This window comes from Stutzerimonas sp., assembly GCF_982611455.1.
The window spans coordinates 146073-202254 of record NZ_CEXBBO010000003.1 but is presented as its reverse complement, the minus strand read 5'-3'; the positions used below and the strand labels follow the sequence as shown (position 1 = coordinate 202254).

Below are 56182 nucleotides of genomic sequence, written 5' to 3'. Positions count from 1 at the left end.
AGCCAGACCAGGCCCACAGCTATCGGCAGGTTGGCTCTGGCCGGCACAGCGCACAGGGCGGCCGCAAGCATTTGCATGGGCATCGGGATCATCGCCCAGAAAAGGCCGATAGCCATCGCTCTGGAAACCGAATGCCGGTTGAGGTGAAGCAGATTGGGATCGTGAATCAGCGCGCCAAGAAAACGCAGGGACTTGTGAGCCTTGATGCGATCGGGGTGCGGCATGTAGCGTTTGAAAAAACGACGCGGCATGAAGGTTCTCTGGCGGGCTGAAGCGCGCCGATTATGCCTGAAACGAGACCCGGCGCTGAGATGAGTTTGTGACATAAATTCTACACTGCGAGCGCCGGCAGGACGTCGGTAAGGCCGCACAGATGCTCATTACCTGCTCTGTGGTCGTGCCATCGTTTGGAAAGGAATCCAAGGAGACGTAATGCGTACAGCGATGCTGGCGCTGGCAGCAGGCCTTCTACTGCTGCGCTTCCTACCGCAATTGCCACCGTTATTGACGCTGCCTTTCTTATTCACCGTGGGCCTGGCATTGCTGCCGTTTCGCTACCGGGCGATCGGCTGCTTCTGTCTAGGGCTTGGCTGGGCCTGTCTAAGCGCTCACTGGGCAATGGATGACCGCCTCCCGACGGAACTCGACGGTCGCACCTTTTGGCTTGAGGGGCGTGTGACCGGCCTGCCTGACATGCGTGACGGTGTGGTGCGGTTCGAGTTGGAGGATATTGCGTCCAGGCATACCGGCTTGCCTTCGCGGATGCGTCTAGCTTGGTACGGTGGGCCTGTCATGCAGGCGGGGGAGCGATGGCGGCTCGCCGCCAAGTTGAAAAGACCGCGTGGCCTGGTCAACCCGCATCCGTTCGATTACGAGGCTTGGCTTCTGGCGCGCCGGATCGGTGCCAGCGGCACGATCAAGGCGGGCGAGCGGGTATCGATCGCGGCAGGGGAGCAGGCGTGGCGCGATCAGTTACGGCAGCGCTTGATGGAGGTTGACGCTCAGGGCCGCTCGGGTGCTATCGCAGCGCTGGTGGTAGGGGATGACAGCGGCCTGTCCACATCCGATTGGCGGATTTTGCAGGACACCGGCACCGTGCATCTAATGGTGATCTCGGGGCAGCATGTCGGAATGTTGGCCGGTTTGCTCTATGGTTTGGTTGCGCTGATGGTGCGCTGGGGTATTTGGCCGCCACGGATCGCCTGGCTACCTTGGGCGTGTGGCCTCGCCCTGGCTGGCGCGCTTGGATACGGTTGGCTGGCGGGCTTCGAAGTGCCGGTCCAGCGCGCTTGCATGATGGTCGCGCTGGTACTCCTGTGGCGATTGCGTTTTCGACATCTTGGTGTATGGGTGCCGCTGTTGATGGCGCTTAACGGCGTTCTGTTGATCGATCCACTGGTGAGCCTGCAATCGGGTTTCTGGCTCTCGTTCTCAGCGGTTGGGCTACTCGCACTGGTCTTTCGCGGCCGACTGGGTAGCTGGACCTGGTGGCAGACGCTGGGCCGTGCGCAGTGGAGCATGGCGCTTGGCCTGTTGCCGGTGTTGCTTGCGCTTGGCTTGCCGGTGAGCCTGAGCGGGCCAATCGCCAACCTGTTTGCAGTGCCGCTGGTCAGCGCTCTAATCGTGCCGCTGTCATTGCTGGGAACCTCGCTGCTATGGCTGCCGGAAGTTGGCGAGTTGCTGTTATGGCTAGCTGGTGGGCTATTGGGGATTCTTTTCGATGCGCTGCATTGGCTTGCCGGCTGGCAACCTGCCTGGCTGCCGGCGTCCTTGCCGCTGTGGGGATGGGTTGTGGTGGCGCTGGGCATGGTACTCGTTCTCTTGCCACCGGGCGTGCCATTCCGGGCCTTGGGTCTGGTGCTACTCGCACCGCTGTTGTTCCCACCCGTACATAAGCAGATGGCTGGTCAGGCAGAGGTCTGGATATTCGACGTCGGCCAGGGTTTGGCGGTCCTGGTGCGCACACGTGAGCATGCGCTGCTGTATGACGCGGGGCCGCGCTATGGCGACTTCGATATCGGTGAGCGGGTCGTGTTTCCCTCATTGCGCACGCTGGGGCTGGCCGATCTGGACATAATGATCCTCAGCCATGCCGATAGCGATCACGCCGGTGGCGCCCAGGCGATCCAGCGGTTGATGCCTATATCGCGTGTGCTCAGTGGAGAGCCGAAACGGCTGCCTGCCTCGTTGGGCGTCGAATCGTGCCGATCCGGAGAGGGCTGGGAATGGGATCAGGTGCGCTTCACCCTATGGCGATGGTCGCACCCTCGAGATGGCAATCAATCTTCTTGCGTGCTTTTGGTCGAGGCAGGCGACGAACGCCTGTTGCTCACCGGGGACATCGATGTGTCGGCCGAGCAGGCGTTGCTGGAGAGCAACATGGCGGTTGATGCGCAATGGCTGTTGGTGCCGCATCACGGCAGTCGTAGTTCGTCATCGGCAATGTTCATCGAAGCGGTTGGCGCCAGTGGTGCGCTTGTTTCGCGCAGCCTGCACAATCCCTTTGGCCATCCGCACCCTGATGTGGTGCGGCGTCTGCAGACGTCCGGCGCGAAGCTCTACGACACGGCGGAGCAGGGCGCCATGCGGATCGTTCTTGGGCGTTTTGAGCCGGTTCTGGAGCTGCGCGCCGAACGTCGATTTTGGCGGGAAAAATGAGAACAGAGGCCGGCAGCGGTTCGGCGCCCCTATGCTAGAGTGGCGCCACTTTTTCGAGGGGGATTCATCTCGTGTGGGAGCTGGTTAAAGCGGGCGGCTGGATAATGCTGCCAATCATTTTCTGTTCCATCGCTGCTGCCGGCATCGTTGCCGAACGGTTGTGGACACTGCGGCCTAGCCGCGTGACCCCACCGCATCTGCTTGGGCAGGTGTGGAAATGGATCAAGGACAAAAAGCTTAGCAACCAGAAGCTCAAGGAGCTGCGCGCGGACTCGCCGCTCGGTGAAATCCTGGCTGCAGGTCTAGCCAACTCCAAGCATGGCCGGGAAATCATGAAGGAGTGCATCGAGGAAGCCGCAGCACGGGTCGTACATGACCTCGAGCGCTACCTCAATGCGCTGGGTACCATCGCAGGCATCGCGCCGCTGCTCGGACTTCTGGGTACGGTGCTCGGGATGATCGAAATTTTCAGCGCCTTCATGGGTTCCGGTATGGCTAACGCACCGTTGCTTGCGGCCGGTATCTCCAAGGCTCTGATCACCACCGCCGCCGGTCTGATGGTCGGGATTCCGGCGTTGTTCTTTCATCGCTTCCTGCTGCGCCGTGTCGAAGAGCTGGTGGTCGGTATGGAGCAAGAGGCGATCAAGCTGGTCGAGGTGGTGCAGGGCGACCGTGACGTCGATCTGGGTGAGGGCAAGGCGTGAAGTTTCGTCGTAAGGCGCGGGAGAACGTCGATATTGGCCTGGCCCCGTTGATCGATGTGGTGTTCATTCTGCTTCTGTTCTTCGTAGTCACTACTACCTTCACCCGCGAAACTCAGCTCCAGGTCGATCTGCCGGAAGCGGCCAGCGGTACACCACCGCAGGAAGCCGAGAAGAAACGGTTGGAAGTGGTCATCGACGTCGATGGCAGCTTCAGCCTCAATGGCAAAGCATTGATCAAGCATGATCTAAATACCCTGATGGCAGCGCTCAGCAAGGAATCTGGCGGTGACACCAGCCTGCCGATGATCATCAGCGCTGACGGCAAGACGCCGCATCAGGCGGTGATCACCGCGATGGATGCTGCTGGCAAACTGGGCTTTGCTCAGCTGCGTATCACTACTGTCGAGGCCCAGCCGGAGCCCTGATGTCCTTTGCCGAACGTCTGCAGCGCGCCTGGTATGAAGGGCATCCGGCCCTGGCTCTACTCGCTCCGCTTGAGGCGCTCTATCGGCGCGTAGCCATCGCCAGGCGGACGAAGTTCGTCAATGGTAACGTTGATAGCTACCGGGCTCCGGTACCTGTCGTGGTGGTGGGCAATATCACCGTTGGCGGAACGGGCAAAACTCCGTTGATCCTCTGGCTGATCGAGCACTGCCGCCAGCGTGGCTTGAAGGTCGGCGTGGTCAGTCGGGGCTACGGTGCCACACCGCCATCGTATCCCTGGCGCGTATTGCCAGATCAACCGGCAGCGGAGGCGGGTGACGAGCCGCTGCTGATCGTTCAGCGGACCGGTGTGCCGATGATGATCGATCCCGACCGCTCGAATGCGGTTCGTGAATTGCTCAAGAGCGAATCGCTCGATCTGATCCTTTCGGATGACGGACTGCAACATTACCGGCTTGCTCGAGACCTCGAATTGGTGCTCATCGATGCGGCGCGGGGATTGGGCAACGGTCGTTGCCTGCCCGCCGGGCCATTGCGTGAACCTGTTGATCGCTTAAAATCAGTCGATGCGGTGTTGTTCAACGGCGCTTCTGCCGACAGCGCATCCGGCTATTCCTTCGCCTTGCAGCCGTCAAGGTTGGTAGAGCTGGTCAGTGATCAGAACTGGCCGCTCGACCATTTTTCGCCGGGGCAGCAGCTGCATGCGGTCGCCGGGATCGGCAATCCGCAGCGTTTCTTCACCACGCTCGAGGCGCTACACTGGCGACCGATCCCGCACCCCTTCGCCGATCACGCCCGCTATAGCCTCGAGCAGCTGAGCTTCAGCCCGGCGCTACCGTTGGTGATGACTGAGAAGGATGCGGTCAAATGCCGGGCATTTGCGCTCCCGGGCTGGTGCTATCTGCAAGTGCAAGCCGAGCCCTCAGCGGCTTTCGTCACTTGGTTCGATACCCAACTGGACCGACTGCTGCCCGAACACCCCTAAGCCGCTCGATCTGCCAGGTGCAGTCGGCTGCATCCAAGGACCGCGCATGGACACCAAACTCCTCGATATTCTCGCCTGCCCGCTCTGCAAGGGCCCGCTAAAGCTGACCGACGATAAGTCCGAATTGATCTGTAAAGCAGACGGCATGGCTTTTCCGGTGCGCGACGGCATTCCGGTGATGCTGGAAAGCGAAGCCCGCACGCTGGAAGTGGATGAGCGTCTAGACAAATGAGTAGCGCCTATACCGTCGTGATTCCGGCGCGTTATGCGTCCAGCCGCCTCCCTGGCAAGCCGCTTCAGGACATTGCCGGCAAACCGATGATTCGCCACGTCTGGGAACAAGCGTGCAAAAGCGGCGCGCAGCGGATCGTCGTCGCCACCGATGATCAGCGCATCCTAGAGGCTTGTGACGGATTTGGTGCGGAAGCGCTGCTGACTCGGGTTGAGCATAATTCGGGTACCGATCGCCTCGCCGAAGTGGCACAAAAGCTGGGTCTGCCAGCTGACGCCATCGTGGTTAACGTTCAGGGCGACGAGCCGCTGATTCCTCCTTCAGTGATCGATCAGGTCGCGCGCAATCTTGCCACCCATCCGGAGGCGGCGATCGCAACGCTTGCCGAGCCGATCAGCGATCCGCAGGCGCTGTTCAATCCCAATGTGGTGAAGGTACTCAGCGATATTGACGGGCTGGCGCTGACCTTTAGCCGTGCGCCGCTGCCATGGGCGCGGGATGAATTCGCGCGTGATCGGGATGCGCTTCCGGCTGGTGTTCCGTATCGCCGGCATATTGGCATCTACGCCTACAGGGCCGGATTCCTAGCGGACTTCGTTGCCTGGGGACCGTGCTGGCTTGAAAACACTGAATGCCTGGAGCAGCTGCGTGCGCTCTGGCGTGGTAAACGTATTCATGTGGCCGATGCAATCGAGGCACCACCGGCTGGAGTAGATACCGCCGAAGATCTGGATCGTGTTCGCAAGCTGCTCGGAGCCTGAGCGTGAAAGTTCTGTCCGTCCGTATGGGCAATATCTGTCGATCGCCCACCGCTGCGCCGGTCCCTTATTTTGGTGGGGCAGGCGGTTTCGAGCAGGTGCTGGATCTAATCGAGCGGGCGTCCACGGCGTTGTTTAGTGAAGTCAGGGAACGCTTGTGAGTCTGCTCATCGAACAGAATCGCTCGCTCAAGGCGTTCAACACCTTCGCTGTCGAAGCCTGTGCGACGCACTTCAGCGAAGCATGGGGCGACCAGGAAGTAGCCGAAGCACTCGTCGAGGCACGGCGTCTTGGAGTTCCGCTGTGGATCTTGGGCGGCGGTAGCAATCTCGTGCTTACGACAGACCTGGATGCGCTGGTGCTGCGCATGGCAAGCCGAGGCGTTCGGGTGCTCGAAGATGACGGCGAACGGGTGACTATCGAGGCGGAGGCGGGGGAGCCCTGGCATCCTTTCGTATTGCGCAGCCTGGAACTCGGGTTGTCGGGTTTGGAAAATCTTAGTCTGATTCCCGGCACCGTCGGCGCAGCGCCGATTCAAAATGTCGGTGCATACGGCGTCGAGATCAAAGATGTGTTCGCGGGACTGACTGCGCTGGATCGAGAAACGGGTGCTCAGCGCGATTTCGATCTGCAGGCGTGCGAGTTCGCCTATCGCGACAGCGTTTTCAAGCGCCAGGCGGGGCGCTATATCATTCTTCGGGTGCGCTTCGCGCTGCAGCGGACTGCGAATTTGCAGCTGGATTACGGGCCGCTCCGTCAGTGGCTGCAACAGCACGCGATTGATTCGCCTACACCCGCAGATGTCAGCCGTGCGGTCTGTGCCATACGTAGTGAAAAGCTGCCTGACCCCAAGATCCTGGGCAACGCCGGCAGTTTTTTCAAAAATCCGCTTGTGCCGCAATCTGTCGCCGATGCCTTGCGCGAGCGGTTTCCAGATCTGGTGGCGTTTCCTTCTGCGGGCGGGCAGGTCAAGCTTGCTGCCGGCTGGCTGATTGAGCGTGCAGGCTGGAAAGGGTATCGGGATGGCGACGCCGGAGTGCACAAGCTGCAGGCTCTGGTTCTGGTTAACTATGGTCAGGCAACTGGTCAGCAGATCATGCAGCTTGCCCGGCGTATTCAGATGGATATCGCCGAGCGTTTTGCCGTGTACTTGGAAATCGAGCCGAACGTTATCTAGTTCGTGCGGCTGTATAGCGCTGTCTCAGCGTGGTCCGGTTGTTTACAAGGTCTGGTTCGTGTCACTGGGCTTCTAGCGAACCACAAAAAAGGGATGCCGAAGCATCCCTTTTTCATTGCGACGAGATTAGCTCTGACGCTTCTCAATGTCGTCTTGCTCGCCAGTATCGTCAGCTACCTCGGGCATGGCATTCGCAACAGGCTCGGTTGGCTCGGCTTCTGGCTGGGCCGTTTCCGCGTCGACCTGTTCAGCCTGCGGCTCGGCGGTTAGCTGCTCAGTCTGTGGAGCTTCGACAGCCTTCTCCTCGCTGTTGCTGGCTGCGTCGAACTGTTGTTCGGTTGGCAAATTGCTGACCGGCTCGCTGGCAACGATCTCAGGGCTGGCCATTGGTTGTTCTACCGGTGCCTCCGCTTCGATTACGGCTTTCGCTTCAACCTCCGACGCTTCCTTGGCCAGGCGTTCCTGCTCAAGGCGGCGACGGCGCACTTCACGCGGATCGTTAGGTGCACGGCCAGAGGCGGTTACAACCTGCGCTGCAGGTTCGACCGCTACCGGGGCGGGTTGCTCGGCAGCAGGCGAGGGTGCTTCGGCGAACGTGGGTTCGGCTGTGGCCGGTTCTGGTTGGCTGGCTTCCTGCGGGGCTGGCTCGGCTTCCAGAGCAGCCGGTGTAACAGCCTCGACTGCCGGCGCTGCGATGCTTTCGGCAGGCTTCGCAGCTTCTTCGGCTTCACTGACGCTTTCGGCATTTTCGGCGAGCACCGATGTTGTCGGCATCGCCTCGTCTTCGGGCTGGGCTGGAGTCGGTGCTGTCTCGGTGTCGGCCGTATTGGCGGCCAGAGCTGCCGCCGTGGCAGCGATGGCGACCTGTTCGGATTTCACCGGAGCGTTGCTTTCGCTGACTTCAGCTGTAGCCGCCTCGGCCTCGCCGTCAATCTCGTTGCCATTGGCATCACGCTGACGATCACGGCGGTTGCTGCGGCGGCGCTGGCCGCGCGACCGGCGACGTGGGCGATCATTGCCCTCGGCTGATTCCTGCTCGTCCTGTGCGTTTCCAACTGTTTCTTCGTTCTGCTGTAGCTCTTCCTCGTTCACGCTCTGCTCGACCCGAGGTTTGCGCTCTTCGCGAGGCGGGCGCGGCTTGCGGTCGGCCGTTTCCTCGACGAGCTCCACACTCGGAGCTGCTTGGACTGGTTCGTCAAGCGGCGCACGTAGCTCACGCTTGCGCTCTTCGCGAGGCTGACGGTCCTCACGTGGGGTGCGTTCGCGACGTGGTTGCGGCTGCGAAGAACTCTCGCTCGCTTCTACCGGCTCGCGGGACTCACGAGGTTCGCGTGGCTTGCGCTCTTCGCGCGGCGGGCGCGGCTGACGCTCTTCACGAGGCTGACGTTCCTCACGCGGTACACGCTCTTCGCGTGGTTTGCGCTCTTCGTCGCGATTGCTGCGTGAATCACGACGGCGGTTTTGCTGGCGACCGCTGCGACGCTCGTCGTTGCGTTGCGGACGGCCGCTGGCTGCGGGTTTCTTCTCGACTTCCACGGCCGGCGCTTCCTGCTTGCCAGCAAAAAGGCCAACCAGAGATTTGACCAGCCCTTTGAACAGGCTTGGTTCCTGGGCGGCAGGCGCGGCTGCCGCTGTTGCTGGCGATGGGGTCGGCGTAGGTGCGGGTGCAGTACGCTGCGGCGCCGTTTTCACTGCCGCTTCCTGGCGAACCAGGGTGCGCGTGGAGCTGACCGGTTGGGCTTCCTCAGCTTCGGTCGGGCTCATCTCGTAACTGGCCTGACCGGCGGTGATTTCCGGACTGTCGTCGCGCAGGCGTTGCACTTCGAAATGCGGGGTTTCCAAATGGTCGTCCGGCAGAATGAAGATGCGCGCGCGGCTGCGCAGTTCGATCTTGGTGATAGCGTTACGCTTCTCGTTGAGCAGGAAGGCGGCGACCTGGAAAGGCACACGAGCCCGAACCTCGGCGGTGCGGTCTTTCAGCGCTTCTTCCTCGATCAGGCGCAGAATGGCCAGCGACAGCGATTCGACATCACGAATGATGCCTTGGCCATTGCAGCGAGGACAGACGATGCCGCTGGTTTCGCCGAGAGAAGGGCGCAGACGCTGACGGGACATTTCCAGGAGGCCGAAGCGCGAAATGCGACCGACCTGAATGCGTGCGCGATCAGCTTCGAGCGCTTCGCGAACCTTTTCTTCCACGGCGCGCTGATTTTTCGCCGGGGTCATGTCGATGAAGTCGATGACGATCAGGCCACCAATATCCCGCAGGCGCAGTTGACGAGCGATTTCCTCGGCCGCTTCAAGGTTGGTCTGCAGCGCTGTTTCTTCGATGTCGCCGCCCTTGGTAGCGCGCGCAGAGTTGATGTCGATGGAAACCAGTGCTTCGGTAGGATCGATGACGATTGATCCACCGGATGGCAGCTTCACTTCACGTTGAAATGCGGTCTCGATCTGGCTTTCGATCTGGAAGCGATTGAACAGCGGCACGCTGTCTTCGTATAGCTTGATCTTGCTGGCGTACTGCGGCATCACCTGCTGGATGAAGCTCAACGCCTCGTCCTGTGCTTCGACGCTGTCGATCAGGACTTCGCCGATGTCCTGGCGCAGGTAATCGCGGATAGCGCGGATAATGACATTGGATTCCTGATAGATCAGGAAAGGCGCTGCGCGGTCCTGAGACGCTTCCTTGACTGCGCTCCACAGCTGCAGCAGGTAATCCAGGTCCCACTGCATCTCTTCGCTGGAACGGCCGAGGCCGGCAGTGCGGACGATAAGGCCCATGTCAGCGGGAACGTTGAGGCCATTCAGCGCTTCGCGCAGTTCGTTACGCTCTTCGCCTTCGATGCGGCGCGAGATACCACCCGCACGCGGGTTGTTCGGCATCAGTACCAGATAACGGCCAGCCAGGCTGATAAAGGTGGTCAGGGCTGCGCCTTTGTTGCCACGCTCTTCTTTTTCGACTTGGACGATGACTTCCTGGCCTTCGCTCAGGACATCCTTGATGTTGACGCGGCCTTCTGGAGCCTTCTTGAAGTATTCGCGTGAGATTTCCTTGAGGGGAAGAAAGCCGTGGCGATCTGCGCCGAAGTCCACGAAGGCCGCTTCGAGGCTAGGCTCGACGCGAGTGATTTTGCCTTTATAGATATTGGCTTTCTTCTGTTCGCGGGCGCCGGATTCGATATCGAGATCGAACAGGCGCTGGCCATCGACCAGTGCGACACGCAACTCTTCGGGCTGAGTTGCGTTAATTAGCATTCTTTTCATGTAGTACCGTCGGTTTCCAGGGCAGCGGAAACGGCGTTCGGCACACACGACTCTCGCGGTCGGTGTCAGGTGAGTCAGGAATGGTTGTAAGGCACTCCAGTGTCCAGCGATGTGAGGCCAGTTGGGCCGGCGTCGCGACGACGTCTCCTGCTTACTGTCGGAACAGGAAGCAATGGTTCGGGAGGAGGAATCAGCAATCGGTAGCGGACGGAATGAAGCGTCTGTGAAAGCCTTTGCTACGCAATCCGATGGCTGTGCATCTCCACCCAACACTCATACTTTGAAAATCGGGTGCCGCTCGCAGAATCCGGGAGCGGGTTTTGTCGATTATCGCGATTCCCCAACGGGGGCACGCATCATGTCTTCAAGGCTTGTTTCAGTGCTTCAACGCTACTTGAGAGAAGCTCCGTTGGACGGCCTCACGTCCTCAACATTGCTGGGTCAGGAATGGCGGTTTCGCTTGCATCCCTCGACCTGGCCGCTTTTGGCGGCGTTCTCGACTATAACAGCAATGTTTAAGTGCTTCAAATCCATGAAAATTGATATCATCCGTCGATGACCAATACCTCCTCTCAGACCTCCGGCGTGCAGCTGCTAGAGGTCTCGCCGGAACTTGCCGGCCAGCGCATTGATAACTTCCTCCGAACCCAGCTCAAGGGCGTACCCAAGACCTTGATCTATCGCATCCTGCGCAAGGGTGAGGTGCGGGTCAACAAGGGACGGATCAAACCGGAATACAAGCTCCAGGCCGGTGATGTGGTGCGCGTTCCTCCGCTTCGATTGGCCGAGCGCGATGAGGTGGCGCCGTTGGCGCAAGGCCTTCTAGAGCGGCTGGAGGCGGCAATCGTCTACGAGGACAAAGCGCTTATCGTGCTGAACAAGCCCGCGGGTATTGCGGTGCATGGTGGCAGCGGACTCAGCTTCGGGGTTATCGAGGCGTTGCGGCAGTTGCGTCCGGACATAAAAGAGCTGGAGCTGGTACATCGTTTGGATCGGGATACTTCAGGTCTGCTGATGATCGCGAAAAAGCGCAGCATGCTGCGCCATTTACATCAGGAACTGCGCGGTGACGGTGTCGACAAACGCTACATGGCGCTCGTGCGGGGTCGCTGGGATACCAGCAAGAAGCAGGTAAATGCGCCGCTCTTGAAGAACACGTTGCGCTCGGGTGAGCGCATGGTCGAGGTTACCGATGAGGGCAAGGACGCGCTGACACTTTTCCGTGTGCTGCGCCGTTTTGGTGACTTTGCCACGCTGGTCGAGGCTAAACCAGTGACAGGGCGCACTCATCAGATCCGAGTGCATGCGCGTCACGCTGGTCATGGTATCGCTGGTGACAACAAATACGGCGATGAGGAATTCTCCAAGGTTATCCGTGATCTGGGCGGTAAGCGCCTTTTTCTGCATGCCTATGCCTTGAGGGTGCCTTTGCCCGACGGCGGCGAGCTGAGTCTGGAGGCGCCGGTCGATGAAATCTGGGCGCGGACGATGGAGAAACTGGGTGAATAAATACGAAGTATTGATCTTCGACTGGGATGGGACCCTTGTGGACTCGATCGGGCGCATCGTTGAGTCCATTTCCGTCGCGGCGGACAATTGCAATCTACCTGCGCTCGATGAGGTCGCCATTAAGGGAATTATTGGGCTCGGTTTGCCCGAGGCGATTGCGGTGCTGTATCCGCATGTGAGCGATGCGAGAGTGGTCGAAGCGTTTCGACGTGCCTATGCCAACCATTATCTTTTCCTGGAGGCCGAGCCGTCGGCGTTGTATCCCGGTGTCGCACAGGCGCTGCAGCAATTCCGCGATCAGGGATATTTGCTCGCCGTGGCGACCGGAAAAGGGCGGCGCGGACTGGATAGAGTGCTTGAAAGTCAGGGCTGGACGGATTTCTTCGATGTGACTCGCTGTGCAGACGAGACCGCAAGCAAGCCTGATCCGCTAATGATTCGCGAAATTCTGGCGCACTGCGGGGCTCGCCCTGATCAGGCGCTGATGATTGGAGATTCGGTGTTCGATCTGGAGATGGCCAGACGAGCAGGCGTAGACAGTGTTGCGGTCTCCTACGGCGCGCAGTCAATCGAGATTCTGCAGGCATGCTCGCCGAGCATGACCATCAATCGTTTTTCGGAGCTCAGTGATTGGCTGTGCTTCGCTGGTACAGCTGAGGTGGTTGCGTATGTCTGATGAATGGAAAGCGCCAGTGAATGAAAGCAAGGAAGATCGCAGCAGTTGGAATTTGCTGGAAAAAACGCTGCTTGCCGGTGTGCAGGAGCAGCGGCGAGCGCGGCGTTGGGGGATATTCTTCAAACTGCTGACATTCATTTATCTCTTCGGCGCGTTGCTGATGTTCTCGCCGTTGTTGCACATGGGCGACGGCAAGAATGCCAGCGGTAGCCATACAGCGGTCATCAATGTGCGGGGGATGATTGCCGACGAGGAATCGGCTAGTGCAGACAATGTCGTCGGGGCGCTCCGCGCTGCCTTTGAGGATTCCAGCACTAAGGGTGTGGTGTTACGCATCAATAGCCCTGGTGGCAGTCCGGTGCAGTCGGGTTACATCTATGATGAAATTCGGCGGCTGCGTGGCGAGTATCCCGCCGTCAAAGTCTATGCAGTGATTACTGACCTTGGGGCCTCGGGCGCCTATTACATCGCCAGCGCCGCGGATGAAATCTATGCCGACAAGTCGAGTCTGGTAGGTTCCATTGGTGTGACCGCGGCGACCTTCGGGTTTGTCAAGACGATGGATAAGCTAGGTGTGGAACGCCGGGTTTACACGTCGGGCGAGCACAAGGCATTCCTCGATCCGTTCCAGCCGGAAAAACCGGAAGAAACCGAATTCTGGCGCAGCGTGCTAGCCACGACTCATCGACAATTCATTGATAGCGTCAAGCAAGGGCGCGGAGATCGACTGCAGATTGCTGGGCATCCTGAGCTGTTTTCCGGGCTCATCTGGTCCGGTGAGCAGGCGCTGGAGCTTGGTCTGATCGACGGTCTCGGCAGTACCGGGTATGTTGCGCGCGAGGTGATCGGTGAAGAAGAGTTGGTGGACTTCACGGTCAAGGACTCCGCTTTGGATCGCTTTACCAAGAAGCTCGGTGCCAGCGTTGGCGCTCAACTGGCGTTATGGATGGGCTTCCAGGGACCGCAGTTGCGGTAGTTTCTCTTATCTCCTATCAGGGCACTTCGATTCCTGCCGTGTTGAGCATGTCTACCAGTCGGATCAGTGGGAGTCCGATCAGGCTGGTGACATCCGTGCCTTCCGTGGCACGGAACAGGCTGATTCCTAATCCTTCGGCCTTGAAACTGCCAGCACAATCGAAAGGTTTCTCGGCCCGCAGGTAGCGCTCGATCTGATGCTCGTCGAGATCGCGAAAGTGCACGGTAAAGCTTATGCAGTCGACCTGGATACTTCCGCTTCGGCTGTCCAATAGCGCGAGGCCGGTTAGAAAATTCACGCTTTTTCCGCTGCAGGCCTGCAATTGTTCGCTGGCGCGTTCGAACGTATGAGGTTTACCAAGAATCTGTTCCTCAAGCACGGCGACCTGATCGGATCCGATGATCAAGTGGTCTTGGTAGGTCTCGGCCATCGCTTGAGCCTTTTCGCTGGCCAGTCGGCGTACCAGTTGCTCTGGAAATTCTCCTGGGTGGGCGGTTTCGTCTAGCTGTGGAGCGCTGCAATCGAACGTCAACTGCAATCGCGAAAGCAGTTTGCGTCGATAGGGGGAGCTTGATGCGAGAAGCAGGCGGCGCATTTTTCTTCCTTTTATATAGGTGTCCGATTACTGGTCGGCTGAGCTCGATTGTGGGGTTGAATTCCTTTGACAGTCGAGGGGCGCATCCCTAGAATGCCGCGCTTATGTTGAAAGGACCAATACCTCCGCACGTAGATCCGCGCAAGCTCGCTGACCGAGCGGCTGCCCTGAAGGGTGAGCTGCAATTGTCTGAGCTGAAGCGGCTCGTCGATCCTCTTGAGGACGATAAGGGTGTGGTGCGCGCCAGTTTCGACTTCGGGCGCGACGAGCAGCGTACTGTGGTGATCCACAGCGAGCTGGATGTTGAGGTCACAATGATTTGCCAGCGTTGTCTGGAGCCGGTTGTTCTGCCTATTCACAGCGAATGCGACTATGCCGTGGTGAATGAAGGTTCGAGCAGTCAGCACCTGCCCAAGGGCTATGACGTGCTGGAAGTGGGAGAGGATCCTCTGGATCTGCTGGCGCTGGTTGAAGAGGAGCTCCTGCTCGCTCTTCCGATTGTTCCACTCCATGACCAAGAAGTTTGCCAGCCGCCGGTCGGGCCTGATGAGCCTGAGCCGAGTGAGGACGAGGTATCGCGGTCCAACCCGTTCAGCGTACTGGCGCAGTTAAAGCGTGACCCAAACGTTTAGGAGTTGATCCCAATGGCTGTTCAGCAGAACAAAAAATCCCGTTCCGCCCGTGATATGCGCCGTTCGCACGACGCGCTCGAGCCGAATGCCCTGTCCGTGGAAAAGAGCACTGGTGAAGTTCACCTGCGTCACCACGTTTCCCCGGAAGGTTTCTACCGTGGTCGTAAAGTGATCGATAAGGGCGCTGACGAGTAAATTCTTGTCCGCTCCGATCATAGCGATCGATGCAATGGGTGGGGACTTCGGTCCCCACTGCATTGTTCCGGCCAGTCTCCAGTGTCTGGCTGAATCCCCCTCGCTACGCCTGGCCCTGGTTGGCCAATCCTCCATTCTCGAAGAAATTATCGCCCGCCATGGTGGTGTGGATCGCACGCGTCTGACGATTGTCGATGCCGACGAAGTAATCGCCATGGATGATCGACCGATGCAGGCATTGCGTGCCAAGCCGCGCTCATCCATGCGCGTCGCTCTGGAGTTGGTGCGTGATGGCCAGGCTCAGGCTTGTGTCAGCGCCGGGAACACAGGCGCCTTGATGGCACTTGCTCGCCACGTGCTGAAGACGCTGCCTGGGGTCGATCGTCCGGCCATGATGACCGCTATCCCCACTATCGATGGAGCCTGTCTGCTGCTTGACCTGGGCGCGAACGTGGACTGCACTGCCGAGCAGCTCTATCAATTCGCGGTGATGGGTTCGGTTGCTGCGCAAAGTCTAGGGATCGAACATCCGAGAGTCTCGCTGCTAAATGTCGGTACAGAAGAAATTAAGGGAAATCAGCAGGTCAAGGCAGCAGCTGGGCTATTGCAGCAGGCTGGTGATATTAACTATCAGGGATTCATCGAGGGTGACGGGCTGTTTCGTGGCGAGGCTGACGTGGCGGTTTGTGACGGTTTCGTTGGCAATATTCTGCTCAAGTCCAGCGAGGGGCTGGCGCATATGGTTGCCTTGCGTGTCGAGGCGCTTTTTCGCCGTTCGCTGATCTCGCGTCTGGTCGGTGCGCTGGCTCTGCCGCTGTTGCGCCAGTTAAGGGCCGATCTGCGACCGGCACAATATAACGGTGCGAGCTTTCTAGGGCTTAAGGGTATCGTCGTGAAGAGTCACGGTGGCGCGGGTGCGGAAGGTTTTCGTTCGGCGATCCTCCGTGCAGCCCAGGATATGCAGCACAATCTGCCGGAGCAATTGCACAGTCGACTCGAGCTTATGCTCGTGACCAATCGGTCGGTAAGCGGCTCCGGTGATGTGACCGTTGCCGGCGGCTCGCCATCCAACTGAAAATTCGATGCGTCCTCGAGGCGTATTCTTTTTGACGAACAACCACAAGAGAGCCGTTTCATGTCCGCATCACTTGCATTCGTCTTTCCGGGGCAGGGCTCCCAGGCCCTTGGCATGCTCGCAGAGCACGGCGCCCAGCAATCGCTGATCGTCGACACCTTCGCTGAGGCCTCGTCGGTGCTTGGTTATGACCTATGGGCGCTTTCCCAACAGGGTCCAGAGGAACATCTGAATCAGACCGACAAGACTCAGCCGGCAATTCTTACGGCCTCGATTGCGCTTTGGCGTTTGTGGCTGGCTAAAGATGGTGCGAGGCCGGCGTTCGTTGCAGGTCATAGTCTGGGTGAGTATTCCGCTCTAGTCGCTGCGGGTAGCCTTCCATTCGCCGATGCGGTGAAACTGGTCGAGCTGCGCGGGCAGCTTATGCAACAAGCCGTACCGGCCGGTACTGGCGGCATGGCAGCAATCCTGGGATTGGAAGATGCAGATGTGTTGGCTGCCTGTCGCGAGGCGGCACAAGGCGAGGTGGTCAGTGCAGTCAATTTTAATGCGCCTGGCCAAGTTGTGGTTGCCGGTAGCGCCGCGGCCGTCCAGCGCGCTATCGAAGTTTGCAAGGCCAGGGGCGCCAAGCGCGCAATGCCGCTGCCGGTCAGCGTGCCGTCGCACTGTGATCTTATGCGCCCGGCGGCAGAGCGTTTTGCTGACTCCATCACTGGAGCAGCCTGGCGGGCGCCCGAGATTCCATTGGTCCAGAATGTCAGTGCGGCAATAGTTACGGATCTCGACACGCTCAAGCGTGACTTGCTGGCGCAACTTTATAGCCCGGTTCGCTGGGTCGAGACGATTGTCGCGTTGAGCGAGCGCGGTGTAACCGATCTGGTTGAATGTGGTCCGGGTAAGGTCCTTTCCGGACTCAACAAGCGCTGTGTGAAAGGCCTGAATACTTACAATCTGGACACCCCCGAAGCTGTTGCTGCCACTCGCGCCGCACTGGCCTGAACAAGGAGAAATTTATGAATTTGCAAGGCAAGGTTGCGCTGGTAACCGGCGCCAGTCGCGGTATTGGCCAGGCCATCGCGCTGGAGTTGGGCCGTCAGGGTGCGATCGTGATTGGCACCGCGACTTCTTCTTCGGGTGCCGAACGCATCGCCGAAACGCTCAAGCAAAACGGTATCGAAGGTACGGGTTTGGTCTTGGACGTTACGAGTGACGAGTCCGTTGCAAGCACTCTGGAGCAGATCCAGCAAAGCTTCGGCCAGCCGGCTATTCTGGTCAACAACGCAGGCATCACTCGCGACAATCTGATGCTGCGAATGAAAGATGATGAATGGCACGATGTGATCAACACCAACCTCAGCAGTCTCTATCGCCTGACCAAAGGCGTCCTGCGAGGCATGACCAAGGCACGCTGGGGGCGGATCATCAGTATCGGCTCCGTAGTAGGTGCCATGGGTAACGCCGGACAGGTAAACTACGCGGCGGCCAAGGCCGGGCTCGAGGGCTTCAGTCGCGCACTGGCCCGTGAAGTCGGCTCGCGCGGTATCACGGTCAATGCCGTGGCGCCGGGCTTTATCGATACAGACATGACGCGTGAGCTTCCCGAAGCTCAGCGTGACGCATTGCTGGGGCAGATCCCGCTGGGTCGGCTTGGGCAGGCGGAAGAGATTGCCAAGGTCGTTGTTTTTCTAGCTTCTGACGGCGCTGCCTATGTTACCGGGGCTACAGTTCCGGTGAATGGTGGCATGTACATGAGCTAATGTGACGCCCAACGCATGTAAGCAGTCATAACGGCTGATTAATTTCGTTATAAAACTGCGGCTTGTTTATAGACAGAAGGTTGAAAGCAGGTTCATGCTTGCCCGCTTTCAGCTTGAAATGCGGAAAACGCTTTCTATACACTACCGCGCAGACCAGCTGCCTGATTTTTCCATAGGAGTGAAAACAAGGTATGAGCACCATCGAAGAACGCGTCAAGAAAATCGTTGCCGAGCAACTTGGCGTCAAGGAAGAGGAAGTCACCAACAGCGCTTCCTTCGTCGAAGACCTGGGTGCCGACTCCCTTGATACTGTTGAGCTGGTTATGGCTCTGGAAGAGGAATTCGAGACCGAAATCCCGGACGAGCAAGCCGAGAAGATCACCACTGTTCAAGAAGCTATCGATTACATCAACGCGCACGCGCAGTAATTTGTAATCCTGCTTCGAAACCAGTAAGCCGCACTGCCTTGAACGGGCAGTGCGGCTTTTGTTTGAGTTAGCTGAATTAAGCTGTCGCGCATATGTGCGCGATGCCTGAAGTGGTTGGCTTTGATCCGTTGTAGCGGAGTCGAGCGAGCCAAATGTAAACGTAAGGAGAATTGCTGTGTCGCGTAGACGCGTCGTAATCACCGGGATGGGCATGCTATCGCCGCTGGGTAACGATGTGCCAAGCAGCTGGCAAGGGATTCTCGCCGGCCGCAGTGGCATCGGCCTGATAGAACATATGGACCTTTCCGCTTATTCCACTCGCTTTGGCGGATCGGTCAAGAATTTCGATGTCGAGCAGTACCTGCCAGCGAAAGAAGCACGCAAGCTCGATCTTTTCATCCAGTACGGGCTGGCTGCCAGTTTTCAGGCAGTGCGTGATTCCGGGCTGGAAATCAACGACGCCAATCGTGAGCGCATCGGTGTCGCCATGGGCTCGGGTATCGGTGGCCTGACCAATATCGAAAACAGCTGCAAGGCCCTGATCGAGCAGGGTCCTCGACGTATTTCGCCATTTTTCGTTCCTGGCTCGATAATCAACATGGTTTCGGGTTTCCTGTCGATCCACTTGGGCCTGCAGGGACCGAACTATGCCATCGCAACAGCCTGTACCACGGGAACGCACTGCATCGGCATGGCTGCGCGCAATATTGCCTATGGCGAGGCCGATGTAATGGTCGCGGGCGGCTCGGAAATGGCCGCCAGCGGGCTCGGAATTGGCGGTTTTGCTGCAGCACGTGCGCTTTCTACACGCAACGACGACCCGGCTGCAGCCAGCCGACCTTGGGACAAGGGGCGGGATGGCTTCGTCTTGTCCGACGGCGCTGGTGCGTTGGTCCTGGAGGAGCTCGAGCACGCCAGAGCCCGTGGTGCCAAAATTTACGCCGAGCTGATCGGTTTCGGTATGAGCGCCGATGCCTTTCACATGACTTCACCGCCGGAAGACGGCGCTGGTGCCGCGCGCTGCATCCGCAACGCCATCGTCGATGCAAAGATCGACATCAATCAGGTGCATTACATCAACGCTCACGGTACCTCTACGCCTGCCGGCGATAAGGCCGAAGCTGCCGCGATAAAGGCCGTGTTTGGCAGCCATGCCTATGAACTGTCGGTGAGCTCGACAAAATCGATGGTTGGTCACCTGTTGGGTGCCGCCGGTGCTGTCGAGGCGATTTTCAGCGTGCTTGCCATTCGCGATCAGGTCGCGCCGCCGACCATCAATCTCGATGAGCCGGATGACGGCTGCGATTTGGACTTTGTGCCGCACGAGGCGAAGCCAAGGACGATTGATGTCGCGGTCTCCAACTCCTTTGGTTTCGGGGGTACCAACGGTTCGCTGGTTTTCCGCCGGTTCACCGAGTGACACTGAGCTGGGTGGATGGGCAGCCCGCCGATGGGCTGCCCCTCCATGATCGAGGTTTTGCGTACGGCGACGGTCTGTTCGAAACCATACGGGTTATCGATGGTCAGCCGGAGCTGCTGGATCGTCATCTGGATCGTCTTGGTCTTGGTTGCCAGCGCTTCGCTATCCACTGCGACATGGCAGCTCTCCGTTCGCAAGTTATCGCGTTTGGCAAGACGCTTGGTACTGGCGTAGCCAAACTGGTCCTGACGCGTGGCGACGGTCGGCGCGGCTACGGCCCGCCAGCTGCCTGCCAGTCGCGAATCGTTCTGATGGGATCGCCACTGCCAGGTTACCCGGCCGAACATTCCGAAAAAGGCGTGCGCCTGTATCCCTGTGCGACCCGTCTCGCCGAGCAGCCGGCTCTGGCCGGGCTGAAACACCTCAATCGCCTGGAACAGGTATTGGCGCGTGCCGAATGGCAGAATCCCGACTTTGCCGAAGGGTTGATGCGCGATACTTCCGGGCGTGTCATCGAGGCGGTCTTCAGCAACCTCTTCATGGTCCAATCTGGGGTACTGCTGACCCCGTCGGTCGAGCGATGCGGTGTAGCTGGCGTAATGCGTGCGGAGCTCCTTCAGCGGGCCCAGGTCGCAGGAGTTCAGACCCAGATCGGTGATGTCTCGTTCGGACAACTGCTTGGCGCTGACGAGGTTTTCGTTTGTAACAGCCTGTATGGCGTCTGGCCTGTGCGACAGTTCGAAGCCAACGTCTGGCCGGTGGGACCGCTCACACGTAAACTCCAACGCCTAGTTGCTGATCTGTCGAGTAATACGTGATTCGAAAACTGTCTTTCGCGCTCTTGGGTGCCGTACTGGTCGCCGCGCTGGCGCTCGGTCTGGTTGCTTGGAAGCTTCACGCCGCTTTGGAGCAGCCATTGCAGCTCACCGAGGCGCAGACGCTGGAGGTCAAGCCCGGCGACACGCCCAGCGGTCTGTTTCAACGTCTGGAGCGAGAAGGGATGCTGAGCGACTCGTTCTGGTTGCGACTGCACTGGCGGCTGAATCTTTCCGGGCAAACCCTGCACAGCGGCGAATATCAACTGCGGCCGAAAATGACCGCGCGCGACATGATCGGGCTCTGGCAGCGTGGTGAGGTTGTTCAATACACCCTGACAATTGTCGAAGGCTGGAATTTCCGCCAGGTGCGGGCTGCGCTGGAGGCGCTGCCAACGATCCAGCAGACACTCAGCGGGCTATCGGATACCGAGGTCATGGCTCGACTCGGCCAAGCGGGTTTGCACCCAGAAGGGCGCTTCTTCCCGGACACCTACAGCTTCATCCGCGGAGTGACCGATCTCGAATTGCTCCAGCGGGCCTTTTCACGACTTGAAACCGTTTTGGCTGAAGAGTGGCAACAGCGCAGCGAGGGATTGCCCTATAGGGAACCTTATCAGGCGCTGATCATGGCTTCGATCATCGAGAAAGAGACTGGTGTACCGTCCGAGCGCGGTGAAATCGCCGGTGTTTTCGTCCGTCGCCTGGAGCGTGGGATGCTGCTGCAGACCGATCCGACAGTCATCTATGGCATGGGCGAGCGGTACCAGGGACGTATTACGCGCAAGGATTTGCGCAGGCCGACGCCCTACAACACCTACACCAATGCAGGACTGCCGCCGACGCCGATCGCAATGGTGGGCCGAGAGGCCATCCACGCCGCATTGCACCCGGTGGAAGGGAAAAGCCTCTATTTTGTCGCTCGTGGAGATGGTAGCCACGTGTTCAGTGACTCACTGAGCGAGCACAATCGTGCGGTACGCGAATACCAGCTCCAGCGACGCACCGACTATCGTTCCAGCCCACCCCCCCGGCAAGCGCCGGCGCCAATCGGGAATATCCAGTGACAGGACTCTTCATTACTTTGGAAGGGCCCGAAGGCGCAGGCAAGAGCACCAACCGGGAATATCTGGCTCAGCGTCTTCGTGAGCATGGCCTCGATGTCGTACTGACCCGTGAGCCCGGCGGAACACCGCTTGCTGAACGGGTACGCGAACTGTTGTTGGCGCCCGCGGACGAGCCGATGGCCAGCGATACCGAGTTGCTGCTGGTATTCGCGGCGCGTGCACAGCATCTCGCTCAGGTCATTCGACCAGCCCTGGCGCGCGGCGCTGTGGTGCTTTGCGATCGGTTCACCGATGCGACCTATGCCTATCAAGGCGGCGGTCGCGGCTTATCCTTTCAACGGATCGAGCAGCTTGAGTGCTTCGTGCAAGGTGACTTGCGCCCGGATCTGACGCTGATCTTTGATCTGCCGGTGGAGATAGGTTTGAGCCGCGCTGCCGCGCGTGGACGCCTCGATCGGTTCGAGCAGGAAGGCCTCGCCTTCTTCGAGGCCGTGCGTAGCGCATATCTCGACCGAGCCCGAGAAGTGCCGCAGCGTTATCGCGTAATCGATGCCGGCCAGTCCCTGTCTGCAGTGCAGCGGGATCTGGAAACGCTGGTGCCCGAGGTTTTGGAGCGTGCCCTTGGCTGACGGCATTCTTCCTTGGCAGAGTGACTTGTGGCAGTTGCTGGCAGGCCGGCAGCAGCACGCCCATGCCTATCTGCTGCACGGCCCCGCCGGTATCGGCAAGCGAGCACTGGCCGAACAGCTGATGGCGTTGCTGCTGTGCAAGCAGCCGTCGCTGGATGGCGCATGCGGACATTGCAAGGGCTGCCAGCTCCTCGCCGCGCATACCCATCCTGATCATTATGTTCTCGAGCCCGAGGAGGTCGATAAGGCCATTCGTGTCGATCAGGTGCGTCAGCTGGTCGGGTTCGTCAGCCAGACCGCCCAGCTCGGCGGGCGTAAGGTGGTGCTGCTCGAGCCGGCCGAGGCGATGAATCTGAACGCCGCCAACGCTCTGCTCAAAAGCCTCGAAGAGCCAGCGGGCGATACCGTGTTACTGCTGATCAGTCATCAGCCCAGCCGGTTGTTACCGACAATCAAGAGTCGCTGTGTGCAGCAGAGCTGTCCCTTACCTGGGCGTCAGCAAAGCCTGAACTGGCTTGGTGACAAGCTTCCCGACCTGTCGACGGCGCAGCGCGAGGAGCTGCTGACGCTGGCGGCGTATTCACCCCTGGCAGCGCTCAAGCTGCATGGGCTGGGCGTGCTGGAAATGCGCGTGCAAATCGTCGAAGGGGTCAAGAAGCTGCTCAAGCAGCAGCAATCGCCCAGTCAGTTGGCCGAAGCCTGGAATCCGTTCTCTCTGATTCTGTTATTCGACTGGTTCTGCGAATGGGCGCATCTGATTTTGCGTTTCCGGATGACCGGCGATGAAGCTGGGCTGGGTGCTGCCGATATGCAGAAGGTCGTTCAGTACCTGGCGCAGAAATCCTCGTCGGCCAAGTTGCTTGCGTTGCAGGATTGGTTGCTGGTTCATCGGCAGAAAGTATTGGGAAAAGCCAACCTCAACCGTGTCTTGCTTCTCGAAGCGCTGCTGGTGCAGTGGGCAAGCTTGCCCGGGCCAAGCTAGAATCCATCGGAACTGTTGTTAGGAATACCGCATGAGCCTGCCTGCAAACCTTGGTCCGCGTAACGGCATCCTGTCCCTGACCATCAAGGACAAGTCGGTGCTCTATGCGGCCTTCATGCCTTTCATCAAGCATGGTGGCTTGTTCATTCCCACCAACAAGAGTTACAAGCTTGGCGATGAAGTGTTCATGCTGCTGAGCCTGATGGACGAACCGGAAAAAATTCCTGTTGCCGGCAAAGTCGTGTGGATTACACCGAAGGGCGCGCAGGGCAACCGGGCGGCCGGCGTTGGTGTGCAATTCAACGAGGGCGACTCGACCGCCCGCAACAAAATCGAAACCTATCTGGCCGGCGCAATGAAGTCCGATCGACCTACTCATACGATGTAAAGCAATAACGCGACAGAAGCGCTGGAGGCCGGACGATGAGGCAGCGAGTGGGCTTAGGTATCAACAAGCTTGACCGGGATTCGCTACAGCCTCTCCAGCCTTCAGCTGCTTTCCCCTACAATGCACGCCCAATCATGGCTCGATGAGTAGCGTGTTCAATGCTGGTAGATTCTCACTGTCACCTCGATCGACTCGATCTCAGCGCGCACCAAGGCTCTCTTGATGCGGCATTGGCTGCTGCGCGGCAGCGTGGCGTCAATCACTTTCTCTGTATCGGCGTCAGTGCCGACAATACTGCAGCTGTAAAAGCGTTGGCAGAGCGCTACGACGATGTCGATTGCTCGGTCGGTGTGCATCCGCTTGATCTCAATCCAGGCGCAGAGCCTGTGCTTGATTGGCTGTTGAGCGAGCTGGAACACCCTCGAGTTGTTGCAATCGGTGAGACCGGCCTGGATTATCACTACGAACCGGAAGCCGCTGCATTGCAGCAACGATCCTTTCGTCTTCACCTGGATGCGGCGAAGGCGAGCGGCAAGCCTGTGATCGTGCATACCCGGGCAGCTCGTGCCGATACGTTAGCCTTGCTGCGCCAAGCCGCGCTGCCACAGGCCGGTGTTCTGCACTGTTTCACCGAAGATTGGGATATGGCAAAGGCGGCGCTCGACCTGGGCTTTTATATCTCGCTCTCAGGTATTGTTACGTTCCGCAATGCCGATGCCCTGCGTGAGGTGGCCAGGCAAGTGCCGGCAGACCGGCTGTTGGTGGAAACCGATTCCCCCTATCTGGCTCCGATTCCCTACCGCGGCAAGCCGAACCTGCCGCAATACGTACGCGAGGTTGCCGAGTTCCTAGCCGATCTACGAGGTGTGGACTTCGATGTGCTGGCTGAGCAGACCACCAGCAACTTCAAGCGGCTGTTCCCGTTGGCTCGGGTCACCGTCCGATAGGTTTCAGCGCGAGTCTTGACGCAGCCTTATCCGTTGTCGCGTGTACCATCCGCGCCGTTTTGGTGCTCGTGCCGCCAACGTTCCGAATACCCGCCATGGCGTTCCAGCTCGGCTTCGTCATTGCCCATCAGGCAGGGCGAGCCCTATTCATCGTCACGGCAAACAAGGTGGCGCCATGTCTAGCGACACGTTTCATACCGGTCCGCTTCAGCGTGGCCTAAAAAACCGGCACATTCAGCTGATCGCGCTCGGCGGGGCTATCGGCACGGGGCTTTTTCTCGGCTCGGCTGGCGTGCTTCGCAGTGCCGGGCCGTCGATGATCCTCGGCTACGCGATTGGCGGGCTTATCGCGTTTTTAATCATGCGCCAGCTCGGTGAAATGATTGTCGAGGAACCGGTTGCAGGGTCTTTCAGCCATTTTGCGCACAAATACTGGGCGCCGTATGCGGGCTTCCTTTCCGGCTGGAACTATTGGGTTCTCTACGTTCTGGTGGGGATGGCCGAGCTGACGGCGGTGGGCAAGTACGTGCAATTCTGGTGGCCGGAGGTGCCGACCTGGGCCACCGCAGCGGCCTTTTTCGTATTGATCAATCTCATCAATCTAGTGAACGTGAAGGCTTTCGGCGAGACGGAGTTCTGGTTCGCAATCATCAAGGTCGGTGCCATCCTTGGCATGATCGCACTGGGTCTGTATTTGCTGCTGAGCGGTGAGGGCGGTGAGCAGGCCAGCTTCAGCAACCTCTGGAGCCATGGGGGATTCTTCCCCAACGGCGTCAGCGGAATGGTCATGGCGCTGGCAATCATCATGTTTTCCTTCGGCGGGCTCGAGCTGGTCGGGATCACGGCTGCCGAAGCATCCGATCCGAAGACGGTCATTCCCAAGGCCATCAACCAGGTTGTCTACCGCATCCTGATTTTTTACATCGGTGCGCTGAGCGTGCTGCTGGCGTTGTATCCCTGGGATAGCCTGCTGGAGACGCTTGGGTCGGCAGGCGATCCCTACAGCGGCAGCCCCTTCGTGCAGATATTCTCTCTGATCGGCAGCGACACCGCGGCGCACATCCTCAACTTCGTGGTGTTGACGGCGGCGCTTTCGGTCTATAACAGCGGCGTCTACTGCAACAGCCGGATGCTCTACGGCCTGGCCGAGCAGGGCGATGCGCCGCGGGTGTTGATGACAGTGAATCGTCGCGGGGTTCCGGTGCTGGCCATTGCCGTTTCGGCGCTGGTAACCATGCTCTGCGTGCTGGTGAATTATTTGCTGCCGCAGACGGCCCTGGAATTGCTCATGTCGCTCGTGGTCGCCGCGCTATTGATCAACTGGACGATGATCAGCCTCGCCCATCTGAAATTTCGCAAGGCGTTGGAAGGGCAGGGCGTCGAGCCCTCGTTCAAAGCCCTCTGGTCTCCCTTTAGCAATTACCTCTGCCTGGCATTCGTGGCCCTGATCGCAGCCATCATGCTTTCGATGCCTGGGCTGCGCACCTCGATATTTGCCACGCCGTTCTGGGTGTTGTTCATCTGGATCTGCTTCCAGATTCGCTTGGTTAGCAGGCGCACCAAACACAGCTGATCCGCCACATCCATGCAAAAAAAACCCGGCTTCGCGAGGAGCCGGGTCAAGACCATTAGGAGTATGAGGTCACGTTCCTCGCTCCCTCAGCTGGCCGAGCATTGGGGGGATTGCGCGGCCAGTGCTTGAAGTATTGGCCTGGATTGACGACTCTGCAGCCCGATTCGCCGCGTTTTTAAAACGGATTTGGAATAGCTGCGGTGACGTTGATCGCTCACCTGATCGCAGCAAGATCACGAACCACCGACAAGGTTTGCTCAATGACGTCCGGGCGGGTGTAGAAGTGTGGCGAGAGCCGTACACCGCCGCCGCGAAGGGCGCAGACAATCTGCTCCGCCTTGAGACGATCGAACAGCGTCTGGTTTTCCAAGCCGCTGACCCTGAAGGTTATGATTCCGGCTCGCCGAAGCGGGTCGGCGGAGCTTAACAGTTCGACGGCGCGCATAGCTGATAGCTCGTGCTGCAGATGGTCGATGCGCTCGCTCAGCGCCTGACCCACGCTGTGCATGCCTACGTCTTCGAGCAGGGACAAGCTTGCTTCCAGCGCCATGGCCCCAAGCAGGTTCGGGCTGCCGCATTCGAAGCGGCGCGCGCTGCGGGCCGGCTCCCAGTCGCTTCGGTCGTAATCGCCGGCATGCTCGAGCATATGCCAGCCGTATTCATGCAGTTTTAATCGCGCACGAAGATCGCTGCGGCAGTAGAAGACGCCGAGCCCCTCGGGACCCAGTAGCCATTTGTGCCCGTCAGCCATGGCAAAGGCACACCGGTATTGCTGAACGTCGAACGGCAGCGCTCCCAGCTGTTGGATTGCGTCGATGCATAAAAGCACGCCACGCTGTTCGCAGCCCTCGCCAAGACGCGGCAAGTCGAGCCGCAGGCCGCTAGCGTATTGCACTGCGCTGATCGCCATCAGCCGCACCTTCGGCCCGCAGGCGGCCAGCAGATCGGCCTCGGGGTCGTCGCCCTTGAGATTGACCTGTATCACCTCGACGCCTTGCGGTTGCAAAGCCTCCCAGACCACCCGGTTGGACGGAAACTCCTCGTCGCTGATGATGATCTGGTCACCGGCTTTCCAATCCAGGCCGAATGCTACGAAGGACAGTGCCTCGGAGGTGTTCTTGACCAGCGCTATGTCTGCTGTGGTCGGTGCATTCAGCAGCCTGGCCAAGCGCCCACGCAGGCTCGTCTCGACATTCAGCCATGTTGGGTAGTCGCGTGCGCCGATTGTCATGTTCTGTTGAGCGAAAGCCGTCACTGCTTCTGTCGCCCGGCGCGGCCAGGGGGCGACGGCAGCATGATTCAGGTATCGCAGCCCTTCAATTTGAGGAAATTCGTCATTCAGCGTACTCATTGGCGATGTTCCGTGCATTTTCTGACCAGATAGGCATAATAATCTGCTCGATTTTTCATGTCGCAGCCTCATATGCAAAATGAACCCCGGAAGGTCCGCGAATTTCGCCGTCGCGAGCAGGAGATTCTCGATACTGCGCTTCAGCTTTTTCTCGATCAGGGAGAAGACAGCGTCACCGTCGAGATGATCGCCGACATGGTGGGCATCGGCAAAGGCACCATTTATAAGCACTTCAAATCCAAGGCCGAGATCTATCTTCGGCTTATGCTCGATTATGAGCGCGATCTGAACGAGCTTCTGCATTCGCCAAGCCTCGATCAGGACAAGGAGGCGCTATCGCGCGCTTACTTTGAATTCCGCATGCGCGATCCCCAGCGTTATCGACTGTTTGACCGGCTGGAAGAAAAAGTCGTCAAGGGCAATCAGGTTCCGGATATGGTCGAGGAGCTTCATCGTATCCGCGCATCCAACTTCGAGCACTTGACCCAACTGATCAAGGGACGCATATCCGAAGGCAAGCTGGAAGACGTGCCACCGTACTTCCACTATTGCGCAGCATGGGCGTTGGTGCACGGCGCTGTAGCGCTATATCACTCGCCGTTCTGGAGTAATGTCTTGGAGGACCAGGAAGGCTTCTTCCAGTTTCTGATGGATATCGGCGTACGTATGGGTAACAAGCGCAAGCGCGATTAGCCCATCGACTGGACGACGCTACCGTGTCTGCCAGCGCTGGCGCCGGTTCGCCGCACTGTCCAAGAGTCTGCCCTCGCCGCTGCGCTAGAAGAAGGCAGTATGGGCTGCAAGTTTCTCTTTTGTACTGAACTGGCTTGTTTGCTGCATGCTTCGCTATTCGCCGGTTTTCCGTCAGAGGCAGGAGCAAAAGATGAAAGTGTTTAGCCTTATCGCGGCGTTGCTCGTACTGAGCGGTTGCATGAAGGTAAGCGACATGGCCGAGGGCACGCGCCATCAACTGCGCGATGTGGGCATTCTCGATCACAGCGAGACTGTGCGGTCAGCGTCCTGGCGCTTGCAGCCCGATTCGTTCATCTATATCGCCCAAGGTCATTTCGTGCCGCCCGGCAATGCCTATCCCCGGCCGAACGTGGTAGCCGAGGAAGCCTTCAAGGGGTTCGTCGAGTATTTCCCGCTTGTCCGGCGAGCACCCGAGCCTGCCGGATTGGAAGAAGCATTGAACCAGGCGGCCGCTGTCGGTGCCCATTACTTGCTGTACACACGATTTGCCGCTGCCGATGATCGCATCGGCAGTTTCGATGAGTTCAATGATCAGCGCGCGTTTGATCGTCTGGGTGTCGACACAAGTGTGGTCCAGCTGATGCTGATCGAGACTGGCAACCGTTATCTTGTCGATACGGCACGAATCCGCAGTCGGGGCGGGCTGTTGAATATTTATGACGCGACGCCGCAGGTCTTGCTGGGTCCGCCTTTGCGAGACTACGCCCGGCGCCTGACGGGCCTCAGTCGTTAGGGAGAGCACATGAGCGATTCTGGAAAAGCCGCGGATCTGCTGGGTCAAATTCCGAAGTCTGAAAAGAAGGGCCTGCCTCCGGTGCATCTCTGGAACCCGCCGTTTTGCGGTGATCTGGATATGCGAATCGCCCGTGACGGTAGTTGGTATTACATGGGCACGCCGATAGGGCGACCCGCCATGGTGCGGCTTTTTTCCACGGTAATTCGGCGCGACGGCGATGATTATTTTCTGGTGACGCCAGTGGAGAAGGTTGGCATCAAGGTCGATGACGCTCCCTTCGTGGCGGTTCGGCTGGAAGTGGAGGGCAGCGGCGATGCACAGATCGTCCGCTTCATCACTAATGTCGACGATGAAATCGAAGCTGGATCGGAGCATCCGATGCGGGTCGAACTCGATCCCGATACTCAGGAGCCAACACCTTATCTCCATGTACGCGCCAATCTCGACGCGCTGATTCATCGCAATGTTTTCTACCAACTGGTCGAGCTGGCTGTGCCACGTGAGATCGAAGGCGCCACTTGGCTAGGAGTCTGGAGCCATGGGCAATTTTTCCCGATTGGCCGCACCGAATAGCCCTCACAGGAAGTGGCCCGTTCGGGTTCGCGTTTGTGTTAACTGAAATAGAAAAGGCTCCCGAGGGAGCCTTTTTGCACAATTACATGTTGGGGTAGTTAGGCCCCCCGGTGCCCTCCGGCGCCACCCAGGTAATATTTTGAGCGGGGTCTTTGATGTCGCACGTCTTGCAATGCACGCAGTTCTGCGCGTTGATCTGGAAGCGCTTGCTGCCATCGTCATTGTCTACCACTTCGTAGACACCAGCCGGGCAGTAGCGTTGGGCGGGCTCGTCGTACAGCGGTAGGTTCTTCTCGATCGGAATGCTCGGATCGGTCAGCTTGAGATGGACCGGCTGCTCTTCTTCATGGTTGGTGTTGGAAAGGAATACCGAGCTGAGCTTGTCGAAGCTGAGCTTGCCGTCCGGCTTGGGGTAATCGATCTTCTTCGATTCGGCTGCTGTCTTCAGGCATGCATAGTCCGGCTTGGTGTCATGCAGGGTGAAGGGAATCTTGCCACCGAAGATGTTCTGATCGATAAAATTGAATGCACCGCCCTTGACCGCTCCCCACTTGTGGATCGCTGCACCGAAATTGCGGCTGGCATGTAACTCTTCATAAAGCCAGCTGGCCTTGAAGCCTTCTTCGTAATTGGTCAGTTCGTCACCACCTTCGCGACCGGCGAACAGGGCGTCCGCAACCGCCTCTGCTGCGAGCATGCCGGACTTCATGGCCGTATGGCTGCCCTTGATCTTGGCGAAGTTCAATGTGCCTGCATCGCAGCCGATCAGTGCGCCGCCATTGAAGACCATCTTTGGTAGCGAATTGATGCCGCCCTTGGCGATGGCTCGCGCTCCATAGGAAACGCGCTTGCCACCCTCCAGGTACTGCTTTACCACCGGGTGATGCTTGTAGCGCTGGAATTCGTCGAAAGGAGAGAGGAACGGGTTGCTGTAGGACAGATCGACGATCAGGCCAACCACGACTTGGTTGTTCTCGATGTGATAGAGGAACGAGCCGCCAGTGTTCTCGTCATCCAACGGCCAGCCGGCGGTATGCACGACCAGGCCCTGTTCGTGCTTAGCGGGGTCGATGTCCCAGAGTTCCTTAATGCCGATGCCGTAGTGTTGCGGGTCGACATTGGCGTTGAGCTGGAAGCGATTGATCAGCTGCTTGCCGATATGGCCGCGGCAACCTTCGGCGAACAGGGTGTACTTGGCACGCAGTTCCATGCCAGGGGTGTACATGCCTTCCTTCGGATTGCCCTCGCGGTCCACCCCGAGGTCGCCGGTGAGGATGCCGCGAACCACGCCCTGTTCGTCGATGAGTGCTTCCTGAGCAGCGAAGCCGGGATAAATCTCGACACCGAGATTTTCGGCCTGTTGCGCCAGCCAGCGGCAAAAGTTACCCAGGGAAATAATATAATTGCCCTCGTTGTGCATGGTTTTCGGAACCAATGCATTGGGCAGCTTGCGAGCGGCTTCGGCGCTTTTGAGCAGGTAGATATCGTCGCGTTTGACGGGGGTGTTCAGTGGCGCTTCGAGTTCTTGCCAGTTGGGAAAGAGTTCATTCAGTGCGCGCGGCTCGAATACGGCGCCGGATAGAATGTGGGCGCCTACCTCGGAGCCCTTCTCGACGACGCAGACGCTGATTTCCTTGCCGGCATCGGCGGCTCGTTGCTTCAGTCGGCAGGCAGCGGAAAGGCCCGCGGGGCCGGCGCCGACGATGACTACGTCGAATTCCATGTATTCGCGTTCCATTGGCTATCTCCTACTCAAGGCTTGATTATTTTTTAGGTAGTGGAGGGCTGGATCGTTTCCCTGACCAGGCCGAGCTGCGGCATTATATATAGACGCCGGAACGGGTCCAATACAAACGTTTGTTTGAATTTACCGCAGGCCTGTTAGAATCGGGAAACTGCGGCTTATAACGGGGTATTTGCGTTATTGACCCCGGCCATCGCCAGCAGTCAAGATACGGGCAGTTTTGTGCTCGCCGAACAGGTCCGGTGGCTGAATTGACGGCCCGGACCTCGAGCATGGCTCGGTTCGCCTCGGCGAAATTCTATTCACCGGAGAGTAACGAGGAATCCATGAAGGTTCTTGTAGCTGTCAAACGAGTGGTCGATTACAACGTCAAGGTTCGCGTCAAGGCGGACAACTCTGGCGTCGACCTCGCCAACGTCAAGATGTCGATGAACCCCTTCTGCGAAATCGCCGTGGAAGAAGCCGTACGCCTGAAAGAGAAGGGTGTTGCGAGCGAGATCATCGTGGTTTCCATTGGTCCGACCGCTGCGCAGGAGCAGCTGCGTACCGCACTGGCATTGGGCGCCGATCGTGCCGTGTTGGTCGAGTCGACCGAAGAGCTCAACTCGTTGGCTGTGGCCAAGCTGTTGAAAGCCGTAGTCGACAAGGAACAGCCGCAGCTGGTCATCCTTGGCAAGCAGGCCATCGATAGCGACAACAACCAGACCGGCCAGATGCTCGGTGCGCTGACCGGGTACGCCCAAGGCACCTTCGCTTCCAAGGTTGAAGTCGAGGGCGACAAGGTCAAGGTCGAGCGCGAAATCGATGGCGGCTCGCAGACCGTTTCGCTGAATCTGCCGGCAATCGTCACCACCGACCTGCGCCTGAACGAGCCGCGCTACGCGTCGCTGCCGAACATCATGAAGGCCAAGAAGAAGCCGCTCGAAGTCCTGACTCCGGACGCATTGGGCGTATCCACCACCTCCACCGTGAAGACCCTGAAAGTCGAAGCGCCGGCTGCTCGCAGTGCGGGCATCAAGGTCAAATCCGTGGCTGAACTGGTCGAGAAACTGAAGAACGAGGCGAAGGTAATCTAAATGACTATCCTGGTTATCGCTGAACACAATAACGCTGTTCTGGCTGCTGCGACTTTGAACACGGTAGCCGCCGCCCAAGCGATCGGTGGCGACATCCACGTGCTGGTAGCCGGTAGCGGCTGCGGCGCCATCGGCGAAGCGGCTGCCAAGATCGAAGGCGTGTCCAAGGTGCTGGTCGCCGACGATGCCGCCTATGCCCATCAGCTGCCGGAAAATGTCGCGCCGCTGATCGCCGGCTTGGCCAAGGATTACAGCCACGTGCTGGCCGCTGCCACCACCAACGGCAAGAACTTCCAGCCGCGCGTTGCCGCTCTTCTGGACGTCGATCAGATTTCCGAAATCATTGCCGTCGAGAGCGCCGATACCTTCAAGCGCCCGATCTATGCCGGTAATGCGATTGCCACCGTGCAGTCCTCGGCGGCCATCAAGGTCATCACCGTGCGCTCCACCGGTTTCGATCCGGTCAGCGCTGAAGGTGGCTCGGCAAGCGTCGAGCAGGTTTCCGGTACTGGCGACAAGGGCATTTCCTCCTTCGTTGGCGAAGAGCTGGCCAAGTCCGATCGTCCTGAACTGACCGCCGCCAAGATCGTTATCTCCGGCGGTCGTGGCATGCAGAACGGCGACAACTTCAAGCATCTGTACTCGCTGGCCGACAAGCTCGGCGCTGCCGTCGGTGCCTCGCGCGCGGCGGTCGATGCCGGCTTCGTGCCGAACGACATGCAGGTCGGTCAGACCGGTAAAATTGTTGCACCGCAGCTGTACATCGCCGTCGGCATTTCCGGTGCGATCCAGCACCTGGCGGGCATGAAGGACTCCAAGGTGATCGTCGCGATCAACAAGGATGAAGAAGCGCCAATCTTCCAGGTCGCCGATTACGGCCTGGTTGGCGATCTGTTCGAGATCGTGCCGGAGCTCGAGAAGCTCGTTTGAGCTGATCTGCTTCAAAAAAACCCGCTCCTAGGAGCGGGTTTTTCATGGCCGCTCGGTTGCCGTGGCCAGTGGTAAGATCACCGCCTGGCTCCGAGAGGTGCCTATCCGATTTCGAACGATGAGGTTCTCCATGCGCTGTGCCGTTCCGCTGAAATCCGCTTTGATCGCGCTGCTGCTGGCGGCACCGTTAGTTGCGAGCGCTGCGGCTGCAAAGTGTGACCGGCTGATTGCAACGGGCGGAGCGGACAATCCACCGTTCTTATGGCGTGATCCGCAGAATCCCAAGCGGTTGGTGGGTGCAAATGCCGATCTGCTGAAGACCATCACCGATTCACTCGATCTGAAGCTCGAGGTTCTCTACACAGGCGATTCCGACAAGGCGCTTGAGGAGGTTCGCAGCGGCCGGGTGGATCTGCTGGCTGACGCGACGCTCAGCGCCCGGGAGTTGGCGCATCTGGATTTCATCCATCCATCTATTTCCGGCTTGCAGATGGCTGCCTGGGTGCGCAACGAGCCGGGTTTTCTCTACGCTAGCCGTGACGATCTCTTAGGCCAGACGGGTGCTTACATAGCAAGCGCCCGTTTTGGCAGCGAGTTCGAAGAGTATGCCAAAAATAAACTCCGTCTGAGCTCGTCGCCAAGCCTGGCCGAAGCCATGCAAAATTTGCTGGCCGGTAAAATCGATTACGTACTGCACGAGCGTTACAGTGCAGTCGCGTTGGCCGAACCGCTGGGTTTGCTCGATGACGTACAGCGGCTGGAACCGCCGGTGTTCAGTCGCGGCATGCATTTCGCCGTGGCGCACGACTCGGCCTGTAACGGACCTTGGCTGCGAGGACAACTGGCGATAAAAATGACAGAATTGCGTGCCTCCGGGGTTCCGCAGCGGCTGCTGACGGAGAATATCGATCGCTGGACGCAACAGCAGCTAGCACCGTCAAGCAATCCGCAACGCTAGGGTCTGTTAACGTTTCGTTCGCGGCCGCGCCGGAGCCTGTTTTTTCGCGAAACAAGACACGAGAAGCGCGGTTTGGTCGTTCCAAATAAGCGACGAGAAACGCAGTGTCGCGAAAAAACAGGCCCGGCCCTTCGGGTTGCGCTTCAAATATCGCCATGCGACGTTGCGGGACTTGGCAAGGGAACAACCATTACCTGCGTCCCGCGCCTTGCCTGGCGATATTTGACGCAGCAACGCGGCTCGCGACGAAACGTCAACAGACCCTAGGATCAAACTCGTGAAAAAACATCTTTCCTGCATCCTCGTGCTGCTGGTGGCTGGCTGTGCCAGCGATCCGGCGCCGACCGAGCAATTACGTCTGACTGAGCAGGCGTTGATCCAGGCGCGGGCAGTTGGCGCGTCGGAGCAGACTCCGGAATTAGCTCTCGCTGAACAGAAGCTCGCGGCGGCTACCGCTGCGATGAAAGAAGAGCGCTATCGGGAGGCTCGCCTGCAGGCCGAGGAGGCAGAGCTGGACGCTCGGCTGGCGGAAGCGGCAGTGCTGAACGAGAAGAGCCAGCTGGAGGTGGCAGAGTTGAACCGGCACATCGCACGGCTACGCGAACAGTTGGGGGATTTGCAATGAAGCCAGCTCGCCTCGTACCCGTATTGCTGGTCGCGCTTGCCGGACTTCAGGGTTGTGCAACGCCAGAACAGTCACTGGAGCAAGCGGCTACTGCGTTTCAGGGCGTCAGCGAGGATCCGCAGGTGCTCCGCGATGCGCCCAAGGATGTGATGCGGGCCGGCGAGTCGTTAGAGCGAGCCAAGCGCTTTGCCAGTTACCTGGGCAGCGCGGAGGATGTCAGCCATTACGCAAATCTCAGTCAGCGCTATAGCGAGATTGCTCGCCAGCACAGCGAGCAAATGCAGAATCAGCGGCGTGCTGCGCAGTTGGCCATGGAGCGTGGGCGCCTGCGTCAGACCTTGCAGGAAGCCAAATTGCTCGACATGCAGCAGCAGGGCCGCTGGTTGGAAGATCAGATGATCAGCTTGGCTGCCGCCGAAACCGACCGCGGCCTGGTAATGACCTTGGGCGACGTGCTGTTCAAGGCGGCAAGCGCTGACCTGAACGCTGCTGCCAATCGCACACTGCTAAAGCTGGTGCATTTCCTCCAGCTCAACCCCAACCGTATGGTCCGGATCGAGGGATACACAGACAACCGAGGCGACACGGCGGAAAATCTTGCGCTGTCCCACGCCCGCGCCCAAGCGGTGGGCGACTTTTTGCAGGACCTGGGCATCGACACACGACGCATGGAGGTGGTGGGTTACGGCGAGCAGTTCCGCATCGCCGAGAACGCTTCGGCCCGCGGGCGGGCGCAGAATCGGCGGGTCGAGATCCTGTTTTCCGATGAGCAGGGACGGCTGGGTAGCCCACGTTGACACTCTGTCGGCTTCCGCAAACGTAACTGACTGTGTCGGCGAGTTAGACTGTAACTGTATTGGTCATGCATAACGGTGCTGTACTACTGTTATGGTCCAGTTGGCGGAGACGGACCATATGACCAATCTGTTGCTTTATCAGCGTATCGCTCACCAGCTCGCCGAAGATATTCGGCGAGGCGTTTACCGGCCGGGGGAACGTGTGCCCTCGGTGCGCAAGATGAGCATGCAGCTGAACGTCAGCCACGCGACGGTCCTACAAGCCTATGCCAACCTTGAAGACCAAGGGATGATCCGTGCTCGTCCGCAATCCGGTTTCTATGTCCACCATACGCCTGCACTGACGGCGCCCACGCCCGATATCGCCCAGGTTGAGCGGCCGACCTTGGTCACGCGCAGCAGCATCATCAACCAAGTGTTGAGCGAGTCGCGCCGCGATGGGCTGATTCCTTTGGGCGCCGCCGTTCCTCATGTCGACTACCTACCGGTGCGCGCCTTGCATCAGCAGCTCGCCAAGGTCACTCGCTTCCAGAGTCAGCGGGCGTTCAGCTACATGTTCAGCCCCGGTTACGAGCCACTGCGCCGGCAGGTGGCGATTCGCATGCGTGACGCCGGCGTGGTCGTCGGTCCGGATGAAATAGTGATTACCCATGGTTGCGTCGACGCCCTGCAGATGTCCTTGCGCGTACTGACCAAGCCGGGCGATCTGATCGCGGCGGAATCGCCCAGTTACTACGGCTTGCTCCAGCTTGCCGACTTGCTCGGGCTCAAGGTCATCGAGATTCCCTGCGATCCGGATACCGGGCTCAGTCTCGAGGCGTTGCAACTGGCAGCCAGCCAATGGCCGATCAAGGCGCTGGTGTTGACGGCACGCCTGAGCAACCCCCTCGGCGGCAGCATGCCTGAGGCGCGGCAAAAGCAATTGCTGAAGCTGGCGGCGAATTTTGACATCCAAGTTGTCGAAGACGATATCTATGGTGAATTGTTATTCGATGCGGGGTCCATTAAGGCGCTCAAATCCAATGATGGCGACGGTCGCGTGACTTATTGCTCGAGCTTCTCCAAGACGATTTCGCCGGGTGTACGCATTGGCTGGATCATCCCCGGGCGTTATCGAGAAGAAATACAGCGACTGCAAACCTTCAGCACGCATTCGGCCTGCAGCGTCACACAGATGGGGGTCGCCGCGTATCTGGAGAATGGTGGCTACGATCGCCATTTGCGTTATATCCGCCATGAGTACCGCAAGAATCTCAGCGCTTTTCAATTGGCGGTGCAGCAGTACTTTCCGGAAGGAACCCAGATGACCCGCCCAACCGGCGGATTCATTCTATGGGTCAGCCTGCCGGCGCGGATCAACACCAAGGAGTTGCATGTGCAGGCGTTGGAGCGAGGAATCAGCATCGCGCCGGGCCTGATTTTCAGCAACACCGAGCAATTCAATCACTGCGTGCGGCTCAACTGTGGGCTGCCCTGGACGACAGAGGCGGAACGGGCCCTGAAGACGCTTGGCGAGCTTACGGCCGAGCTCTGTCGACAATCGAACTAGCTGGATCGGAGGAGGGCGCTGGCGATGAAGTTGTTAATGTTCCTGCTTGCGCTGTCGCTGTTGAGCGCATGCGACGGTGACAACGTGCCGGCCGAACCCAGCCCACCACAGCCGCCGAAGGTTCGAGTCGCTAATAGCGAGCAGGCGCCTTTGTCGACGCCGGTCGAAAGCGAAGATAGCGCTCCTCCGAAGATCGAGATCGAAATCGAGCCGGTTACTGCTGGGGATCCCGATGAGCTGCCATCTGATCGGGTCACGCCTGCCACCAAACCGGCCGCCCCGGTTGCGCCGAAGATGAAGGTTGCGGTCGAGGATGTCGAATTGCCTGAGCCGAAACTCGATTTGAGCCTGCCCGAGGATTGGTCGGAGCAGCTTGAGCCAGGCCAGGATGCGACGACCATGAACTTATTGCCGCCCTTATTCGATTCCGGTGATTCACGCTCGCTGCAGATGAGCGGACGCCTCCTGCCGGGGATGGAACACGATGATGCGCTAGTCGACGGCGCTCAGATCAATTTCGAGCTCAAGCGTTGATTTCGCTACCAGGCCCGGTATCAAGCGGGGTTCGGCCCAACGGCTCGGTTTCGTCTGTGCTGGCCTGGTTCAGCAAGGCATGCAAGTCTTTAGCCCGAAGCGGTTGGCTCATGTGGAAGCCCTGAATTTCGCTACAGCCGTCGGCAAGTAGCAGCTTCAGTTGTTCCGAGGTCTCTACGCCTTCAGCCGTTACGCGCATACGCAAGCCATGCCCCAGATCGATGAGTGCTTTAACGATGGAATGATCTTCAATCGAGCGCGACATTCCGGCGACGAAGCTACCGTCTATCTTGATCATGTCGAACGGGTAATTGCGCAGATTGCTCAGCGAGGAATAGCCAGTACCGAAATCATCCATGGCGAGTCTCACGCCCAGTGTTTTCAACTGGCTAAGTACGTCCAGTGTGCGCTGGCTCTCCTGAAGCAATGCCGTTTCTGTTATTTCGAGCTCTAAGCGGCTGGCTGGCAGTCCGCTTTCGCCAAGAGCGCTATGAATCATTTCGAAAAGGTCATCGTTGCGAAGCTGCAAAGGGGACAGATTGACCGAGACCATGAGATCGCTTGTCCAGCCTGCGGCTTCGCTACAGGCCTGGCGCAGGACCCATTCGCCGAGCGGGACTATCAGCCCGGTTTCCTCGGCCAAAGGAATGAAATGCTCAGGCAGCAGCAGGCCGCGAGCCGGATGCTGCCAACGCAGCAACGCTTCGGCGCCATTGATGCGCATGCCTTCGCTGAAATAACGAGGTTGGTAGTACACCTCGAATTGGCCTTCGGCAATCGCCTGACGGAGCTCGTCTTCCTGTCGGCGCCGCTCGAGTAGCCGCCTGTCCATCTCGCTGCCGTAGAACCGCCAAGTCCCGCGGCCGTCTGCCTTGGCTTGGTAAAGCGCGATATCCGCGCAACGCAATAGCTCGTTGGCCTGCGTTGCATCGGTTGGCGCCATGGCGATGCCGACGCTGGTACCTATGTAGATCTGCTTTTCTTCGTACAGGAAGGGCTCGCTGATAGCTTCGACAATCCGAAGGCAAAGCTTCTCGACGTCTTCGTTGTGTTGTAAGCGGCTCATCACCATGACGAACTCGTCGCCGCCCAGACGGGCAACCAGATCGTCTCCTCTGATGCACTGCTTGAGGCGATTGGACACGCCGACCAGCACCTCGTCGCCGGCGCCATGGCCTAGCGTGTCGTTCACCGGCTTGAAGCGATCCAGATCGATATAGAGGACGGTCAGTCGTGAGGCGCTCGTCAGCGAATTGAGCTTGGTTTCCAGATAGTCGCGCAGCCGGTTGCGGTTCGGCAGCCCGGTCAAGGCGTCGTGCTGAGAAAGATACTGTACGCGTGCCTGGGCCTGGGTCTCTTCGGTGACGTCACTTGCGGTACCCCGATAACCCAATAAGTCGATACCGCGGTGGATGGCGCGCGCGGAGAGCCGGCAGTACCGCTCGCAACTGTTTGCTGCATGATAGCTGCAGCGAAGCGGCGTTCTGTGCGGTGCGGCCAGCCAGTCCTGTAGCGCGGCGTGGTCGCTGATCAGCAGGTCGATCAAGGGCCTGCCAATCCAGGCGGCTGGGTCGTGGCCGGTAATTTCCTCGAAACGACTGGACAGATAAGTCAGCCGTGCGTTCTGGTCGGTTTCCCAAATCCAGTCGGATGCGGCTTCCGCCACGTCACGGAAACGTTCTTCACTGGCTACCAATGCCGTGCGGCTTTTCGACAGTCGCTTGTAATTGGCATCCATCAGCCTCACGGTCTTCAGCGCTTGACGCAGCAACAGCCAAGCCAGCAAGCCGAGCCCAAGGGTGACCACGGCCAGCACCGGCAGGGTCATCCACAACAGATAGCGCCCAGGCTGGGACACGGTCCAGGTAAATAGCACCGGCGACCCGTCGAGCATTTTCGTTTTGATGAAAGTTTGCTCGGTGCGGACGGATTCGTCACGGCCCCGCAGTCCTTCGATTGAATATTCCTGACCCAGGTGGAGCAGCAAACCGGGATCCAACACATCCACGAAAAGCAATATCGAGGCGGGGCCGGGGGCTTCTTCCACATCGCTGCCGCCAGTCGTCATTACTGCTGCGGCAGCGATCGCCGGGTGACCTTCGGCCGAAAGCAGGCCGGCCGCGGTTTCTTCGTCTTCCAGCGCTTCGCGCGCCTGAGTCAACAGCACATCGAGCCCGCTGCCGAGCCACTGGTGCGCATCGACCTGAGCCAGGTTCCCGCGGATCACCGAATAAGTGGTTTCGCCGGCCGAATCGACGACAAACACCGCTTCGTAACCGAAATCTTCATACAGGGACGGGCCAAGGTTCGCTTGATCGTAAGCCCAGTTCAGATTGATTTTCTTGCTCAGATTGGCATACGCATCGCCCCAGAACGCGTTATCCGCGACATGGCGATTCATGCCGCTCATATGTGCCTCGAATGCCTTACCGGCCAGAAAGCGCTCCTGGGTCACAGCATCTTGGTCGATCGTATTGGCGATCTGAATCACCGCGACCGCTGCAGCGAGCAGCGCAACGGCGAGCAGGGCGGCGATGCCTGGCAAAATTCGACGGGAGAACGCGGTGTGGGCCTTGGGTCTGATGTCCTCGGCCGAGGAGGAGACTGCTGACATCAATGCTTCCTTGAAGGGGAGGCAGAATATTTACCGGAATATTGGCAAAAAGCCATCGCTATTTATTGCGTCCGCCATTTTTTCGGCGCGGAGAGATGGATGTGCAAACGCGGCTATAAATGATCCGCGTGCTTATTTGTTACGGGCATCTTCGGCATCTGCTTCGGCGTTGCGCTGTGCGATTTTTTGTTTCTGTTGTTCGGTCAGCGGAACCTTGTGTGCGCTAGCACGTAGCGTCAACAGCCCGCCGATAATCATTCCGAGCACCAGAATCAGTAATAGCCAGATATACCAAGGCATTCGTTTCTCCTTATTAAGACCTGCTTTTCACCTTACGCCACCGCACATGGCTGCGCCATTCGCGCCTGTGCCTAACTCACATCCAACTTGATCACAGCGCCCGATGGCACCGCCTGGTTCGCTGTTTTCTGCGACAATGCGCGCCGAATTTTGCCGAGGACTCGCCATGACTTGCCAGACGCCTATCATCGTTGCGCTCGATTTTCCTTCTCATGATGCGGCGCTGAAACTAGCCGGGCAGCTCGATCCGGCGCTTTGCCGCGTCAAGGTCGGTAAGGAACTCTTTACCCGCTGCGGCCCGCCAGTAGTAGAGGCGCTCCAAGCTAAAGGATTTGAGGTCTTTCTGGATCTGAAATTCCATGACATTCCCAATACCACCGCGATGGCCGTCAAGGCGGCTGCGGAATTAGGCGTATGGATGGTCAACGTGCATTGCTCGGGTGGTCTGCGGATGATGGCGGCCTGTCGGGAAACCCTGGACAAGGCGGGCGGGGCGAAACCGTTGCTGATCGGCGTGACGGTGCTGACCAGCATGGAGCAGACGGATCTTGCCGACATCGGTCTGGATCTAGAGCCGAAGCAGCAGGTCTTGCGTCTGGCAGGCCTGGCGGCAAAGGCTGGACTGGACGGACTGGTCTGTTCGGCGCAGGAGGCGCAATCTCTGAAAGCGCAGTTCGCGCAGTTGCAACTGGTTACGCCAGGTATTCGTCCTGCTGGAAGCAAAGCGGATGATCAGCGGCGGATTCTGACTCCAGCCGAGGCAATGGCAGCGGGTTCGGATTATCTGGTGATCGGTCGCCCGATTGCTCGGGCGACCGATCCGGCCCAGGCGCTGGCTGCGGTGGTGGCCGAACTGGCCGATCGATAGCACGCTTTTACCGGTCGCCTCCGTTAAGACGACCGGTACTGCGGCACGGTGGTTTAACCGACTTTCAGTACCAACTTGCCGAAGTTGCCGCCGGTGAACAGTTTCATCAGCGTGTCGGGGAATGCCTCCAGTCCTTCGACGATGTCCTCTTTGCTTTTCAGCTCACCGCTTTGCAGCCAACCGGCCATTTCTTTCATGGCTTCGGGATAACGCGATACATAGTCGGTGACGACCATGCCCTGCATCCTTGCTCGATTGACTAGCAAAGACAGGTAATTGGCAGGGCCTTTGACCGCTTCCTTGTTGTTGTACTGACTGATCGCGCCGCAGATCACCACGCGAGCACCAAGGGTGATACGTGTCAGCACAGCGTCGAGAATATCGCCACCGACATTGTCGAAATAAACATCGACGCCTTTGGGACATTCGCGCTTGAGACCCGCTGCCACGTCTTCGCTCTTGTAGTCGATGGCGGCGTCGAAACCGAGCTCTTCGGTAAGAAAGCGACACTTGTCGGCGCCACCGGCAATACCCACCACACGGCAGCCCTTGAGCTTGGCGATCTGCCCGGCAACGCTGCCTACCGCACCGGCAGCGCCCGATAGCACGACGGTCTCGCCGGCCTTCGGTTCACCCACAGTTAGCAGGCCGAAATAGGCGGTCATGCCGGTCATGCCCAGCGCGGACAGATAGCGCGGCAGCGGCGCCTGGTTCGGGTCGACCTTGTAGAAGCCTTTGGGCTCGCCGAGGAAGTATTCCTGAACGCCCAGTGCTCCGTTGACGTAATCGCCTTCCGCGAAGCCTGGATGCTGAGACGCGATCACCCTGCCGACGCCGAGCGCGCGCATCACTTCACCGATACCCACCGGTGGAAGATAAGACTTGGCATCGTTCATCCAGCCGCGCATGGCCGGGTCCAGCGACAGGTATTCGTTCTTGACCAGGATCTGGTTCGGCCCGGGTTCGCCCAGCGGCTTTTCGACGAATTCAAAAGTGTCGCGTGTGGGGGCGCCGACAGGGCGCTTGGCCAGCAGAAACTGGCGGTTGATGTTGTCCATGAAAGCCTCTGGTCGATTGCAAAAGCTTGGTTTAGCCCGCCCAGACTATCTCTGCAAGCAAGGCCGGAAATTTGGAATGCATCGGCATCCGTCTGAGTGATATCGCCTCGCGGCAGTTAAGTGGAGCAAAGGATGACGGTATAAGCGTGACTGGCATTTGGCTTGTGGTCACTTTCGGACTCGGTGCCGTTATTTCAATCGATAGGATATTCACCATGAGCATGTCTTTTTCCGGGCAGGTCGCCCTGGTTACCGGCGCAGCAGCAGGAATCGGCCGCGCCACGGCGCTGGCGTTCGCCGAACAGGGTCTCAAGGTGGTCGTGGCGGATGTGGATGAGGCGGGCGGCGTTGCGTGCGCCGAAGCCATTGTCGAGGCTGGTGGCGAGGCTGTGTTTGTGCGTTTCGACGTCACCCGTGACGATCAGGTCAAAGCCATGATCGAGCAGGTAATCGTGAACTATGGGCGTCTCGACTACGCCTTCAATAACGCCGGGATCGAGATTGAACAAGGCCGCCTGGCTGAAGGCAGCGAAGCCGAGTTCGATGCCATCATGGGTGTGAACGTCAAAGGCGTCTGGCTGTGCATGAAGCATCAGTTGCCGCTGATGCTGGCGCAGGGCGGCGGTGCCATCGTCAACACCGCTTCGGTAGCGGGCCTTGGGGCGGCGCCGAAGATGAGCATCTATTCAGCGTCGAAACACGCTGTGATTGGCCTGACCAAGTCGGCGGCGATCGAATATGCCAAGAAAAAAATCCGAGTCAACGCCGTCTGTCCGGCGGTGATCGACACCGATATGTTCCGCCGTGCCTACGAGGCGGATCCGCGCAAGGCGGAATTCGCCGCGGCCATGCATCCGGTCGGCCGGGTCGGCAAGGTTGAAGAAATCGCCGCCGCGGTGCTTTATCTCTGCAGCGACGGCGCAGCCTTCACGACTGGCCACGCACTGGCTGTTGATGGCGGCGCCACGGCCATCTGAGCGTACCAACAGCCGCGGCGATCAGATCGCGGCCTTGCGCCCGCTGACGATCAGCAACGTCAAAATTCCCGCCACTAGTCCCCACAATGCCGAGCCGATGCCGAACAGCGTCAGGCCCGACGCAGTGACCATGAAGGTAATCAATGCTGCCTCGCGCTCGCGCGGTAGCTGCATGGCCTGGGTCAGGCCGCTACCGATCGAGCCGAGCAACGCCAGCGCTGCGATCGACAGCACCAGTGCCGGAGGGAATGCGGCGAACAGGGCCGCCAACGTCGCTCCGAATATTCCGGCGATCCCATAGAACAATCCGCACCAGACCGCCGCGGTGTAGCGCCGGGATGGATCTGGATGCGCCTCCGGCCCGCTGCAGATCGCCATGGTGATGGCGGCTAGATGGATGCCGTGGGAGCCGAACGGGGCGAGCAGGATCGAGGCGATGCCGGTCGTGGAAATCAGTGGCGAGGCGGGTACTTGGTAACCCTCTGCTCGCAGTACGGCCAGGCCCGGCATGTTCTGCGAGGCCATGGCGATGACGAACAGCGGAATGCCAATGCTGAAAATCGCCGCGAACGACAGCGTCGGTGAGGTCCAGACCGGCACGGCGATTTCCAGGCTCAGCTCGCGGAAGTCCAGCAAGCCCAGCCCGCCGGCCAGCGCACAGCCGACGATCAGCGCCGAGAGCACCGCATAGCGCGGCACCAAGCGCTTGGCCAGCAGATAACTGAAGAACATCCCCAATACCAACAAGGGCTGCACTTCGACGGCGCGGAAGATTTCGCTGCCGATGTTGAACAACACGCCGGCCAGCAGCGCCGCCGCCAGAGACGCCGGCACTTTGCGCATCAGGCGCTCGAAGCTGCCGGTGAGCCCGCACAACGCGATGAGTGCTGACGCAAAAACAAATGCACCGATCGCTTCGCCATAGGGAACGCCGGGCAAGCTGCTGATCAGCAGCGCTGCACCGGGTGTCGACCAGGCGATGACCACCGGAGTTCTGTAGCGCAGCGACAAACCGATGCTGCATACCGCCATGCCGATCGATAACGCCCAAATCCAAGAGGAGATTTGCGCGCCGCTGAGTCCCGCTGCCTGGCCTGCCTGAAACATCAATACCAGCGAGCTGGTGTAGCCGGTGAGCATGGCAATGAAGCCGGCCACGATCGTCGAGGCTGAGCTGTCGGCGAACGGGCGCGATAGTGAGCGGGCAGCGTCCGGCATGGTTGCTCCTGTTGAATTTTCGAATTGCCTAGACTATGAGCGGCGCTGATTCGCGTCACCGTACAGCCGGCGGGACGATTGGCGTTACAGATAGAGCCGATAAAAAGCGCTGGAGGCTGCTCGAAGCTGGGCGAGAAAGCAGCAAGCCGCAGAGGCAGCTTAAGAGCATGGCGCAATTCAAGGTCGATGCTGTCCAGCCTCCAGCCTCCAGCCTCCAGCCAAGCTGGCATCGATGTTGCTATTACTCATGTGCTTGCTGCGAAGCGTCAAAAAAACCGCAGCTGTCGGAGGAATAGATGAGCCAGGGTATTGAATTCAATCGCTTGATGCTGGAAATGCGGGCCATGCAGACCGATGCAATGGCGCGCTCGAAACCAGTTGTCGCTGCCCCCGAGGCTGGCGCGCCGAGCTTTTCCGACATGCTCGGTCTGGCCGTCAATAAAGTGAGCGAAACCCAGCAAGCCTCCAGCCAACTGGCCACTGCCTTTGAGATGGGGCAGGGCGGCATCGATCTGACCGAAGTCATGATCGCTTCGCAGAAAGCCAGCGTTTCCTTTCAGGCCATGACCCAAGTGCGTAACAAGCTGGTGCAGGCGTATCAAGACATCATGCAGATGCCGGTTTAAGGCAGGGTTTGAATAATGGCTGAAACGCTTAGCAAAGTTCCGGCAACGGTTGAATCGGGTGACCCGAAGAAGCCTCTGCTTGGCCTGTCCTTCCTGGAAAATCTTTCCGAAATGTCGATGTTGCGGCAGATCGGCCTGCTCGTCGGGCTGGCTGCGAGTGTCGCCATCGGCTTCGCCGTGGTGCTCTGGTCGCAGCAGCCAGACTATCGGCCGTTGCTTGGTAGCCTGGCCGGGATGGATGCCAACCAAGTGATGGAAACCCTTGCGGCCGCCGACATTTCTTATACCGTCGAGCCCAACTCCGGCGCCTTGTTGGTCAAGGCCGACGATCTCGCTCGTGCGCGGCTGAAACTCGCCGGCGCAGGCATTGCACCGACTGACAGCAACATCGGTTTCGAGATTCTCGACAAGGAACAGGGCCTCGGCACGAGCCAATTCATGGAGGCCACGCGTTATCGCCGTGGCCTGGAAGGGGAGTTGGGTCGTACCGTATCCAGCCTCAACAACATCAAGGCGGCACGCGTGCATCTGGCGATTCCGAAGAGTTCGGTCTTTGTCCGTGACGAGCGCAAGCCCAGCGCCTCAGTTCTGGTTGAGCTCTATCCGGGCCGCAGCCTCGAGCCGAGCCAGGTGATGGCGATCATCAACCTGGTGGCCACCAGCGTGCCGGAGCTAACCAAGTCACAGATCACTGTGGTCGACCAGAAGGGCAATTTGTTGTCCGACCAGCAACAGCTCTCCGAGTTGACCATGGCCGGCAAGCAGTTCGATTACAGCCGTCGCATGGAAAGTCTCTACACCCAACGCATACACAACATTTTGCAGCCGGTGCTGGGCAATGGTCGCTACAAGGCTGAGGTCTCTGCCGACGTCGATTTCAGCGCGGTGGAGTCCACATCGGAAACCTTCAATCCGGACCAGCCTGCTCTGCGCAGTGAGCAGAGCGTCAGCGAGCAGCGCCAAAGCAGCCTCGGCCCGCAAGGCGTTCCGGGTGCATTGAGCAACCAGCCACCGGGCCCGGCGACGGCTCCGGAAAACGCCCTGGCGGGCCAGGACGCCGCTGGCGCGGTCGCTCCCGGACAGCCGCTGCTGGATGCAAACGGTCAGCAGATCATCGATCCGGCCACCGGTCAGCCCATGTTGGCGCCTTACCCGTCGGACAAGCGCGAGCAGTCGACTCGCAATTACGAACTGGACCGCTCCATCAGTCACACCAAGCAGCAACAGGGTCGCCTGCGCCGTTTGTCGGTTGCCGTGGTACTCGACGATCAGGTGACGGTCTCTGCAGATGGGCAGACCACGCGTGTACCGCTGACCGCCGACGAACTGGCGCGCTTCACCCGCCTGGTTCAGGATGCCGTTGGTTTCGACGCCAGCCGTGGCGACAGTGTCAGCGTAATAAATGCGCCGTTCGCACCTGACTCGCTCGACGAGACCTTTATCGACATCCCGTTCTACTCACAGCCGTGGTTCTGGGACATCGTCAAGCAGGTGCTCGGCGTGCTGTTTATCCTGGTGCTGGTGTTCGGCGTGCTGCGGCCCGTCCTGAACAATCTGACCAATGCTGGAAAAAGCAAGGAGCTTCAAGCTGTCGGTGGCGACGCCGAACTGGGCGAGATGGGTGGGATGGACGGTGCACTGAGCAACGACCGTGTGAGCCTGAGCGGGCCGCAGAGCATCATGCTGCCGAGTCCGACCGAGGGATACGATGCGCAACTGAATGCCATCAAGAATCTGGTAGCTGAAGACCCGGGCCGGGTGGCTCAGGTCGTCAAAGAGTGGATCAACGCAGATGAGTGATGCCCGAATTTCCGCCAAGCTGAACAAGGTCGACAAGGCCGCGATTCTGCTGTTGTCGCTGGGTGAAGCCGATGCCGCGCAGGTGCTGCGTCATCTCGGCCCGAAAGAAGTACAGCGGGTCGGCACGGCAATGGCACAGATGCGCAACATCCATCGCGAGCAAGTCGAGCGGGTGATGGGCGAGTTCGTCGAAATCGTCGGCGACCAGACCAGCCTCGGTGTGGGCGCTGATGGTTACATACGCAAGATGCTCACCCAGGCGCTGGGTGAGGACAAGGCCGGTGGTCTGATCGATCGCATCCTGCTCGGTGGCAACACCAGCGGCCTGGACAGCCTGAAGTGGATGGAGCCGCGCGCAGTCGCCGACGTGATTCGTTACGAGCATCCACAGATACAGGCGATCGTGGTGGCCTATCTGGACCCCGACCAGGCCGGTGAAGTGCTGTCGCATTTCGACCACAAGGTGCGGCTCGACATCGTTTTGCGGGTGTCATCGCTCAATACCGTACAACCGGCGGCGCTGAAGGAACTCAATCTGATCCTCGAGAAGCAGTTCTCCGGCAACGCCAACACCACTCGCGCGACGCTGGGCGGCGTCAAGCGGGCCGCGGACATCATGAACTTCCTCGACAGCTCGGTAGAAGGGCAACTGATGGACGCCATCCGCGACGTCGATGAAGACTTGTCGGCGCAGATCGAAGACCTGATGTTCGTCTTCGATAACTTGGCGGATGTCGACGACCGGGGCATCCAGGTGCTGCTGCGCGAAGTATCCTCCGATGTGCTGGTGATGGCGCTCAAGGGTGCCGACGAAGGTATCAAGGAGAAGGTGTTCAAGAACATGTCCAAGCGCGCTGGCGAGTTGCTGCGCGACGACTTGGAAGCCAAGGGGCCGGTGCGCATCAGCGAAGTCGAAAGTGCCCAGAAGGAAATTCTTACCATCGCCCGCCGTATGGCCGAAGCCGGAGAGATCGTTCTCGGCGGCAAGGGCGGCGAAGAAATGATTTAGTAGGCCCTAAGCCATGTCCAAGGAAAACCCCAGCGACGTCATCCGAGCGAAGGATGTCAACGCCTTCAACCGCTGGGCCTTGCCGAGCTTCGATCCGCTAGGCGCGGAGCCGGAAGAGCCGCAGGCGGGCGACGATCCGGCGGAAGTCGAAGATCTGTCGCGCAGCGAAGATGTTCCCGTCGAGGAAGTCAAACCGCTGACGCTCGACGAACTCGAAGCGATTCGTCAGGAGGCCTACAACGAAGGCTTCAGTACAGGCGAAAAGGACGGCTTTCACGCCGGCCAGCTCAAAGCCAGGCAAGAGGCCGACGCGGCGCTGGCGCCCAAGCTCGACAACCTCGAGCAATTGATGGCGCAGTTGCTCGAGCCCATAGCCGACCAGGATCGCAACCTCGAACACGCTATGGTCACGCTGGTTAGCCAGTTGGCCCGCGAGGTGATCCAGCGTGACCTGCTGATCGACTCCAGCCAGATCCGGCAGGTGCTGCGTGAGGCCCTGAAGCTGCTGCCCATGGGTGCCAGCAACGTGCGCATCTATATCAATCCGCAGGATTTCGAACTGGTCAAAGCGCTGCGCGAGCGCCACGAGGAAACGTGGCGGATCGTCGAAGACAGCGACCTGCTGCCCGGCGGCTGCCGGATCGAGACCGAGCAGAGCCGGATCGATGCCAGTGTCGAAACGCGCCTGGCTCAAGGCATCAACCAGTTGTTCGAGCAACAGCGCGAAAACGCCACCAGCCCGCCGGAAGCTGATCTGCATCTGAACCTGGATTCAGGCTCGGAGAGCGCTGATGCGCCTTGAACGCACTAGCTTCGCCAAACGTTTCGAAACCTACGGCGAGGCGATCAAACTACCCAGCCAACCGATCCTCGAGGGTCGGTTGTTGCGTATGGTTGGCCTGACGCTCGAGGCTGAAGGCTTGCGTGCTGCCGTCGGCAGCCGCTGTCTGGTGATCAACGAGGACAGCTACCATCCGACCCAGGTCGAAGCCGAAGTGATGGGCTTTTCCAGCGGCAAGCTCTATTTGATGCCGGTTGGCAGTTTGGCCGGTATCGCGCCGGGTGCTCGTGTGGTGCCACTGGCCAATACCGGTCGCTTGCCCATGGGTACGTCGATGCTCGGTCGGGTCCTTGATGGTGCCGGTCGCGCGCTGGATGGTAAGGGCGGCATGAAGGCCGAGGACTGGGTGCCGATGGACGGCCCGGTGATCAACCCGCTCAAGCGCCACCCCATCAGCGAGCCACTGGACGTCGGCATCCGCAGTATCAATGGGCTGCTCACCGTCGGTCGCGGCCAACGCCTCGGCTTGTTCGCCGGTACCGGCGTCGGCAAGAGCGTGCTGCTGGGCATGATGACTCGCTTCACGGAGGCGGATGTAATCGTCGTCGGGCTGATCGGCGAGCGTGGCCGCGAGGTCAAGGAATTCATCGAGAACATCCTCACCGAGGAAAGCATCAAGCGCTCGGTCGTGGTGGCATCGCCAGCCGACGATGCGCCGCTGATGCGGCTGCGCGCGGCTATGTATTGCACGCGTATCGCCGAATACTTCCGTGACAAGGGCAAGAACGTTCTGCTGCTGATGGATTCGCTGACCCGCTTTGCCCAGGCCCAGCGGGAAATCGCCCTGGCCATTGGCGAACCGCCGGCGACCAAGGGTTATCCGCCGTCGGTATTCGCCAAGCTGCCGGGTCTGGTGGAGCGTGCGGGTAACGCCGAAGAGGGCGGCGGCTCGATCACCGCGTTCTATACCGTACTGTCCGAGGGCGACGATCAGCAGGACCCTATCGCCGATGCCGCGCGAGGCGTGCTCGACGGTCACATCGTGTTGTCGCGACGCCTGGCCGAAGAGGGTCATTACCCGGCGATCGACATCGAGGCCTCCATCAGTCGGGTCATGCCGCAGGTGGTCAGCGCCGAGCATGTCCGCCATTCGCAGCGGTTCAAACAGCTGTGGTCGCGCTACCAGCAGAGCCGGGATCTGATCAGCGTTGGCGCTTATGTGCCCGGCGGCGATCCCGAGACGGATTTAGCCATTGCACGTCAGGCAGAAATGGTTCGCTATCTTCGGCAGGGTCTGAATGAGGCCGAACATCTGGTCCAGAGCGAAGTACTGCTGGCCAGCGTATTCAACCCCAGGGCTGCGGGCTAAGCCTTGCCGGCGAGTCGTGCTGCCCGTCTGGCGCCAGTGATCGACATGGCCGAGCGCGCCGAGCGCGACGCCGCACAACTGTTCGGTCAGGGGCAGGCCCAACTGTCGCAGGCCGAAGCCAAACTGGGCGAATTACGCCAGTATTTCAGCGACTATCAGCAGCAATGGATAAACCAGGGCAGCCAGGGCGTGTCCGGTCAGTGGTTGGTGAATTACCAGCGATTCCTTTCGCAACTCGAATCGGCTATCGGGCAGCAGCAACGCAGCCTTGACTGGCACCGCAACAATCTCGACAAGCTGCGCGAGCATTGGCAGCAGCGACGTGCTCGACTGGACGGCCTGCGCAAACTCGTCGAGCGCTACCTGCAGGAAGCGCGAACGGCGGCCGACAAGCGCGAGCAAAAGCTGCTCGACGAGTTTTCGCAGCGTCTGGCGGGCCGACCGAAACAGGACTGAAGCTTGCTGCGCAGGGCTTTGAATGCTAAATCTTCAGTAGCTTTAGCTTCTTTGTTACAGCACGGCTGGCCATAGAAGCCGCAGGCGTAGGCTGGACGAGGCGCCATCGGCGAATGCCCAGCGCCTATTCAGCAAACACGACAGCCGTGGCGGCAGCCACGACCTCGTTTCGGATAGGAGTGCTACATGACCATCAGTTCACAGCTATCGGCAGATGGACAGGAGCTGACGATTACCATCCACGGGCGCTTCGATTTCAATGCACATCAGGCTTTTCGCGACGCTTATCAACGCGCCGATTGCACTGCGCAACGTTACGTAGTCGATCTTAGCGGCGCTACTTATCTCGACAGTTCCGCCCTTGGCATGTTGCTGCTGTTGCGCGATCACGGCGGTGGCGACAAGGCCAGCATACGCCTGATCAATTGCAATCCCGATGTGCGCAAGGTCCTTTCGGTTTCCAATTTCGAACAACTGTTCGTGATCGCCTGAATGCCAGGTCGGCTTTCCATACTCATTGCCGAGGACGGCGCCACCGATCGCATGCTGCTGGCTGCCATCATCAGTCGTCAGGGGCACCGGGTGACGACTGCGGAAAATGGGGCCGAAGCGGTACAACTGTTCGAGCGCGAGCGGCCACAGCTGGTGCTGATGGACGCGCTGATGCCGGTGATGGATGGTTTCGAGGCCGCACAACAGATCAAGCGCCTGGCGGGCAACGAGTTGGTGCCGATCATCTTTCTCACCTCGCTGACGGAGCACGAGGCGCTGGTTCGTTGCCTCGAAGCGGGCGGCGACGACTTCATCGCCAAGCCTTACAACCCGATCATCCTCGAAGCGAAGATCCAGGCCATGCACCGCCTGCGCCGATTGCAGGCGACGGTCTTGGAGCAGCGCGATCTGATTGCACGTCGGAATCATCAGCTGCTGGACGAACAGCGCGCCGCCAAGGCGATTTTCGACAAGGTCGCTCATGCCGGTTGCCTCGATGCGTCGAATATTCGTTACCGTCAGTCCCCTCGCGCCTTGTTCAACGGCGATCTGTTGCTGGCTGCGCAGGCGCCTGCCGAGCGAATGTTCGTGCTCCTCGGCGATTTCACCGGCCACGGCCTGCCCGCGGCGATCGGTGCCATGCCGTTGGCCGAAACCTTTTACGGAATGACCGCCAAGGGCTATTCGAGCAACGACATTCTTCGCGAGATCAATGCCAAGCTGAAACTGATCCTGCCGGTGGAAATGTTCTGCTGCGCGACGTTGCTGGATATCAGCCTCAAACACGGCACGCTACGGGTGTGGAATGGCGGATTGCCGGACGGTTATCTGCTCAAGGCATGCAGTGGGGAGCGGCTGCCGCTGCCGTCCAGACATCTACCGCTTGGCGTGCTCGATGCTTCGACCTTCGACGATTCCTTCGACACCCTGCCACTGGCTGTCGGCGATCGCTTGTTGCTGCTATCCGATGGTGTGCTGGAAATCCGCAATGCCGATGACGAGTTGTTCGGTGAGCAGCGACTGCTGACGGTGATGGAGACAAACAGCGAACCGGCAATGCTGTTCGAAGAAATCCAGGAAGCTCTGCATGCCTTTCACGGTCAAATACTTGACGACTTGAGCCTGGTCGAAGTGAGCATGACCGAAGAAATGGCGTCGCCCGATATCCAGCCGTTCGATGTATTCCCGCTTGGCGCACGCCAGCTGCGGCGGCCGATGAATTGGTCGGCGAGCTTCGAGCTTCGTCCAGCCAGCTTGCGCACATCGAATCCATTGCCGCTGATGATGCAGTTGTTCCTGCAGATCCCACCGCTGCGCCACCGCGTCGGCACCGTCTATACGGTACTGACCGAGCTCTATGCCAATGCTCTAGAGCATGGGGTGCTTTTACTCGACTCGTCCTTGAAGTGCGATGCCGAGGGTTTCGCCAGGTACTACCGCGAGCGTCAGCGGCGGCTGGACGAACTGATGGAGGGTTGGGTGTCGATCGATCTGGATATCAAATCCGAAGGGACCAAGGGCTATTTGCGTATCGGCGTGCGTGACAGCGGGCCGGGATTCGACGTGCAGCAGGCCTTGAGCAAGCAGTACTGCGCTGAATGTCTGGGCGGAAGGGGGCTGCGGATGATTCGCCAGCTGAGTGAGCGCTTCCATTGGCAGCCGGATGGCAAAGGCATGAGCGTAGAGTTCCACTGGACCGGTCATGCATAATTCACCGTTTTGCAGCCAGGAGCACCGCTGTGATCGATCATCTCGACAGTAGAGTGCTGGCAACCCTTCAGGAAGTGATGGAAGCGGAGTATCCGGTACTGCTGGATACTTTTCTGGTCGACTCGGAAGAAAGGCTGCGCCTGTTGCAGAGCGCCTGCCTGAGCGGCGAGGCGGAAAATCTTCGCCAGGCTGCGCATAGCTTCAAGGGGAGCTGCAGCAACATGGGCGCAGCCCTACTGGCGGAACTTTGTCGCGAGCTGGAAGAGCTTGCGAGACGTGAATATCTCGGCGATGCGCCCGAGCTGATCGAGCGCATCGAGCGTGAGTTCGCCATTGTGCGCATTCTCTATCGTGCCGAACGCCAGCGTTTCGGCGGGCTCGCCTGATTCTTCGCACGCTCCGATGCACTCGCATCAGTTCCATCAAGCCCATCGTGACCGGCAGAAGCAGACGGATTGCGCCGCTGGCCTGGACTTTGCTTTAGAAACACACACGTCATCATCTCAGCGGAAAGATCCATGGCCGTTTCCCCCGATCTGTTGCTCAATATCAAGACGCCCACGGCTGCTGCCAAGGCTGCGAGCGCGTCCTCCAAACCTGCCCCTCAAGTCAACCGGGACGAGCCCTCCAGCTTCGCCAACGTCTACGCGAGAGAACGCCAGGCGAAGCCTGCCGAGCGTCAGGATTCTGCAGCAAAGCCTGTCCGTGACAAGCCGGTAAACGAGAAGCCAAGTCAGGAAACTGCCGAGGCGGGCGGCACTAAGAAGCCGGATGTGGCCGAGGCCGGCAACGAGTTGCCAGGTGATGACGTGGCGACTGACGATACTGTGCAAGGCGACGAAGCGGAACTGGACCCCCTATTGCTGCTGGGCTTGGGCGGGCAGGGCGAAATCACCGACGATCCGCTGGCCGCGCAGCCGCTGACCGGCAGCGAGTTCCTGGCTGGCTTGGCTCAGGCACAAGCATCTGCAATAGAGGGTGAAGGCGAGGGCGAAGAGGCATTGGTCGGCCAGCGCTCGTTGCTCGAGACCCAGTCTGCAGCGCAGAAGCTTCCGCTCTCGAACCTCGTTATGCAGGATGAGGCGTCGGCAGATGCGCAGGACATCCTCTCGGCGAGCCTGCTGGCAGGCGAGGAGCTTTCCGAAGACCTCGGCACGCTTTCGCTGGAAGAGGATTTCGGTGAGTTGCTCGACAAGCTGGACGCGCCGAAGGAAAGTCGTGCAAGCGCTGCCGATGCCGCAGTCAACCGGCTCAATCCGTTGACCCAGGCGATTGCTCAGCAGAATCAGACCCAGCAGGCACAGCGGCCGGCGCTCGTCCCCGGACAGCCGGTGCAGATTCAGCAATCTGGCTGGAGCGAGGCGGTGGTCGACCGGGTGATGTGGTTGTCGAGTCAAAACCTGAAATCCGCCGAGATACAGCTCGACCCGGCTGAGCTGGGCCGCATGGAAGTTCGCATCGACATGAACAAGGACCAGACCCAGGTCACCTTCCTCAGTCCTCATGCGGGTGTCCGCGATGCGCTGGAAGGACAGATGCAGCGATTGCGCGACATGTTCGCGCAACAGGGCATGACCATGGACGTGAACGTCTCGGATCAGTCCCTCTCGCGCGGCTGGCAGGGTGATGGGGGCGGCGAATCGCGCGGCAAAGGTACAAACAGCGGATTGGCCTCCGGGGATGATGAATTCACTCACGGCACCATGGAAATCAGCAGCAGCCGTATCAGCGGTGATCGCGGGCTCGTGGATTACTACGCCTGACTAGCGTTGTTGCTGGCAATCGGAAACCGGGCTAGACGCCCGGTTTTCTCGTTTTGGACGACTGACTATTCGTCCAGAAATCAGCCGTGGCGACTGGCAATCGTTTACGGCGTCACTTGCCTGGCCGATACTTTGGCACAGCAGTTGCTCGTAACGCTTTGATGCGAGTGAAATCACGCGTGATGACGGATATTTGGCATGGCTAAGAAACAGGGACCCCCAGACGTAGCGAATCCTGGCGCTGTGGCTCCGACGGATGGCAAAGGCAAGCTCAAGCTAATTATTCTGATCGTGCTGGGCCTGTTGTTGGCGGTGGGGTTGTCGGTGGGCAGTACCTTTTATTTCATGACCCGAGGCGACTCGGAACAACAACCGGACGCGTCCGCTGATGCTCAGGCGGCACCACAACGGCAGGCGGCAATCTATGAAGTATTGGCGCCGGCGTTCATCGTCAACTTCAGTAATACCGGTGGCCGGCAGCGTTACATGCAGGTTAGCGTGGCGCTGATGTCCCGCGATCAGGCGGCGCTCGATGCATTGAAGGAACACATGCCGCTGTTGCGCAATCAACTGGTCATGCTGTTTTCCAGCCAGGAGTTCGCCACCCTGGCCACGCCGGTAGGGCAAGAGATGCTTCGGCAGAAGGCCACCGCCAGCGTTCAGGAGCTGGCCCAGAAGGAAATCGGCAAGCTTGCCATCGAGCAAGTGCTGTTCACCAACTTCGTATTGCAATAGGGGTCGTTGTAGATGGCTGTTCAAGACCTGCTCTCGCAAGACGAGATCGACGCGCTCCTGCATGGGGTCGACGACGGTCTGGTCGATACCGAGAGCGATGCCGAACCGGGCAGCATCAAAAGTTACGATCTGACCAGCCAAGACCGCATCGTCCGCGGGCGCATGCCTACGCTGGAAATGGTCAACGAGCGCTTCGCCCGCTACACCCGTATCAGCATGTTCAATTTGCTGCGTCGCTCGGCAGATGTATCGGTGGGTGGCGTGCAAGTGATGAAGTTCGGCGAGTACGTGCATTCGCTGTATGTGCCGACCAGCCTCAATCTGGTGAAAATCAAGCCGCTGCGCGGGACCTCGCTGTTCATTCTCGACGCCAAGCTGGTGTTCAAGCTGGTGGACAACTTTTTCGGCGGCGACGGGCGGCACGCAAAGATCGAAGGCCGCGAGTTCACACCTACTGAGCTGCGTGTCGTGCGTATGGTGCTGGATCAGGCCTTCGTGGATCTGAAAGAAGCATGGCAGGCGGTCTTGGACGTCAATTTCGAATACGTGCACTCGGAAGTGAATCCGGCGCTGGCCAACATCGTCAGCCCCAGCGAGGTGGTGGTGGTTTCGACGTTCCATATCGAGCTCGACAGTGGCGGTGGCGATTTCCACGTGACCATGCCGTACTCGATGATCGAGCCGATCCGCGAAATGCTCGATGCCGGTTTCCAGTCGGATGTCAGCGACCAAGACGAGCGCTGGGTCAAGGCCCTGCGCGAAGACATCCTCGACGTGAGCGTGCCGCTCAGTGCGACGGTTGTGCGGCGCCAGCTCAAATTACGCGACATTCTCAACATGCAACCGGGCGACGTGATACCGGTGGAAATGCCCGAAGACATGATCATGCGCGCC

Annotated in this window: 57 protein-coding genes and 1 pseudogene (2 of these 58 only partly in view); 49 read left to right on the top strand and 9 right to left on the bottom strand. The window is 59.3% G+C overall.

Translation table 11 applies throughout. The annotated features are described in order from the left end of the window. Window positions 1–251 carry the beginning of a DUF2062 domain-containing protein gene (locus tag AC2LD7_RS03370; RefSeq protein ID WP_484596438.1) on the bottom strand. The gene continues 265 nt to the left of window position 1, outside the view, so 251 of the gene's 516 nt are visible here — the first part of the coding sequence; its start codon is at window positions 249–251; its stop codon lies off the left edge, out of view. Between the two features lie 181 nt (window positions 252–432). On the opposite strand from AC2LD7_RS03370, the gene AC2LD7_RS03365 reads away from it, so the two are divergent. The 8 genes and pseudogenes from AC2LD7_RS03365 to murB all read left to right on the top strand — a co-directional run bounded on the left by AC2LD7_RS03365 (window position 433) and on the right by murB (window position 6958). Beyond that, window positions 433–2658: a DNA internalization-related competence protein ComEC/Rec2 gene (locus AC2LD7_RS03365; protein ID WP_484596437.1), complete on the top strand. Its 2226-nt coding sequence runs from the start codon at window positions 433–435 to the stop codon at window positions 2656–2658. A gap of 71 nt (window positions 2659–2729) precedes the next feature. Next, window positions 2730–3362: a MotA/TolQ/ExbB proton channel family protein gene (locus AC2LD7_RS03360; RefSeq protein WP_484596436.1), complete on the top strand. Its 633-nt coding sequence runs from the start codon at window positions 2730–2732 to the stop codon at window positions 3360–3362. Beyond that, window positions 3359–3787 (top strand): ExbD/TolR family protein, encoded by a 429-nt coding sequence (locus tag AC2LD7_RS03355; RefSeq protein ID WP_484596435.1) that lies wholly within the window; start codon window positions 3359–3361, stop codon window positions 3785–3787. The genes AC2LD7_RS03360 and AC2LD7_RS03355 overlap by 4 nt, the downstream gene beginning before the upstream one ends. After that, entirely contained in the window at window positions 3787–4791 is a 1005-nt protein-coding gene (lpxK, locus tag AC2LD7_RS03350) for a tetraacyldisaccharide 4'-kinase (RefSeq protein ID WP_484596434.1), read from the top strand. Before AC2LD7_RS03355 ends, lpxK begins: the two co-directional genes overlap by 1 nt. A gap of 46 nt (window positions 4792–4837) precedes the next feature. Further along, window positions 4838–5023, top strand: coding sequence for a Trm112 family protein (locus tag AC2LD7_RS03345; protein WP_025241005.1), 186 nt, complete (start codon window positions 4838–4840; stop codon window positions 5021–5023). Beyond that, complete coding sequence (gene kdsB, locus AC2LD7_RS03340) at window positions 5020–5784, top strand: 3-deoxy-manno-octulosonate cytidylyltransferase (RefSeq protein WP_484596433.1); 765 nt, start codon at window positions 5020–5022, stop codon at window positions 5782–5784. The genes AC2LD7_RS03345 and kdsB overlap by 4 nt, the downstream gene beginning before the upstream one ends. Window positions 5785–5840: 56 nt before the next feature. Then, window positions 5841–5942 (top strand): annotated as a pseudogene (locus tag AC2LD7_RS03335) (low molecular weight phosphotyrosine protein phosphatase); the annotation flags it as partial. After that, window positions 5939–6958, top strand: coding sequence for a UDP-N-acetylmuramate dehydrogenase (gene murB / locus AC2LD7_RS03330; protein ID WP_484596432.1), 1020 nt, complete (start codon window positions 5939–5941; stop codon window positions 6956–6958). The pseudogene AC2LD7_RS03335 and the gene murB, both read left to right, overlap by 4 nt. A 126-nt stretch (window positions 6959–7084) precedes the next feature. Here murB and rne read toward each other — a convergent pair whose 3' ends face one another. Further along, a complete protein-coding gene (gene rne / locus AC2LD7_RS03325) occupies window positions 7085–10222 on the bottom strand; it encodes a ribonuclease E (protein ID WP_484596431.1) in 3138 nt (1045 codons plus the stop codon). A 555-nt stretch (window positions 10223–10777) separates the two neighbouring features. Between rne and rluC the strand changes: the two genes are divergently transcribed. From rluC to sppA, 3 genes are read left to right on the top strand one after another with little or no spacing between them, the layout of a single operon-like run. Further along, on the top strand, window positions 10778–11731 hold the full coding sequence (gene rluC / locus AC2LD7_RS03320; RefSeq protein ID WP_484596430.1) for a 23S rRNA pseudouridine(955/2504/2580) synthase RluC: 954 nt from the start codon (window positions 10778–10780) through the stop codon (window positions 11729–11731). Next, window positions 11724–12407 carry an HAD-IA family hydrolase gene (locus AC2LD7_RS03315; protein WP_484596429.1) on the top strand — a complete coding sequence of 228 codons (684 nt, stop codon included), beginning with the start codon at window positions 11724–11726 and terminating at the stop codon, window positions 12405–12407. Before rluC ends, AC2LD7_RS03315 begins: the two co-directional genes overlap by 8 nt. Beyond that, window positions 12400–13383: a signal peptide peptidase SppA gene (sppA, locus tag AC2LD7_RS03310; protein ID WP_484596428.1), complete on the top strand. Its 984-nt coding sequence runs from the start codon at window positions 12400–12402 to the stop codon at window positions 13381–13383. Before AC2LD7_RS03315 ends, sppA begins: the two co-directional genes overlap by 8 nt. Window positions 13384–13399: 16 nt before the next feature. Here sppA and AC2LD7_RS03305 read toward each other — a convergent pair whose 3' ends face one another. Continuing rightward, window positions 13400–13978: a Maf family protein gene (locus tag AC2LD7_RS03305; protein WP_484596427.1), complete on the bottom strand. Its 579-nt coding sequence runs from the start codon at window positions 13976–13978 to the stop codon at window positions 13400–13402. 104 nt (window positions 13979–14082) lie between these two features. Between AC2LD7_RS03305 and AC2LD7_RS03300 the strand changes: the two genes are divergently transcribed. The 14 genes from AC2LD7_RS03300 to AC2LD7_RS03235 all read left to right on the top strand — a co-directional run bounded on the left by AC2LD7_RS03300 (window position 14083) and on the right by AC2LD7_RS03235 (window position 25886). After that, complete coding sequence (locus AC2LD7_RS03300) at window positions 14083–14610, top strand: YceD family protein (RefSeq protein ID WP_484596426.1); 528 nt, start codon at window positions 14083–14085, stop codon at window positions 14608–14610. 12 nt (window positions 14611–14622) lie between these two features. After that, entirely contained in the window at window positions 14623–14805 is a 183-nt protein-coding gene (rpmF, locus tag AC2LD7_RS03295; protein WP_019342480.1) for a 50S ribosomal protein L32, read from the top strand. Between the two features lie 4 nt (window positions 14806–14809). Continuing rightward, window positions 14810–15880, top strand: coding sequence for a phosphate acyltransferase PlsX (plsX, locus tag AC2LD7_RS03290; RefSeq protein ID WP_484596425.1), 1071 nt, complete (start codon window positions 14810–14812; stop codon window positions 15878–15880). Between the two features lie 60 nt (window positions 15881–15940). Then, a complete protein-coding gene (gene fabD / locus AC2LD7_RS03285) occupies window positions 15941–16879 on the top strand; it encodes an ACP S-malonyltransferase (RefSeq protein WP_484596424.1) in 939 nt (312 codons plus the stop codon). A gap of 14 nt (window positions 16880–16893) precedes the next feature. Next, window positions 16894–17637, top strand: a complete 744-nt coding sequence (gene fabG, locus AC2LD7_RS03280) for a 3-oxoacyl-ACP reductase FabG (RefSeq protein WP_484596423.1) — start codon at window positions 16894–16896, stop codon at window positions 17635–17637. A gap of 191 nt (window positions 17638–17828) precedes the next feature. Continuing rightward, window positions 17829–18065 carry an acyl carrier protein gene (acpP, locus tag AC2LD7_RS03275; RefSeq protein WP_003283670.1) on the top strand — a complete coding sequence of 79 codons (237 nt, stop codon included), beginning with the start codon at window positions 17829–17831 and terminating at the stop codon, window positions 18063–18065. Between the two features lie 175 nt (window positions 18066–18240). Continuing rightward, window positions 18241–19485 (top strand): beta-ketoacyl-ACP synthase II, encoded by a 1245-nt coding sequence (gene fabF / locus AC2LD7_RS03270; protein ID WP_484596422.1) that lies wholly within the window; start codon window positions 18241–18243, stop codon window positions 19483–19485. A 2-nt stretch (window positions 19486–19487) separates the two neighbouring features. Continuing rightward, window positions 19488–20303, top strand: coding sequence for an aminodeoxychorismate lyase (gene pabC, locus AC2LD7_RS03265; protein ID WP_484596462.1), 816 nt, complete (start codon window positions 19488–19490; stop codon window positions 20301–20303). Then, a complete protein-coding gene (mltG, locus tag AC2LD7_RS03260; protein WP_484596421.1) occupies window positions 20300–21367 on the top strand; it encodes an endolytic transglycosylase MltG in 1068 nt (355 codons plus the stop codon). Before pabC ends, mltG begins: the two co-directional genes overlap by 4 nt. Then, the gene (tmk, locus tag AC2LD7_RS03255; RefSeq protein ID WP_484596420.1) at window positions 21364–21996 is read left to right on the top strand and encodes a dTMP kinase; all 633 of its coding nucleotides are present in this window, start codon (window positions 21364–21366) and stop codon (window positions 21994–21996) included. The genes mltG and tmk overlap by 4 nt, the downstream gene beginning before the upstream one ends. Then, window positions 21989–22978: a DNA polymerase III subunit delta' gene (locus AC2LD7_RS03250; protein ID WP_484596419.1), complete on the top strand. Its 990-nt coding sequence runs from the start codon at window positions 21989–21991 to the stop codon at window positions 22976–22978. The genes tmk and AC2LD7_RS03250 overlap by 8 nt, the downstream gene beginning before the upstream one ends. A 31-nt stretch (window positions 22979–23009) precedes the next feature. After that, window positions 23010–23366, top strand: coding sequence for a PilZ domain-containing protein (locus tag AC2LD7_RS03245; RefSeq protein ID WP_019342489.1), 357 nt, complete (start codon window positions 23010–23012; stop codon window positions 23364–23366). 158 nt (window positions 23367–23524) lie between these two features. Then, complete coding sequence (locus tag AC2LD7_RS03240) at window positions 23525–24313, top strand: TatD family hydrolase (protein WP_484596418.1); 789 nt, start codon at window positions 23525–23527, stop codon at window positions 24311–24313. A 175-nt stretch (window positions 24314–24488) separates the two neighbouring features. Then, window positions 24489–25886, top strand: a complete 1398-nt coding sequence (locus AC2LD7_RS03235) for an amino acid permease (RefSeq protein WP_484596417.1) — start codon at window positions 24489–24491, stop codon at window positions 25884–25886. A 214-nt stretch (window positions 25887–26100) separates the two neighbouring features. Here the strand turns inward: AC2LD7_RS03235 and AC2LD7_RS03230 are convergent, their stop codons facing one another. Beyond that, window positions 26101–27237: an aminotransferase class V-fold PLP-dependent enzyme gene (locus AC2LD7_RS03230; RefSeq protein ID WP_484596416.1), complete on the bottom strand. Its 1137-nt coding sequence runs from the start codon at window positions 27235–27237 to the stop codon at window positions 26101–26103. A 72-nt stretch (window positions 27238–27309) separates the two neighbouring features. On the opposite strand from AC2LD7_RS03230, the gene AC2LD7_RS03225 reads away from it, so the two are divergent. The 3 genes from AC2LD7_RS03225 to AC2LD7_RS03215 all read left to right on the top strand — a co-directional run bounded on the left by AC2LD7_RS03225 (window position 27310) and on the right by AC2LD7_RS03215 (window position 29299). Then, complete coding sequence (locus AC2LD7_RS03225) at window positions 27310–27930, top strand: TetR/AcrR family transcriptional regulator (protein WP_484596415.1); 621 nt, start codon at window positions 27310–27312, stop codon at window positions 27928–27930. Window positions 27931–28120: 190 nt separating this feature from the next. Beyond that, window positions 28121–28723 carry a DUF4823 domain-containing protein gene (locus AC2LD7_RS03220; protein WP_484596414.1) on the top strand — a complete coding sequence of 201 codons (603 nt, stop codon included), beginning with the start codon at window positions 28121–28123 and terminating at the stop codon, window positions 28721–28723. Window positions 28724–28732: 9 nt separating this feature from the next. Then, window positions 28733–29299, top strand: coding sequence for a DUF1285 domain-containing protein (locus AC2LD7_RS03215; protein ID WP_484596413.1), 567 nt, complete (start codon window positions 28733–28735; stop codon window positions 29297–29299). 82 nt (window positions 29300–29381) lie between these two features. Here the strand turns inward: AC2LD7_RS03215 and AC2LD7_RS03210 are convergent, their stop codons facing one another. Further along, window positions 29382–31037, bottom strand: a complete 1656-nt coding sequence (locus tag AC2LD7_RS03210; protein ID WP_484596412.1) for an electron transfer flavoprotein-ubiquinone oxidoreductase — start codon at window positions 31035–31037, stop codon at window positions 29382–29384. Window positions 31038–31369: 332 nt separating this feature from the next. Here AC2LD7_RS03210 and AC2LD7_RS03205 point away from each other — a divergent pair, with 332 nt between their 5' ends. The 7 genes from AC2LD7_RS03205 (at window position 31370) to AC2LD7_RS03175 (ending at window position 37512) form a co-directional block, all read left to right on the top strand. Then, on the top strand, window positions 31370–32119 hold the full coding sequence (locus tag AC2LD7_RS03205) for an electron transfer flavoprotein subunit beta/FixA family protein (protein ID WP_484596411.1): 750 nt from the start codon (window positions 31370–31372) through the stop codon (window positions 32117–32119). Continuing rightward, window positions 32120–33049, top strand: a complete 930-nt coding sequence (locus AC2LD7_RS03200) for an electron transfer flavoprotein subunit alpha/FixB family protein (protein ID WP_484596410.1) — start codon at window positions 32120–32122, stop codon at window positions 33047–33049. Between the two features lie 130 nt (window positions 33050–33179). Further along, window positions 33180–34007, top strand: coding sequence for a substrate-binding periplasmic protein (locus tag AC2LD7_RS03195; RefSeq protein WP_484596409.1), 828 nt, complete (start codon window positions 33180–33182; stop codon window positions 34005–34007). A gap of 277 nt (window positions 34008–34284) precedes the next feature. After that, window positions 34285–34632, top strand: a complete 348-nt coding sequence (locus AC2LD7_RS03190; protein ID WP_484596408.1) for a DUF4398 domain-containing protein — start codon at window positions 34285–34287, stop codon at window positions 34630–34632. Then, window positions 34629–35429 (top strand): OmpA family protein, encoded by an 801-nt coding sequence (locus tag AC2LD7_RS03185; protein ID WP_484596407.1) that lies wholly within the window; start codon window positions 34629–34631, stop codon window positions 35427–35429. Before AC2LD7_RS03190 ends, AC2LD7_RS03185 begins: the two co-directional genes overlap by 4 nt. A gap of 118 nt (window positions 35430–35547) precedes the next feature. Further along, on the top strand, window positions 35548–36978 hold the full coding sequence (locus AC2LD7_RS03180) for an aminotransferase-like domain-containing protein (protein ID WP_484596406.1): 1431 nt from the start codon (window positions 35548–35550) through the stop codon (window positions 36976–36978). Between the two features lie 24 nt (window positions 36979–37002). Further along, entirely contained in the window at window positions 37003–37512 is a 510-nt protein-coding gene (locus AC2LD7_RS03175; RefSeq protein ID WP_484596405.1) for a hypothetical protein, read from the top strand. Here AC2LD7_RS03175 and AC2LD7_RS03170 read toward each other — a convergent pair. After that, the gene (locus AC2LD7_RS03170; protein WP_484596404.1) at window positions 37502–40126 is read right to left on the bottom strand and encodes a bifunctional diguanylate cyclase/phosphodiesterase; all 2625 of its coding nucleotides are present in this window, start codon (window positions 40124–40126) and stop codon (window positions 37502–37504) included. The genes AC2LD7_RS03175 and AC2LD7_RS03170 overlap by 11 nt on opposite strands. Before the next feature lie 132 nt (window positions 40127–40258). Beyond that, entirely contained in the window at window positions 40259–40426 is a 168-nt protein-coding gene (locus tag AC2LD7_RS03165; RefSeq protein WP_484596403.1) for a DUF2897 family protein, read from the bottom strand. A gap of 166 nt (window positions 40427–40592) precedes the next feature. Between AC2LD7_RS03165 and pyrF the strand changes: the two genes are divergently transcribed. Continuing rightward, window positions 40593–41294 carry an orotidine-5'-phosphate decarboxylase gene (gene pyrF / locus AC2LD7_RS03160; RefSeq protein WP_484596402.1) on the top strand — a complete coding sequence of 234 codons (702 nt, stop codon included), beginning with the start codon at window positions 40593–40595 and terminating at the stop codon, window positions 41292–41294. Between the two features lie 53 nt (window positions 41295–41347). Here pyrF and AC2LD7_RS03155 read toward each other — a convergent pair whose 3' ends face one another. Beyond that, window positions 41348–42352: an NADP-dependent oxidoreductase gene (locus AC2LD7_RS03155; protein WP_484596401.1), complete on the bottom strand. Its 1005-nt coding sequence runs from the start codon at window positions 42350–42352 to the stop codon at window positions 41348–41350. Between the two features lie 215 nt (window positions 42353–42567). Between AC2LD7_RS03155 and AC2LD7_RS03150 the strand changes: the two genes are divergently transcribed. Then, window positions 42568–43329 (top strand): SDR family oxidoreductase, encoded by a 762-nt coding sequence (locus AC2LD7_RS03150; protein ID WP_484596400.1) that lies wholly within the window; start codon window positions 42568–42570, stop codon window positions 43327–43329. A 21-nt stretch (window positions 43330–43350) separates the two neighbouring features. Here AC2LD7_RS03150 and AC2LD7_RS03145 read toward each other — a convergent pair whose 3' ends face one another. Further along, window positions 43351–44547 (bottom strand): benzoate/H(+) symporter BenE family transporter, encoded by a 1197-nt coding sequence (locus AC2LD7_RS03145; protein WP_484596399.1) that lies wholly within the window; start codon window positions 44545–44547, stop codon window positions 43351–43353. Window positions 44548–44843: 296 nt separating this feature from the next. On the opposite strand from AC2LD7_RS03145, the gene fliE reads away from it, so the two are divergent. From fliE to fliM, 12 genes are all read left to right on the top strand, one after another. Beyond that, the gene (fliE, locus tag AC2LD7_RS03140) at window positions 44844–45173 is read left to right on the top strand and encodes a flagellar hook-basal body complex protein FliE (RefSeq protein WP_484596398.1); all 330 of its coding nucleotides are present in this window, start codon (window positions 44844–44846) and stop codon (window positions 45171–45173) included. A 15-nt stretch (window positions 45174–45188) separates the two neighbouring features. Next, window positions 45189–46973 carry a flagellar basal-body MS-ring/collar protein FliF gene (gene fliF, locus AC2LD7_RS03135; RefSeq protein WP_484596397.1) on the top strand — a complete coding sequence of 595 codons (1785 nt, stop codon included), beginning with the start codon at window positions 45189–45191 and terminating at the stop codon, window positions 46971–46973. Then, window positions 46966–47982 carry a flagellar motor switch protein FliG gene (gene fliG, locus AC2LD7_RS03130; protein ID WP_484596396.1) on the top strand — a complete coding sequence of 339 codons (1017 nt, stop codon included), beginning with the start codon at window positions 46966–46968 and terminating at the stop codon, window positions 47980–47982. Before fliF ends, fliG begins: the two co-directional genes overlap by 8 nt. 13 nt (window positions 47983–47995) lie before the next feature. After that, window positions 47996–48784: a flagellar assembly protein FliH gene (gene fliH, locus AC2LD7_RS03125; RefSeq protein ID WP_484596395.1), complete on the top strand. Its 789-nt coding sequence runs from the start codon at window positions 47996–47998 to the stop codon at window positions 48782–48784. Then, window positions 48774–50132, top strand: coding sequence for a flagellar protein export ATPase FliI (fliI, locus tag AC2LD7_RS03120; RefSeq protein ID WP_484596394.1), 1359 nt, complete (start codon window positions 48774–48776; stop codon window positions 50130–50132). The genes fliH and fliI overlap by 11 nt, the downstream gene beginning before the upstream one ends. 3 nt (window positions 50133–50135) lie before the next feature. Beyond that, entirely contained in the window at window positions 50136–50588 is a 453-nt protein-coding gene (gene fliJ / locus AC2LD7_RS03115) for a flagellar export protein FliJ (RefSeq protein WP_484596393.1), read from the top strand. A 186-nt stretch (window positions 50589–50774) separates the two neighbouring features. Then, window positions 50775–51080 carry an STAS domain-containing protein gene (locus AC2LD7_RS03110; RefSeq protein ID WP_484596392.1) on the top strand — a complete coding sequence of 102 codons (306 nt, stop codon included), beginning with the start codon at window positions 50775–50777 and terminating at the stop codon, window positions 51078–51080. Further along, window positions 51081–52790, top strand: a complete 1710-nt coding sequence (locus AC2LD7_RS03105) for a SpoIIE family protein phosphatase (protein WP_484596391.1) — start codon at window positions 51081–51083, stop codon at window positions 52788–52790. A 77-nt stretch (window positions 52791–52867) separates the two neighbouring features. After that, a complete protein-coding gene (locus tag AC2LD7_RS03100) occupies window positions 52868–53176 on the top strand; it encodes an Hpt domain-containing protein (RefSeq protein WP_484596461.1) in 309 nt (102 codons plus the stop codon). A gap of 132 nt (window positions 53177–53308) precedes the next feature. Further along, a complete protein-coding gene (locus AC2LD7_RS03095) occupies window positions 53309–54553 on the top strand; it encodes a flagellar hook-length control protein FliK (protein ID WP_484596390.1) in 1245 nt (414 codons plus the stop codon). Window positions 54554–54751: 198 nt separating this feature from the next. Continuing rightward, window positions 54752–55288, top strand: a complete 537-nt coding sequence (gene fliL / locus AC2LD7_RS03090) for a flagellar basal body-associated protein FliL (protein ID WP_484596389.1) — start codon at window positions 54752–54754, stop codon at window positions 55286–55288. Between the two features lie 12 nt (window positions 55289–55300). After that, window positions 55301–56182 carry the 5' portion of a flagellar motor switch protein FliM gene (fliM, locus tag AC2LD7_RS03085; RefSeq protein ID WP_484596388.1) on the top strand. It continues 90 nt past the right edge of the window, so the window shows 882 of its 972 coding nt (coding positions 1–882); it begins with the start codon at window positions 55301–55303; its stop codon lies beyond the right edge, outside the window.

Bases quoted from the DNA above. Each gene is read 5' to 3' on its own strand.
- fliF (WP_484596397.1), top strand. From the start codon at position 45,189: ATGGCTGAAACGCTTAGCAAAGTTCCGGCAACGGTTGAATCGGGTGAC.
- fliG (WP_484596396.1), top strand. From the start codon at position 46,966: ATGAGTGATGCCCGAATTTCCGCCAAGCTGAACAAGGTCGACAAGGCC.
- AC2LD7_RS03185 (WP_484596407.1), top strand. From the start codon at position 34,629: ATGAAGCCAGCTCGCCTCGTACCCGTATTGCTGGTCGCGCTTGCCGGA.
- AC2LD7_RS03095 (WP_484596390.1), top strand. From the start codon at position 53,309: ATGGCCGTTTCCCCCGATCTGTTGCTCAATATCAAGACGCCCACGGCT.
- AC2LD7_RS03200 (WP_484596410.1), top strand. From the start codon at position 32,120: ATGACTATCCTGGTTATCGCTGAACACAATAACGCTGTTCTGGCTGCT.
- AC2LD7_RS03305 (WP_484596427.1), bottom strand. From the start codon at position 13,978: ATGCGCCGCCTGCTTCTCGCATCAAGCTCCCCCTATCGACGCAAACTG.
- AC2LD7_RS03220 (WP_484596414.1), top strand. From the start codon at position 28,121: ATGAAAGTGTTTAGCCTTATCGCGGCGTTGCTCGTACTGAGCGGTTGC.
- AC2LD7_RS03365 (WP_484596437.1), top strand. From the start codon at position 433: ATGCGTACAGCGATGCTGGCGCTGGCAGCAGGCCTTCTACTGCTGCGC.
- AC2LD7_RS03230 (WP_484596416.1), bottom strand. From the start codon at position 27,237: ATGAGTACGCTGAATGACGAATTTCCTCAAATTGAAGGGCTGCGATAC.
- AC2LD7_RS03300 (WP_484596426.1), top strand. From the start codon at position 14,083: ATGTTGAAAGGACCAATACCTCCGCACGTAGATCCGCGCAAGCTCGCT.
- AC2LD7_RS03215 (WP_484596413.1), top strand. From the start codon at position 28,733: ATGAGCGATTCTGGAAAAGCCGCGGATCTGCTGGGTCAAATTCCGAAG.
- sppA (WP_484596428.1), top strand. From the start codon at position 12,400: ATGTCTGATGAATGGAAAGCGCCAGTGAATGAAAGCAAGGAAGATCGC.
- fliI (WP_484596394.1), top strand. From the start codon at position 48,774: ATGCGCCTTGAACGCACTAGCTTCGCCAAACGTTTCGAAACCTACGGC.
- fliH (WP_484596395.1), top strand. From the start codon at position 47,996: ATGTCCAAGGAAAACCCCAGCGACGTCATCCGAGCGAAGGATGTCAAC.
- AC2LD7_RS03110 (WP_484596392.1), top strand. From the start codon at position 50,775: ATGACCATCAGTTCACAGCTATCGGCAGATGGACAGGAGCTGACGATT.
- AC2LD7_RS03100 (WP_484596461.1), top strand. From the start codon at position 52,868: ATGGAAGCGGAGTATCCGGTACTGCTGGATACTTTTCTGGTCGACTCG.
- rluC (WP_484596430.1), top strand. From the start codon at position 10,778: ATGACCAATACCTCCTCTCAGACCTCCGGCGTGCAGCTGCTAGAGGTC.
- AC2LD7_RS03155 (WP_484596401.1), bottom strand. From the start codon at position 42,352: ATGGACAACATCAACCGCCAGTTTCTGCTGGCCAAGCGCCCTGTCGGC.
- lpxK (WP_484596434.1), top strand. From the start codon at position 3,787: ATGTCCTTTGCCGAACGTCTGCAGCGCGCCTGGTATGAAGGGCATCCG.
- AC2LD7_RS03175 (WP_484596405.1), top strand. From the start codon at position 37,003: ATGAAGTTGTTAATGTTCCTGCTTGCGCTGTCGCTGTTGAGCGCATGC.
- AC2LD7_RS03205 (WP_484596411.1), top strand. From the start codon at position 31,370: ATGAAGGTTCTTGTAGCTGTCAAACGAGTGGTCGATTACAACGTCAAG.
- acpP (WP_003283670.1), top strand. From the start codon at position 17,829: ATGAGCACCATCGAAGAACGCGTCAAGAAAATCGTTGCCGAGCAACTT.
- fabG (WP_484596423.1), top strand. From the start codon at position 16,894: ATGAATTTGCAAGGCAAGGTTGCGCTGGTAACCGGCGCCAGTCGCGGT.
- AC2LD7_RS03240 (WP_484596418.1), top strand. From the start codon at position 23,525: ATGCTGGTAGATTCTCACTGTCACCTCGATCGACTCGATCTCAGCGCG.
- AC2LD7_RS03195 (WP_484596409.1), top strand. From the start codon at position 33,180: ATGCGCTGTGCCGTTCCGCTGAAATCCGCTTTGATCGCGCTGCTGCTG.
- AC2LD7_RS03170 (WP_484596404.1), bottom strand. From the start codon at position 40,126: ATGTCAGCAGTCTCCTCCTCGGCCGAGGACATCAGACCCAAGGCCCAC.
- kdsB (WP_484596433.1), top strand. From the start codon at position 5,020: ATGAGTAGCGCCTATACCGTCGTGATTCCGGCGCGTTATGCGTCCAGC.
- AC2LD7_RS03165 (WP_484596403.1), bottom strand. From the start codon at position 40,426: ATGCCTTGGTATATCTGGCTATTACTGATTCTGGTGCTCGGAATGATT.
- AC2LD7_RS03235 (WP_484596417.1), top strand. From the start codon at position 24,489: ATGTCTAGCGACACGTTTCATACCGGTCCGCTTCAGCGTGGCCTAAAA.
- rne (WP_484596431.1), bottom strand. From the start codon at position 10,222: ATGAAAAGAATGCTAATTAACGCAACTCAGCCCGAAGAGTTGCGTGTC.
- AC2LD7_RS03180 (WP_484596406.1), top strand. From the start codon at position 35,548: ATGACCAATCTGTTGCTTTATCAGCGTATCGCTCACCAGCTCGCCGAA.
- AC2LD7_RS03225 (WP_484596415.1), top strand. From the start codon at position 27,310: ATGCAAAATGAACCCCGGAAGGTCCGCGAATTTCGCCGTCGCGAGCAG.
- AC2LD7_RS03345 (WP_025241005.1), top strand. From the start codon at position 4,838: ATGGACACCAAACTCCTCGATATTCTCGCCTGCCCGCTCTGCAAGGGC.
- pyrF (WP_484596402.1), top strand. From the start codon at position 40,593: ATGACTTGCCAGACGCCTATCATCGTTGCGCTCGATTTTCCTTCTCAT.
- fabD (WP_484596424.1), top strand. From the start codon at position 15,941: ATGTCCGCATCACTTGCATTCGTCTTTCCGGGGCAGGGCTCCCAGGCC.
- fliL (WP_484596389.1), top strand. From the start codon at position 54,752: ATGGCTAAGAAACAGGGACCCCCAGACGTAGCGAATCCTGGCGCTGTG.
- AC2LD7_RS03145 (WP_484596399.1), bottom strand. From the start codon at position 44,547: ATGCCGGACGCTGCCCGCTCACTATCGCGCCCGTTCGCCGACAGCTCA.
- AC2LD7_RS03150 (WP_484596400.1), top strand. From the start codon at position 42,568: ATGAGCATGTCTTTTTCCGGGCAGGTCGCCCTGGTTACCGGCGCAGCA.
- AC2LD7_RS03210 (WP_484596412.1), bottom strand. From the start codon at position 31,037: ATGGAACGCGAATACATGGAATTCGACGTAGTCATCGTCGGCGCCGGC.
- rpmF (WP_019342480.1), top strand. From the start codon at position 14,623: ATGGCTGTTCAGCAGAACAAAAAATCCCGTTCCGCCCGTGATATGCGC.
- AC2LD7_RS03245 (WP_019342489.1), top strand. From the start codon at position 23,010: ATGAGCCTGCCTGCAAACCTTGGTCCGCGTAACGGCATCCTGTCCCTG.
- AC2LD7_RS03105 (WP_484596391.1), top strand. From the start codon at position 51,081: ATGCCAGGTCGGCTTTCCATACTCATTGCCGAGGACGGCGCCACCGAT.
- fliE (WP_484596398.1), top strand. From the start codon at position 44,844: ATGAGCCAGGGTATTGAATTCAATCGCTTGATGCTGGAAATGCGGGCC.